48 protein-coding genes and 1 pseudogene (1 of these 49 running past the window's edge) are annotated in these 57671 nt (G+C 63.2%); 20 read left to right on the top strand and 29 right to left on the bottom strand.

Going from position 1 to position 57671, the window contains the following annotated elements; translation table 11 throughout:
* The 4 genes from Q9R30_RS10170 to Q9R30_RS10155 all read right to left on the bottom strand — a co-directional run.
* On the bottom strand, positions 1-869 hold the start of the coding sequence (locus tag Q9R30_RS10170; RefSeq protein ID WP_311217514.1) for a PD-(D/E)XK nuclease family protein. The gene continues 1966 nt to the left of window position 1, outside the view; the window shows 869 of its 2835 coding nt (coding positions 1-869); it begins with the start codon at positions 867-869; the stop codon falls past the left edge of the window.
* Positions 866-3376 carry a sigma-70 family RNA polymerase sigma factor gene (locus tag Q9R30_RS10165; RefSeq protein ID WP_311217513.1) on the bottom strand — a complete coding sequence of 837 codons (2511 nt, stop codon included), beginning with the start codon at positions 3374-3376 and terminating at the stop codon, positions 866-868. Before Q9R30_RS10165 ends, Q9R30_RS10170 begins: the two co-directional genes overlap by 4 nt.
* 78 nt (positions 3377-3454) lie before the next feature.
* A complete protein-coding gene (locus tag Q9R30_RS10160) occupies positions 3455-5143 on the bottom strand; it encodes an NERD domain-containing protein (protein WP_311217512.1) in 1689 nt (562 codons plus the stop codon).
* Entirely contained in the window at positions 5140-5706 is a 567-nt protein-coding gene (locus Q9R30_RS10155) for a hypothetical protein (protein ID WP_311217511.1), read from the bottom strand. Before Q9R30_RS10155 ends, Q9R30_RS10160 begins: the two co-directional genes overlap by 4 nt.
* 580 nt (positions 5707-6286) lie before the next feature.
* Between Q9R30_RS10155 and Q9R30_RS10150 the strand changes: the two genes are divergently transcribed.
* Positions 6287-6961 carry a DUF6308 family protein gene (locus Q9R30_RS10150; protein ID WP_311217510.1) on the top strand — a complete coding sequence of 225 codons (675 nt, stop codon included), beginning with the start codon at positions 6287-6289 and terminating at the stop codon, positions 6959-6961.
* Positions 6962-6986: 25 nt separating this feature from the next.
* Here the strand turns inward: Q9R30_RS10150 and Q9R30_RS10145 are convergent, their stop codons facing one another.
* From Q9R30_RS10145 to Q9R30_RS10130, 4 genes are all read right to left on the bottom strand, one after another.
* Positions 6987-7238, bottom strand: coding sequence for a hypothetical protein (locus Q9R30_RS10145; protein ID WP_311217509.1), 252 nt, complete (start codon positions 7236-7238; stop codon positions 6987-6989).
* Positions 7239-7327: 89 nt separating this feature from the next.
* Positions 7328-8965 carry a hypothetical protein gene (locus Q9R30_RS10140; RefSeq protein WP_311217508.1) on the bottom strand — a complete coding sequence of 546 codons (1638 nt, stop codon included), beginning with the start codon at positions 8963-8965 and terminating at the stop codon, positions 7328-7330.
* A gap of 184 nt (positions 8966-9149) precedes the next feature.
* Positions 9150-10688 carry an ADP-ribosylglycohydrolase family protein gene (locus tag Q9R30_RS10135; protein ID WP_311217507.1) on the bottom strand — a complete coding sequence of 513 codons (1539 nt, stop codon included), beginning with the start codon at positions 10686-10688 and terminating at the stop codon, positions 9150-9152.
* The gene (locus Q9R30_RS10130) at positions 10685-11650 is read right to left on the bottom strand and encodes an ARPP-1 family domain-containing protein (RefSeq protein ID WP_311217506.1); all 966 of its coding nucleotides are present in this window, start codon (positions 11648-11650) and stop codon (positions 10685-10687) included. The genes Q9R30_RS10135 and Q9R30_RS10130 overlap by 4 nt, the downstream gene beginning before the upstream one ends.
* A gap of 93 nt (positions 11651-11743) precedes the next feature.
* Here Q9R30_RS10130 and Q9R30_RS10125 point away from each other — a divergent pair, with 93 nt between their 5' ends.
* The 3 genes from Q9R30_RS10125 (at position 11744) to Q9R30_RS10115 (ending at position 13903) form a co-directional block, all read left to right on the top strand.
* Complete coding sequence (locus Q9R30_RS10125) at positions 11744-12427, top strand: NUDIX hydrolase (RefSeq protein ID WP_311217505.1); 684 nt, start codon at positions 11744-11746, stop codon at positions 12425-12427.
* Between the two features lie 127 nt (positions 12428-12554).
* A complete protein-coding gene (locus Q9R30_RS10120) occupies positions 12555-13265 on the top strand; it encodes a hypothetical protein (RefSeq protein WP_311217504.1) in 711 nt (236 codons plus the stop codon).
* Positions 13266-13342: 77 nt separating this feature from the next.
* Complete coding sequence (locus Q9R30_RS10115; protein WP_311217503.1) at positions 13343-13903, top strand: hypothetical protein; 561 nt, start codon at positions 13343-13345, stop codon at positions 13901-13903.
* Positions 13904-14537: 634 nt separating this feature from the next.
* On the opposite strand, the gene Q9R30_RS10110 is transcribed toward Q9R30_RS10115, so the two are convergent.
* The 9 genes from Q9R30_RS10110 to Q9R30_RS10070 all read right to left on the bottom strand — a co-directional run bounded on the left by Q9R30_RS10110 (position 14538) and on the right by Q9R30_RS10070 (position 31273).
* Positions 14538-16595: an AIPR family protein gene (locus Q9R30_RS10110; protein ID WP_311217502.1), complete on the bottom strand. Its 2058-nt coding sequence runs from the start codon at positions 16593-16595 to the stop codon at positions 14538-14540.
* Positions 16592-17620, bottom strand: coding sequence for a PD-(D/E)XK motif protein (locus Q9R30_RS10105; protein WP_311217501.1), 1029 nt, complete (start codon positions 17618-17620; stop codon positions 16592-16594). Before Q9R30_RS10105 ends, Q9R30_RS10110 begins: the two co-directional genes overlap by 4 nt.
* Positions 17604-20492: a Z1 domain-containing protein gene (locus Q9R30_RS10100; RefSeq protein ID WP_311217500.1), complete on the bottom strand. Its 2889-nt coding sequence runs from the start codon at positions 20490-20492 to the stop codon at positions 17604-17606. Before Q9R30_RS10100 ends, Q9R30_RS10105 begins: the two co-directional genes overlap by 17 nt.
* Complete coding sequence (locus Q9R30_RS10095; RefSeq protein ID WP_311217499.1) at positions 20489-21979, bottom strand: ATP-binding protein; 1491 nt, start codon at positions 21977-21979, stop codon at positions 20489-20491. Before Q9R30_RS10095 ends, Q9R30_RS10100 begins: the two co-directional genes overlap by 4 nt.
* A 28-nt stretch (positions 21980-22007) precedes the next feature.
* Positions 22008-23474: a DNA cytosine methyltransferase gene (locus Q9R30_RS10090; protein ID WP_311217498.1), complete on the bottom strand. Its 1467-nt coding sequence runs from the start codon at positions 23472-23474 to the stop codon at positions 22008-22010.
* A gap of 528 nt (positions 23475-24002) precedes the next feature.
* Positions 24003-24785, bottom strand: coding sequence for a hypothetical protein (locus tag Q9R30_RS10085; protein ID WP_311217497.1), 783 nt, complete (start codon positions 24783-24785; stop codon positions 24003-24005).
* Between the two features lie 267 nt (positions 24786-25052).
* Entirely contained in the window at positions 25053-28088 is a 3036-nt protein-coding gene (locus Q9R30_RS10080; protein WP_311217496.1) for a helicase C-terminal domain-containing protein, read from the bottom strand.
* A gap of 103 nt (positions 28089-28191) precedes the next feature.
* Positions 28192-29973, bottom strand: coding sequence for a phospholipase D family protein (locus Q9R30_RS10075; protein ID WP_311217495.1), 1782 nt, complete (start codon positions 29971-29973; stop codon positions 28192-28194).
* A gap of 91 nt (positions 29974-30064) precedes the next feature.
* Positions 30065-31273, bottom strand: a complete 1209-nt coding sequence (locus Q9R30_RS10070) for a DUF6361 family protein (RefSeq protein ID WP_311217494.1) — start codon at positions 31271-31273, stop codon at positions 30065-30067.
* A 380-nt stretch (positions 31274-31653) separates the two neighbouring features.
* On the opposite strand from Q9R30_RS10070, the pseudogene Q9R30_RS10065 reads away from it, so the two are divergent.
* A pseudogene (locus Q9R30_RS10065) lies at positions 31654-31767 on the top strand (2,3-butanediol dehydrogenase); the annotation flags it as partial.
* A gap of 13 nt (positions 31768-31780) precedes the next feature.
* Here the strand turns inward: Q9R30_RS10065 and Q9R30_RS10060 are convergent.
* Positions 31781-32356 (bottom strand): HNH endonuclease signature motif containing protein, encoded by a 576-nt coding sequence (locus Q9R30_RS10060; RefSeq protein WP_311217493.1) that lies wholly within the window; start codon positions 32354-32356, stop codon positions 31781-31783.
* A 245-nt stretch (positions 32357-32601) separates the two neighbouring features.
* On the opposite strand from Q9R30_RS10060, the gene Q9R30_RS10055 reads away from it, so the two are divergent.
* The 4 genes from Q9R30_RS10055 (at position 32602) to Q9R30_RS10040 (ending at position 36800) form a co-directional block, all read left to right on the top strand.
* Positions 32602-33339, top strand: coding sequence for a hypothetical protein (locus tag Q9R30_RS10055; RefSeq protein ID WP_311217492.1), 738 nt, complete (start codon positions 32602-32604; stop codon positions 33337-33339).
* A 20-nt stretch (positions 33340-33359) separates the two neighbouring features.
* Positions 33360-33860, top strand: coding sequence for an SRPBCC family protein (locus tag Q9R30_RS10050; protein WP_311217491.1), 501 nt, complete (start codon positions 33360-33362; stop codon positions 33858-33860).
* 54 nt (positions 33861-33914) lie between these two features.
* Positions 33915-34394: a nucleoside deaminase gene (locus Q9R30_RS10045; RefSeq protein ID WP_311217490.1), complete on the top strand. Its 480-nt coding sequence runs from the start codon at positions 33915-33917 to the stop codon at positions 34392-34394.
* 219 nt (positions 34395-34613) lie between these two features.
* On the top strand, positions 34614-36800 hold the full coding sequence (locus tag Q9R30_RS10040) for an EAL domain-containing protein (RefSeq protein WP_311217489.1): 2187 nt from the start codon (positions 34614-34616) through the stop codon (positions 36798-36800).
* A gap of 25 nt (positions 36801-36825) precedes the next feature.
* On the opposite strand, the gene Q9R30_RS10035 is transcribed toward Q9R30_RS10040, so the two are convergent.
* The 9 genes from Q9R30_RS10035 to Q9R30_RS09995 form a co-directional block, all read right to left on the bottom strand.
* Entirely contained in the window at positions 36826-37539 is a 714-nt protein-coding gene (locus tag Q9R30_RS10035) for a hypothetical protein (RefSeq protein ID WP_311217488.1), read from the bottom strand.
* Between the two features lie 136 nt (positions 37540-37675).
* Positions 37676-37978: a YciI-like protein gene (locus tag Q9R30_RS10030; protein ID WP_104997093.1), complete on the bottom strand. Its 303-nt coding sequence runs from the start codon at positions 37976-37978 to the stop codon at positions 37676-37678.
* Between the two features lie 63 nt (positions 37979-38041).
* Positions 38042-38815, bottom strand: a complete 774-nt coding sequence (locus tag Q9R30_RS10025) for a DeoR/GlpR family DNA-binding transcription regulator (protein ID WP_311217487.1) — start codon at positions 38813-38815, stop codon at positions 38042-38044.
* Between the two features lie 133 nt (positions 38816-38948).
* Complete coding sequence (pdxA, locus tag Q9R30_RS10020; protein WP_104997095.1) at positions 38949-39953, bottom strand: 4-hydroxythreonine-4-phosphate dehydrogenase PdxA; 1005 nt, start codon at positions 39951-39953, stop codon at positions 38949-38951.
* On the bottom strand, positions 39953-41152 hold the full coding sequence (locus tag Q9R30_RS10015) for a four-carbon acid sugar kinase family protein (RefSeq protein WP_311217486.1): 1200 nt from the start codon (positions 41150-41152) through the stop codon (positions 39953-39955). The genes pdxA and Q9R30_RS10015 overlap by 1 nt, the downstream gene beginning before the upstream one ends.
* On the bottom strand, positions 41149-42138 hold the full coding sequence (locus Q9R30_RS10010) for a 2-keto-3-deoxygluconate permease (RefSeq protein WP_104997097.1): 990 nt from the start codon (positions 42136-42138) through the stop codon (positions 41149-41151). Before Q9R30_RS10010 ends, Q9R30_RS10015 begins: the two co-directional genes overlap by 4 nt.
* A 268-nt stretch (positions 42139-42406) precedes the next feature.
* Positions 42407-42772: a hypothetical protein gene (locus Q9R30_RS10005; protein ID WP_311217485.1), complete on the bottom strand. Its 366-nt coding sequence runs from the start codon at positions 42770-42772 to the stop codon at positions 42407-42409.
* 26 nt (positions 42773-42798) lie between these two features.
* Positions 42799-42954: a hypothetical protein gene (locus tag Q9R30_RS10000; protein WP_199775434.1), complete on the bottom strand. Its 156-nt coding sequence runs from the start codon at positions 42952-42954 to the stop codon at positions 42799-42801.
* A gap of 40 nt (positions 42955-42994) precedes the next feature.
* Positions 42995-43861: a ribokinase gene (locus Q9R30_RS09995; protein WP_311217484.1), complete on the bottom strand. Its 867-nt coding sequence runs from the start codon at positions 43859-43861 to the stop codon at positions 42995-42997.
* A gap of 148 nt (positions 43862-44009) precedes the next feature.
* Between Q9R30_RS09995 and Q9R30_RS09990 the strand changes: the two genes are divergently transcribed.
* The 4 genes from Q9R30_RS09990 (at position 44010) to Q9R30_RS09975 (ending at position 48495) form a co-directional block, all read left to right on the top strand.
* Positions 44010-45452 (top strand): MFS transporter, encoded by a 1443-nt coding sequence (locus Q9R30_RS09990; RefSeq protein ID WP_311217483.1) that lies wholly within the window; start codon positions 44010-44012, stop codon positions 45450-45452.
* A gap of 28 nt (positions 45453-45480) precedes the next feature.
* The gene (locus Q9R30_RS09985) at positions 45481-46482 is read left to right on the top strand and encodes a nucleoside hydrolase (protein ID WP_311217482.1); all 1002 of its coding nucleotides are present in this window, start codon (positions 45481-45483) and stop codon (positions 46480-46482) included.
* Positions 46483-46555: 73 nt separating this feature from the next.
* Complete coding sequence (locus Q9R30_RS09980; protein ID WP_311217481.1) at positions 46556-47827, top strand: S8 family serine peptidase; 1272 nt, start codon at positions 46556-46558, stop codon at positions 47825-47827.
* Positions 47828-47865: 38 nt separating this feature from the next.
* A complete protein-coding gene (locus Q9R30_RS09975) occupies positions 47866-48495 on the top strand; it encodes a class I SAM-dependent methyltransferase (protein ID WP_311217480.1) in 630 nt (209 codons plus the stop codon).
* Here Q9R30_RS09975 and Q9R30_RS09970 read toward each other — a convergent pair.
* Positions 48492-49571, bottom strand: coding sequence for a LacI family DNA-binding transcriptional regulator (locus Q9R30_RS09970; protein WP_311217563.1), 1080 nt, complete (start codon positions 49569-49571; stop codon positions 48492-48494). The two genes, Q9R30_RS09975 and Q9R30_RS09970, sit on opposite strands and share 4 nt — an antisense overlap.
* Before the next feature lie 220 nt (positions 49572-49791).
* Between Q9R30_RS09970 and Q9R30_RS09965 the strand changes: the two genes are divergently transcribed.
* The 6 genes from Q9R30_RS09965 (at position 49792) to Q9R30_RS09940 (ending at position 56140) form a co-directional block, all read left to right on the top strand.
* Positions 49792-50277, top strand: a complete 486-nt coding sequence (locus tag Q9R30_RS09965; RefSeq protein ID WP_311217479.1) for a hypothetical protein — start codon at positions 49792-49794, stop codon at positions 50275-50277.
* Between the two features lie 50 nt (positions 50278-50327).
* A complete protein-coding gene (locus Q9R30_RS09960) occupies positions 50328-51488 on the top strand; it encodes a substrate-binding domain-containing protein (protein WP_311217478.1) in 1161 nt (386 codons plus the stop codon).
* A gap of 54 nt (positions 51489-51542) precedes the next feature.
* Positions 51543-53051 carry a sugar ABC transporter ATP-binding protein gene (locus tag Q9R30_RS09955; protein ID WP_311217477.1) on the top strand — a complete coding sequence of 503 codons (1509 nt, stop codon included), beginning with the start codon at positions 51543-51545 and terminating at the stop codon, positions 53049-53051.
* 3 nt (positions 53052-53054) lie between these two features.
* On the top strand, positions 53055-54038 hold the full coding sequence (locus Q9R30_RS09950) for an ABC transporter permease (protein WP_311217476.1): 984 nt from the start codon (positions 53055-53057) through the stop codon (positions 54036-54038).
* 46 nt (positions 54039-54084) lie between these two features.
* Positions 54085-54900: a sugar phosphate isomerase/epimerase gene (locus Q9R30_RS09945; RefSeq protein WP_104997110.1), complete on the top strand. Its 816-nt coding sequence runs from the start codon at positions 54085-54087 to the stop codon at positions 54898-54900.
* A 67-nt stretch (positions 54901-54967) separates the two neighbouring features.
* The gene (locus tag Q9R30_RS09940) at positions 54968-56140 is read left to right on the top strand and encodes a Gfo/Idh/MocA family oxidoreductase (RefSeq protein ID WP_311217475.1); all 1173 of its coding nucleotides are present in this window, start codon (positions 54968-54970) and stop codon (positions 56138-56140) included.
* A gap of 64 nt (positions 56141-56204) precedes the next feature.
* Here the strand turns inward: Q9R30_RS09940 and Q9R30_RS09935 are convergent, their stop codons facing one another.
* Positions 56205-56987: a GntR family transcriptional regulator gene (locus tag Q9R30_RS09935; protein WP_311217474.1), complete on the bottom strand. Its 783-nt coding sequence runs from the start codon at positions 56985-56987 to the stop codon at positions 56205-56207.
* Positions 56988-57117: 130 nt separating this feature from the next.
* Between Q9R30_RS09935 and Q9R30_RS09930 the strand changes: the two genes are divergently transcribed.
* Positions 57118-57495, top strand: a complete 378-nt coding sequence (locus Q9R30_RS09930) for a VOC family protein (RefSeq protein WP_311217473.1) — start codon at positions 57118-57120, stop codon at positions 57493-57495.
* Positions 57496-57671: the final 176 nt, after the last annotated feature.

The raw sequence follows: 57671 nt of genomic DNA, 5'->3' as shown, positions 1-57671 counted from the left end.
ATGAGCCGGTGGGCTGATGGTCCGACGAAAGTGACTCCGGCCTGGCTGAGGCGCTGGGTGAGCAGCGCGGCGTAGGGCTGGGAGGCCGAGTGGAATATTCCGATACGGTGGCCCGGGGTCCCTGCTGCAAGCCGCTCGACGACGAGGCGCACCACGGCGCGGGCTTCATCGTCGGCGTCGGACGCTGTCAGAAGTGTTACGCCATTCTCTGCCGAGCCGGCCGCCGTGAGATGCTGCATTCCGGCCCCGTTGAGGCTCGCTCTGAAGATTGCCTCGCCGGGACGGTTTTCTGTACCGAGCATGAATCCGATAATGGTGCCGAGCCGCTGCGTCACGGTCTTGGTCCCGAGCTTGTTGCTGGCAAGGGTAAAAGCCTCATGGTCCGTGAACCACCGCCGGCCCAGAGCCTCCTTTGCGGCCCCGTGAAGCCGGAGCACTTCCTGCATGAGCTCGGGGAGTTCCGGGTCGGCGGGATCGGGAACCGCGTCGAGGAGCTCGGCTGTCCGGGCTATCGCACGGGCGGTCGAGGGCTGGTCGGCGACATCCTTAAAAAGCCCTGGTTCGTGCAGCAGGACCCGGCTCACGGCTCCAAGCCGGAGGACGGGAAGAAGGGGACGTCGCCCGTTCACAGCGTCGTCGTCGGCGATAAGTTCGGTTGCGAGGTCCTTGAGCGTGAACGCCCTGACCCCCACACTCCCGGCGCCCCCGTTGAGGGTCCTGCCCAGGTAACGGGTCACGTCCAGGCCTGCGGCATGGGAAGGGACCAGGATGGTGACGGGAGTCAGCGGATCGGCGGCCTGGGCATGGCTGATCAATGCTTCCAGCTCGGCCAAAGCGAGACTCACCGAAGGGAAAATCGTGCAGGTCATGCAACACCACCATAGTTGTACTCGCGTAGGGACTGGGATCGTTTTGGTTCTCGGAGCAGAGCCATGGTCTTCGACTCGATCTGGCGGATGCGCTCTCGTGTGACGCCGTAGGCCTTGCCGATGGCATCCAGGGTCTTTTCCTCGCCGTCGTCCAGGCCGAAACGCATCGCAATGACTCCGGCCTCCCGTTCAGTCAGCGTGTCCAGGACCGCATGCACCTGGGCCGTTAGCTGTTCCTTGGCGATCTGGTCAACGACATCCACGTGCCAGGGATCGAGGAGCTGGTCCGCCAGCGGCTCGAGGCCCCCCTTGCCGTCGGGGACAAGGTACTCAAGCGAGCGTACAGGCTGGTCCAGCGCCAGAAGATACTCCACTTTTGCAGTCGACTGATCCGTGAGCTTGCCGAGTTCCTCAAGGTTGTATTCGAGCCCCTTCCGGGCCGCTTCACGCTGAATTGCCTGCACTTTGTGGATCTGCTCCACCATGTGGACCGGGAGCCGGATGACCCGGGCCTGGTCGGCCAGCGCCCGGGTGACAGCCTGCCGGATCCACCACGTCGCGTAAGTCGAAAACTTGTAACCCAGGGTGTAGTCGAACTTGCACACGGCCCGATGCAACCCGATATTCCCCTCCTGGATCAAGTCCAGCAGGTCCATGCCCTGATACACGTATTTCTTGGCGATGGAAATGACCAGCCGGAGGTTCGCCTCGAGCAGGGCGTCCGCGGCGCGTCCGCCGAGCAAGGCAATGGTGCGGAGTTCCCTGGATTCTTTGCGGCCACGTGCGGTGCCGTCCGCCAGCAGGTGCGCAGCGTAAAGGCCGGCCTCGATGTCTTTTGCTAGCTCCACTTCCTGCTCGGCTGTCAGCAGGTCCGCGCGCCCTGCCCGCTGCAGGTAGTCCGAAACCCCGTCGTCGCTGAAGCCCTCGAGCCCCTGAAGCTCCTCCAGCCAGCCGGAGTCGTCGAGATCAAACGACGTCGGCGCCCTCTCGTCGTCCTCCTCCACGGAAGGCTCCACCACCGGCTCCAGCTCACTGCCGACCTCCGGACCAGCGCCGTTCCCGGGCGTACCCGCCGCGGGCTCACCGGGCTCGGGCCGTGAAGCCTCTTCAAGGTCGGCCTGGCGGAGGAACTCCTGCAACCCGTCCTGGTCCGTCCTGATGTCGAAGAACCCCACGTTGCGGGCGAAGGGCAGAACCTTGCCCAGGAACTCCTCGCCCTGGACGTCCGGGTCCTCCACGGTGCCCTTGGAGTAGAGGACAACCAAACGTCCGGGCCGCCCGTCGGCCTTCTTGCGGATAACGCGGCCGAGCCGCTGCACCATCTGGCGCTGGCTGCGGTTGGCTGCAACGATGATCCCGAGGTCGGCCTCGGGTACATCGATGCCTTCGTCAAGGAGCCGCGGCGCCGTAAGTACCTGTGATGCGCCGGTGCGGAAATCCTCCAGGCCCTGCCGGCGGTCATCCTTGGCCATGCCGCTGAACACGGCTGACGCCGTCGACCCGAGGGACGTATACAGCTCCTGTGCCCGCCGCGCAGACTCCTGGGTCTGTGTGAAGACCAAGGTCCCGCGGGACCCATCAACCGTTCCCTTCAGAGCTGCCAGCGCCAAGTACTTTGTCTTCGCCTCCGCCAGCAGGGTGAGCCGCGAGGACATTGCCCGCATGTACCTGCGCGCAATTGTTGCTTCCCGGCTGGGCGAATCCGAAGCCGCCAGCGCGGCCACCGCAGCAATGAACTGTGGGAACGGCCGCCGCGGGACGCCGGCGTACGTCTCAAGTTTCCGCGTCGCCTCCACAATCACCGTCGAGAACTCGTCATAGTCATTCTGTTCCGACGGCGTCAGTTCAACGCCAACCAAAGCGATGTCGAACGGGGCGATGACCTGGTCCTTCAGCGCCCGGTCGTACCAGAGGTTGTAGATGACGCCGCCGAAGTAGGGCGTCAGGAGGTTCTCGTGCTCACCGTCCGCCCTTTCGAACGTGGCTGTCAGTCCAAGCCGCCAGGCGTACCCTTCCTGCAGAGCGCCGGTGAACATGGGTGCCGCATAACGGTGGCACTCATCAGCGATGATCAGTCCGGCCTTGTGCGAGCGGAGGGTCTCCCGGTTCGACGCGGAGTGAACGATGGCGACGAGGATGTCCACGTCATCGAGGGAATCGGACCGGCCGTCGCCAAGGGCGCCGCGCCGTGCGGCGGGCAGGTCCCGGCGCAGGGAGACCAGCCATTGGCGCTGCAGCTCGGCTGTTGGCACCAGGATCAGGACTTTGATGCCCTGCCGCACTGCTTCGAAAGCGGCGGCGATCCCAACGCGCGTCTTGCCGGAACCGGTCACGGCTTCCACCACGCCGCGGCGCGCATTCGAGTGCCAGGCCGTCAGCGCCTCCTGCTGCCACGGATAAAGAAAGGCGTAGTCGTAGGAGGCAGGCACCGCCGCGGGTTCAGCCTGTACGGGCACCCGCGGAAGCGTCGCGACCGGGTGGGACCCGGCGTCAGCTAGTTCTGGCATTTCATCCCCCATTGGACGGTTCTGATCTGGTGCCTGAAGAGTATTGCGGGGCACCGACAATTTAGGTGAGCAGCGCCACTAACCGTTTTCCAGCACAGGATTCCACGCCTGGCTCCGCGATAGCGCGAGCTTGAGTTCGCGTCCGCCGGCCTCCTCCAGCAGCCCGGAATCACCCACAACCACCAGCAGGCTGCGTGCCCGGGACAGCCCGACGTAGAGCTGTTCCCGGGCCCGGTCCATGTCCTTGAAACCGTTCACGCAAAGAACAACAACAGACCGTTCCAGGCCCTTGAAACCCAGCACATGGCCGTAGAACTCACCGTCGTTGGCGTGGAAGTCCCGCCAGTACTCTTCCGTGGCGCCGCGCTTAAAGTAGTCCAAATGGATGGGGTGGCGGTCCTTGGTGGTGAGAAGCGCGATCTGGTTGTTCGCCCAGCCCTCGTCGATCAGCGAATCCAGGCAGTCCCCGGCGATCTCGAGCGCGTCCTCGGTTGGGCAGTCCACGAACCGGACGGGCAGGCCCGTGCTTCCGCGGGGCTTGAAGTATTCGCCGGCGAATGGCTTGAACGTCTCAGCGATCTTGACGGTGTTCCGGAGGTTATCGTCGATGTGGATGGGCACGAAGGTGGCCATCGGCCCGCTGGTGAGGTCCGCCGTCGCGCCTCCCCAGCGCTGGTAGACGTCCTGCCGGTCGTCCATGAACGCGTATACCTCACCCGCGTCCGGGTCGCTGGTGCACGCGAGAAGGGCGTCCCACCACAGGGGCGCGAAGTCCTGCGCTTCATCGACGACGACGGCGTCCAGCCGCTCGTGCGGCTCCAGTCCGGCTGCCAGCTCCTTCAGGAGGCGGGGCATCTCGACGTCGAAATAGTCCTGCCCCGAGCCGTCCGGGACTCCCAGCCCGCGCACGTATTCGTGGAACTCGCCCGTGAACACCGGCTTGGCTTGCCGCTTCCATGTCCCGACGCGGTCCTGGAGGTATTGCCCGAGGCCTTTGTTGTAGCAGAAGAGGCCTACGCGTTTGCCCTGCTTGCTGAGCAGCTTGGCCTTCTCGACGGCGAGCCACGTCTTTCCGCTGCCCGCGCCGCCGGTGAAACGGACCCTGTTGAGTGAGCGGGTTGCCTGGAGCAGCACGGACTGGCGTTCCGTGAGGTGGTCCTGCTCTGCCTCGTCCTCCTGCGAGGTGGTGGAAGGTACGACGGCGGTGTCCAGGTTTCCGCCCAGCTTGCGGACGATGCGTTCCAGGAAGGCCGGGGCCAGCGGGGAGGCGCCGCCGCCTTCGTTATCAATGGCTTGGCGGACGAAGTCGGCGGGGGACTTGCTGCCGGTCTGGTCGAGGATGAGCGACCGGGGGCAGCCTGCCATGGTCCAGTCCCGGGGCACGTCGGTGTAGGGCAGGCTGACCATGTAGACGCAGCGGCTGCTCAGGCGGGAGCCGAGCTGGATCTCCAGCCAGTTCTTGAGGGCATGGAGCGAACTTTGCGACTGCGCCACGGGGCTCTTGATCTTACGCTTCTGGTTCCGGTCCGACTGGTACCACTGCCCGTCCGTGATGCTGACCTGGCCGCCCTTGACCTCGATCGCGGCCATGCCGACATTAGGCCAGAGGACCAGCAGATCAATTTCGTATTCGTTGCAGCCGTCGCGGACCTGGACCGAGTGGGCCAGGACGCAGTCATCGGGGAGGCTGTTGCGCAGGGCGGTCCAGACGGCCTTCTCCGCGTGAAAGCCTTCGCCAAATTCCGGGTCCTCCGGAATGCACCTCATCGTGCCCCGACCCTGGCGTCCTGGAAGGGGGCCAGCCCGAACTGAGCGCGAATGTCAGCCAGATCCCGCGTATTCTGGTCGATCTGCTTCATTTGGTCCTTTTCGATAATCGAGGAAAGGATGCGATTCGTGATGGCGAGACCTACCAGCACAACGGACGCCCAGCCCGCGGCGACAATAAAGTCCGGCATCGTGAGGAACGCGTTCTTCAATGCGATGACGTTGTTAACGTTGCCGGTCAGGCCGTCCAGGATGTCATTCAGCGTGTCGGTTATTGGCTGGAAGAACGGCCCCGCGGACAGTTCAGGGCTCTCGATCGTTGCGTCCCGCCCGACAGACCAGCGCGGATCCATAAGGTGGGCAAGGATGTAGAAGACCACTGCAAGGTTGGCTGCGGCAAAAGCGGCCGTGCCTGCCGTCAGGGCAGTGATCACCCTCGCCGCAGTTTTGCGCAGAGTGGAAGGGCGGCTTCCAATGAGGAACAGAAGGCCGATCACCACCGCAATGATCCAAACAAGATTCTTGAACGTGCCTACGCTGGCTCCGCTGAGCATTTCAATCACGGGGTATCAATCTTTCCGCTGCTGCGCATTTGCACGCGCATGGTTCCTAAGCTCCGGACACGGCAGCGTGGTGTTGCTCCGCGCTGAGTTCAGAAGTTGTTTCAGATCATATTTGTATCAGCAGGATCCGACGCTATCCGGCAGCCGGTTCTGTGGCGCGCAGGCATGGGGCGCTAACCAATTTTTCATTTGCCTTGCAGGCCGCGACGCCTGCGGTTCGCGGCAGCTGGCTAGGTTGCTGGCCGACGCCACCGCGCAGGTTTCTGCTGGTCTGCTCGTCCTCCCTGCCTGACACCTAGGACGGAGTAGTGGCTGGCCTTGAATGCGGACCGCATCATCGAGAACAGCGCGCACGTCGTAGTGGTGCCAGTCGCCGCGATTTCGGTAGGCCAGAGCATAATGGTGGATCCAACACACGCGGTGAGAGTTGACCTCGACGCTAAGGCCGGTGTGCCCCGAGTGGTCTTTCGCTTGAGCTCGTCGAAACCCTCCCCATGACGGCTCCGGCGGAGTAGATTGTCCTGAGTTCAGCGTGGAGTACCTAGCCATTCCAAAGAACCAATCAGACGGGGGACACGGCATGACAATCTCTAGTGCATTCCAAGAAATTTCTGACGAAGCTGCGAGCTCATATTTGAAACGCTATTTCGGGCTCGGTGAGTGGGTCGGCAAGGAGTTCACTGGGGCCCATTTCGATACGTTCGGCACTAATGTGCCCAACGCCATCACCGCGGATGATCTGATCTCCGTAGCGTGCCTGTCCAAGCATGTGCCGGCAAGAGCCGCGTTGGGAATCCTTGGCGAACACTCACAGGACATGGGCACTCTGCTCGGATACATTCCGCCTGATTTGTCACTTAGAGACATCCCCTTCGAGGAACATGACCAATATTTTGGTAATGGAACTCCAGCGTTGCGTCTTTGGCGGCTCCTTCGGAGGGATAGGAGCACTCGCTGGGGCATTGGCGCCACGACTGCCAGCAAGCTCATGGCCCGTAAACGTCCCGGGCTAATCCCAATCTATGATTCTGTTGTCGGTGGGGTAACAGGTTTCGATAATGCGGACGGGACCTGGAGTGCGTGGCACCACGCATTTGCCACAGACGGTGAGCTTGTTGAGCGGCTGGAGTCCCTACGCTTGGCAGTTGGGCTGCACGGCATCTCGCTTCTTCGCGTCCTCGACGTGGTGCTTTGGATGCACGGCAGTCAGGGAACGGAAGGTCCGGAGAGCGTCGACCAGACGGACGAAAGCTGACGGTAGGCGGGGCAGGGGAATCGGTTTAGAGTCGGCGACGTTTTTCTTTGGCAATGTACGACAGGACTTTCGGAAGTTCGACATCATACAGTTCTGTCACAAGTCTGATCCGGCGGCCCGAACCCTTGAGCAGCACCGTTCGAGCCGCTTCGGCGCTGTCCAAGTGTAGTGACCGCAGCGCCACCATGACCTGTGTTATTTGTTTCTCGGTCAGCGGTTGGTGTCGTGGCACTACTTTGTTGTGCCCAGTATCAAAAACCTCGTATCCGTCAGCCATGACGTTCCTTCCGAAAGTACCTCTTGGCGCTCTTCTGGTAGGCCTGAAAGCATTATGAATACCAAGTCCGACATTCTGCGTGGAGACAGCTAAATCTGCATTCCGTCGTGGACTGTCACGCTGGAAAGTTCTATGACACCGTCGGCGCACTTCCAATAGTGGAGACGCCTTGCTGCCGCAATATTCTGTTCTATGTAGAGCCGCCAGCAGGCGTCCTTCCCGTTGTTGCGCGTCAAGACGTCCGCTCCCCCGGACGCACTAGTGCGCAATGGATGCGCTTCCCTGGCGCTGAGCCTCGCCGGATCATTAATTAGGAGATCAACGATGGCTTTGAGGGCCTTCTTTTGTTTCTCCCTGGGCTGCTCGTTGAGGCTTTTGAGGAATTTTTCCCCGAGCCGGTACGGTCCCATCGTGTGCCGGGGCTTCTCGGCGGCCGGGACCTGGACCGCCCATGTGGAGTGGAGCTGGAATCTGAAATTCTCTTCGGGGTCCAGAAACACTCGCTCCAGGGTTGCTTCCTCCCTGCGGACTCCGCGCAGCTTCTTCCTCAGGTCGGAGAGCTGCTTACTGGCAGCGGTGAGGTCACGGCGGAGGCGATCGGCTTCCTGCTGCAACCCGGCCAGCTCGGCGGCCTGCTGGCGGCCAAGCATAACGTCCGCATCCAACTCAGCCGCGTGCATCTCATGCTGATGGTTAGCTGACCTCAACCCTGTGAGCTCCATTTCGAGCTGCTGCCGCTTGGCACGTTCGGCCGCCAGTGCCAGTTCCACGGATTTCAGCGCTACGGCTCCCGAAACTGAACTCTGGTTCTGCGCTTCCCGGGAAGGCGGAGTCAACCGGGCGGGCGGGGCCTCGGGCACCCTCGGCAGTAGATCGCGGCCGGGAACCAGCCAGGGGCCTCCATCAGGAATAAGCTCTGGAGCGGTCAGCACCGGTTCGGAGTCATCAACGTCGAGCATCGACAGCCTGATGTGACCGTTGTTTCTATGGATCCTGACCGCCACAACCTCGCCTTCCGTGAGAAGGTCGGCAACAGAATCCAGCTCGTTGTAGGAGATGCTGCTGAGAGCCAAAGTGTGGGAGTGTCCTGGAACCAAGGATAAGTCTGCTGAATCTACCCCTACCGCACGGACAAGGGCAGGCACCAAATCGCCGTCCTCACGGCCTTCGCCTGGAATAGCCGCTTCGATAGGCGCGAGCGAAAACATCCTTGTTGCCGTATCGAAGGCGCCGGAAATCGTCATGCCCTCGCTCAGGATCCAATGCAGGGGGACACCAAGACCGGTGGACTCCGCAGGCAGAAACAGCTGCTGTCCGTTGTCGAGCTCCACCACAGCCCTTGATCCATCGGGGGCGATGCTTTTCACCAGCCCGGTTTCCCGGGAGTTTCCTTTGCCGGCGGGGCTGGCTGTCTTCCAACTGCCCGAGAAAGCGAGGTCCTCGGCATCCCTGATAATTTGTGCGGTGACGGTCGCGACGTCCGAAGGGGTTCGGACCAGCCGAAGAGGGCTGGTGTATGGGTCCGCGGTCCATCTAAGCCCGGGCGGATAAACCCTGGCGGCACTGCCGAAGATGTGGGTGTCGGGCGGCAACAGCTTTTCGAGCTCGTAGGTGAACGGCCCATTGGTCACCATCGCGACGTCGGCTACACCCTTTAGCTCGAGAGCAATGCTGCCCCCGTCCAATCGCGGCCTATCCTCGTCGGCGAGGCGGGAGATAACCACCACCGGTCGCACACGGGACGGCTCCAGCAGGAGGGCAGCCAGGTCTTCCGGTTTTGGGTCTGCGCGGGAGTCGGGGGAAGAGACGTCATGCGACTTTTCGGGCGCAGGCGAAGAGTGGGAAGACTGCCGGTGACGATGACGCTTTGGCATATGACTTCTGCCCTTCCATCCCGGTTGCAGGTTTGATTCAGGGTAAGTGCAGGCTCTGACATTGGACACCCTCATACGTGCCTCCGCCGGGCAGAGCCTCCGCATCTCCCAGCACCCGCAGGAACAGCGGGTTCGGCCGTGCGCCGGGCAGGACGCGCTGCAGGTCTGCCAACGCCTCCAAGGGAGAAATCCGGGCTACCCGCGCACCATACAAAGCAGCCACAGTCGGCGTCCTTGACTCCGCCCGGACACAGTGGAGCAGCACCGTCGTGCCCTCCGCGCGGTAGCGTTCGACGGCGGCAGCCGCCTCCCCGAGGACAAAGGCCGCGTGTGCGTTGTCGCCTTCAACAGCGGAGTCGACCACCCAGAAGCTGGCATGGTCCTCGGGCTCCACGCCCGGCACATCCAGCGTGCCCAGCCGGCAGAGCGACACCACCGCGTCGATGCCGAGCTCAGTCACGCGCTGAAGCGAGCCGACCCCGCCCAGCCACACGCCGTCGTCGTGCGGGTGCCGGACCAGTGCATCGGTGCGGCCCCACATGCTGTAGTCGTGCCGTTCAGCCCGCGGCCAGGACAGAGGCCGCTGGCCCTCGGCGCGGCCCAGCTCCATGCCCAGCACCATCAGGTCGCGGGCCCGCAGGCCCGGCCAGCCGTGCAGCCGCTGCCGCCACTCGAACGGAACCGCGGTGTAGCCGTACGCCGCACCAAGCAGGCCGCCGGCGATGGCGGCCACTGTGTCGGTGTCGCGCCCGCCGCGCACCGCCTCCTCCAAAGCAGCCCGAAGGTGGGCGGGGCCAACAGCTGAACGGCCCGCATAGTGGATGGCGCTCCACGCCCCCTGGAACGCCTCCACCACCCAGCCGTTGCGGGCGAAGTCGCGGGGCCGGGACCGCTCGGCCGTCTCGATCCGCTCCAGCCACACGGAAGCGCGCTTGGCAGACAGCAGCGGCAGCCCTGCCCGGACATCGAGCCGCCCGGTGAGAACCGCATGGCGGACGGCAACGCACCACAGCCCGCACGCCTCCTGCGCATCAGGATCGGCGTGGGTCAGGGCGCTCAGCACCCCGGCGGCAGCCATCAGCTCAGAAGGCTCCCTGTCCAGGTACGCGAGGGCCAGGGGAGCCGTCCGCATCAAAGACCCGTTGCCGGCACTGCGGCCGGTCCGGGCGTGGAAGTCGGCGGCTGCGGCAGTGAAGTCTGCGGCTTCAACCTCACGGCCCGCAGCGGAAGCCAGCCGCCGGGCAGCGGCGATGACGGCGCTTGTCTGCGCCCCCACGTCCTTCGCCTCGGCCGCCCAGGCAGTCCACGCCCGGACCACCGCGGTGAGGGCCGCAGGGGAGGAGGGTCCGCCGTCGGACGCGGACTCCAGCAGCGCCTCGGCGATGGGGATGGCCATGGACGTGTCGTCGGTCCACTCGGCCGGCGCGAACCCGAACGGGCCGCCGCCCTTCATGGTGACGACGGCGCCGTCCGGCAGCGGGGCGCCGAACTCGTAGCCGGCGCCGAGGGCGTCGCCCGCGGCCAGGGCAACGAGGACGCCGGCCGCGCGGTCATTCTGCAGAGGGTTCAGTTTCATGCCATCTCCATCAGGGGGTGCTGGGTGTTCCACCCGGTCAGGTGGGCCAGCTGGGGGCGGCGCCGGGGGAGCGCGACGGCGATGCCGGCGGCGGTGACCGCTCCGGCGGCGCGGGTGACGTTGCGGCTCCGGAGGGAGCCGTGGTGCCGTACCTCCAGGGCCGCGGCGCCGCCGTCGAACGTTCCGAAGTCCATCGCCTGCACGTGTGCGGCGAAGTCGCGGGCGCGCTGGCCGGGCATCGGCGCGGAGGCCAGCGCTTGGGGCGGCAGGAGCTCAAGGTCCAGCAGCGCTGACTCGACCAGTTGCCGGTAGTGGCGGCGGAACAGCGTGCTGGTGCCGAACACCTCCAGGAGCAGAGGCTGCCGGCCCAGGCCGATCACCACGCCGCGCTGGCCCTCCAGCGCGGCGGGAGCGTCCGCGGCGCTGAACCGGTTGCGTTCCTCTTTGTCGTCCTTGAACCAGTCCAGGTGCTGGAGGAGGGAACTGGTGGCGGAGGCGCCCCGGGCGGCGTCGAAGCGGCGGACGCGTTCCCAGATCCGGTCCTGCCGATTGCCTCCCCGTTGCCCGTTCATACCGTTGGCCAGCTCGGACCAGACGTTCAGCGGAGCGCGGCGTGCCTGCCGGCGGTGGCTGGATTGTCCGTCTTCCCAGCGGCCGGCCTCGACGCAGAAGGTGTCGATGTCGCGGGTTTCGCCCGGGCCGAGGACGACGTCGCGAGCACAGGTCCGGTGCTGCTGGCCGCCTTCGAGCAGCTCGCCTTCCAGCAATAGAGCCGGGTGCGGGCCGTTGTTGGTGACGGTGAGGCGGGACACCTGGGCGCCGCTGGCGAGTTCGCTGACGGCGACGTCGGCGTGGGTGCCGGTGCTGATGCCGAGGATTCCGGGGGCGGAGGTCCAGACGGGGAAGAGGCTGAGCGGGCCGAGGCTGCTGCCGGCGCCGACGTGGAGCTGTGGAACTTTCATGGGAACCTCCAGTTGATTTATCGCATTTCTGCGCTAATTGGTTCCAGTATGGACCGGTTGCTTCTTTAGCGCAAGACTGCAATAAATGGAGGTGTGAAGGATTCCAAGAACACCCAAGGTCCGTCCCTGCTCGACTACCCACGGCCGTCGGTGGCGGTGGATACCGCGGTGCTGACCGTTGCCGAGGGGAGCGTGTGCGTGCTGCTGGTGCGCCGCGCGGAGGACCACCAGCACGGAAAGTGGGCCCTGCCCGGAACGTTCCTGCGTGAACGCGAGACCCTGGCGGACGCGGTGCTGCGGTGCCTGCGGGAGAAGGCCGGGATTTCCGGGCGGGTGCCGCGGCAGCTTCAGGTGTTCGACGAGCCGGGCCGCGATGACCGCGGCTGGGTGCTGTCGGTGGCGCACGTGGACGTGGTGCCCCTGGGGTCGTTGGAGGAGGCGCTAAAGTCCGACGGCGTCAGACTGGCTTCCGTGACCGGGGAGCCGGAGCTGATCGCCGGGCTGCCATACGGGCATGCGGACATCGTGGCCAAGGCGGTGGAGTGGCTGCAGGCCGCTTATGCGGAGGCGCCGGATCCTGGTGCGCTGCTGGATGAACCTTTCACGCTGAAGGAGCTGCGGGAGTTGCACGAGGTGGTGACGGGTGCGCCGTTGATGCGGGACACGTTCCGCCGTTTTATGGAGCCGAAGCTGGCCGGGACGGGGCAGATGTCGGACGGGACGCGGGGGAGGCCGTCGCGGTTATGGGTGCGAGGCACCGATATCACGGGCACATGAGGCTGGTCAGTCGGCAGTCGCCCAGCCTCGGCGCAATGTTACTGCTGTTGATTAGATTAGGTGTTTTGGGCGCCTATGCTGTCCTCAAGTGCAGGTCCGGCGATTATGAGGAAACGGAGAGACGGCTGTGGTTCAATCAATTGGCAGTAAAACTCTGACGGGACATTCCTGGTGGTTGGCGTCTGAAATAATTCGGCGTCACAAGGGGCTCGGACTCGTTACGTGTATATCTACATTGGGTCTGGATGAGACTCTGGGTATTGTTGATCGCAGGAGGGGAGCGCTGCTCGCCTTCCTCTCTGAGGTTCCAAACCGTGCCGTAGTGTCGGGAGACCCGGATGCCTTATGGGCTTTTGGGTGGAACCAGCTCCTAGATGTCAGCCCCAAGGAAGCAGTAGCTGCTGTTGAAAGAAAACTGAATATCTATTCCCCGAGCCATGCACTTGCAACATCAGAAGAAACCCTTGTCTACAGGTTGATCTCTAGGATAATTTGTGACCACGTCTGGTCTGCCGACATCTGGACGGCGGTTTCTTGTGGGTTTTTCGATGGTGACTCTCGAGCGCTTATCTCGACGGATTTTCTGGATGAATTTCCGTCGGCACTGGATAAGTTTGAATCTACCCACGGGCGTAATACGGTCGATGCTACAGCCGAGGACTACTGGGTGTTGAGCCGTGATGGTGTTGAGGTGTTTGTTCTGGACTCAGATGCCGTTCTTCACTTCCGTGATAATCGCAATCCAATGCCTTTGATGAAAAGGTTCAACCTCTTTGAGAGAAAGATAGGCGTGCTAGCCGAAAGCGTCTTGTCTCAAATTTCAAAGACGGGTGCCTGATGGGTTCGCGGGAAGCACTGCTCGGGCCGCTACTCGAGCGCTTCCATGGTTCCCAAACCAAGGCTTCACGTGCCCGAATGACGGAAATTCCTTCCTATGCACAGCAGGAAATAATTCACATATACAGAGCCCTAGGTGGGGTGCTGGATTTTCCGACGCTGGCTCCCGGTGATTGGGACTTTGCGTTCGGGGACGGACTGCTCATCGAACTCGACGAAGATCTCCATTTCAACCGGTATCGCGCCTTGACTCTTGACGTGTCGTGGGTCCAGCGACTTCCATGGGCTGGTGATTACCGGAGACACTGCCTAGCTGGTGAGGAAATGTGCTGGAAAGCAGGGCGCCTCGGAGGAAAGTGGACATCTCCCTCCACTGTAAAAATGCTCGGGCCTGGTGATCCTCCGGGAACGTTCACCTCCAGAGGCTCTCCGCGGTGGAAGCAGCGGGCCCTTTACGACGCAGTCAAGGATGCCTTCGCGGTTCACAGCGACAGGCATCGACTTGCGCGAATCTCTATTCACGATGTCATCTCAGGAGTTCGCGTCAACGATTTCTTGCTCGGCAAACAAAGCCTCCCTGAACGTGCGCTTCTAGAGTTTCTCGACGTCCGCTCGACGGTTATCAAAGCGAGGTCCTGAGCGGCACTCGCCAACCGGAGAAAACAGCGGGTGCCGGCTTAGGGGTACGTTGCTCTACTGGGGGAGAGGAAGCGGAGCAGCTTGCCCGATGCTTATCATGCGTGCTGAGGACAGGTGGGCTGGGTCTCTCCTCGACATTAGGCCCGAGATTCAGCCAATCTTACTCGGAATCAGCTTGGTCCCAAGGGTCCTGAGCTTCAACGTACTCGTCATCGAAAGAGTCTTCCGTGGAGACGTCTTGGCCGTTCAGAAACCAATCGCCGATCGAATTAGTCATGTGTAGCTTCATCCTGTTCGTCGTAAAGCGTGAGTCATTGAACATCTGCTTACTAACGCCTTTGCTCAATGAGAGGATTGAAATGCAAAATTGGATCAATGGGCTCGGCGCGGTCGTGGTGATGGTCCAGACGTGGATGCCCTCGACATGGAGCAGCACATCCGTCCCGGGTGCGCCAGCGCTAGGGAAACAAGACATAGAGTCTCTCATGTCAGTGACTCTTTTGGTTATCGGGTTGCTTGATCGCTACTAATTCAAAAAGGACACGAAGAGCCCCCTAACCCCGCTCATTCGCGAAGAGCCAGTTGTACGGGGACGGTCAGGCTGGGCATAAAGCTGCCAGCGGATTATCGGATGTCACGTACGGCTGTGATCGGCTTGGAGATCGAACCCTAGGCGCTCGACTTCATCCAAAATCTTGACTCCCTGAATAGCCTGCTTCACAGAAGGGGCTCGTCCCTTTTCGAGGAGGTTTCCCAACGAGTAAGCAATGGATCGCTGAAAAGACTGCAGGTTACTGGTTTCCTTGGCCCATGAAGAAATAGCTTTCCAAGTGTGCGACGAAGCCATAATGACCCGTTTCAGCGCTTCCGTCTCTTCATCGGACTTCGCGGCAGCGGCTTCCGGCGTATCAGCCATGTTGTTCGGCCCTAAGTAGGGTGTCGAGGACTTTGTGAGAATATCATCAGGGGCTAGCCAAGGAATGGCGCACACCGCATCCCAGCATTCCTTTTTCTTTGCCCACTCGGTTACGTTCCTAGTACCTGCACTTTGCAGGATTACCTCATGCACTCGGGGCGCCAAGCCCATGATCACATCTGCCAGCCGCTCGGGTAGCTGCTGTTCTTGCCAGATCTTGTTGAGATCGAGGCGCTGCTTGGACCCCCGCGATAGAAATGCCAAAGTGTAGGCGACCGTGACAGACCGGTAGCCTCCCAGAGCCAGCTTCGTGACTATGCGCTCAGTGTCCTTCCAGAGGATCGCCTTGGCCACCAGGCGCTCAAAGTAGGCTTCGTCAGGGAGCGTCCGATCGCCATTCTCGGTGCGTGATTGGAGGAACTCTCGGAAATTCTTTTCGGCACCCAAGCTAACAACATGCGGCTTTTGCAGCCACATGTGTTCGTACTTTGCGACGTCGGTCTTTAGGATTTTCTGCGAGATCGGGTGCTCGCTCTTGAAGCTCCTCTGAGCCGCCGGTGTCCGTTCCCTCGCTACGGCATCGGCGTACTGGCCACGAGCTCGCTCGAAGAACCATCGCGTCATTTGGTGGGAGCCATTCTTGCCTGGAGCCCACTTGGAACGCGAAATCTGTTCCATCGCCACATGGAACTTGTCATTCGCAGTGAAGTCGGCCATGCGAACGGGATTCTGTGCGTTGGAAAACTGCGAGATAGACCGGGCCAATTCATGGCGGACTTCGTCTGCGACGACGGTCAGCTTCAGTTGAACTTGGACCTCAGAGAGATCTCGCTTGCTCTTCGAAAGCGCGTGGTAGAGCGAAGCCGTCGTCTGCCCACCGTTGACTATCTGCACATCATGCAGATTCGTCACCAAGGTTCGTCCGCCATCAGAGGTTGTCTCAACACCGGCGGCCGTCAGTGACAGACCGTTGTTGTAAGCGAGAAACCTATCAGGCTCTTCTGCGATGGTTGACTGTATCCCTTGATTGATCTTGCCACGCGTCTGTAGGAAAGAACGGACATTGAGCTCCAGAAGCCTGGGGCCGTATAAGCCATAGATGCGGGCCAAGACATCTCCCGGGATGACCGCAAGATAGGACTCGTAATCATCGGGGTCACCAAATGGCCCAAGAGCTTGGATGCCGTCGATCCCGTAATCGGGAAAGTTTATATACACGGGCTCTTGTGCTTCCCCAGAGCTATCAATCTTGTGAATGCGCTCCAAGTCCCACACCTCGACGGAAACGGGGCGGTCGCGAATATCCCCGAGAGCTGGGATTTCCGTTCGGAGGCGCAGGTTACTTAGAACCATCAGGCGAATACTTTCCACCGCCGGCCAGAGAGTCTTTACCTCGGACACGACGTCGTGAAGGTCCGATGACTCGTCAACGTACTGATCTAAGTTCATCGATGAGTGCGACGTAAATCCGCTCATCCCAGTCAACAAGGGTTGAAGGTCGGCTTTGGTCAGGCTTGAGATGCCGTCTGTCGAACGGAACAGAGTCCCAAAGACAGTTAGGCGGCTTCTCTCCTCGTCCCAGTCCACACCGGAGCAGATCAATCCCGGTTTGGAGAGCACCGCGATCCTTGGATCATTAGCCTCGCCTGCTTCTAGGAGCAGGTTCGCGGCGTACTCGGTGAAGGCTTGCGCCAAACTCTGGGGCGACTCTTCATTCTCCGCTGTGGAACGGACTTCTTGGGTTAGTTCTGCGTGAAACTGTTCGATTGTAGTCACGCGTAAGTCCTCCTGAACACGTCCAAGACGTCACCAGCCGAAAGAACCCAGGGACCACAGGATTCTAGATCGATTTTGTAGCTGACATGGCTGATACCATGCGGAATAATAGACTCGGTTATTCTAGGGAAATCCTCGCGAATTTCGAACCACTGCCGCTTGCGCACTTCGAAGGTGTTGGTGTATTGGCCGGAATGGTCATCAATGTAGCCGCTTCTGATTAGCCGTGCTTCCAAAGTCAGCTTCGCATGCTCATTGCCGTTCATCGCCTCCCGCACATCGGCTACCAAGCTAGGCAGCTTGAAACCGATCCCGTCTCCCCTGATGTCCAAGGAGTAGGCCGCCATGAGAAAAGTCTCCGTTTGGACTAGGTCTAGTTGACGCTCATTAGCGATCGTCACCTGCCGTGATCCTGTGGAGGATGTGGATTTAACTTCAACGGCAAGCTGGGAATCACAGAAATCTTGAAGTGCCCGCTCGGGACCGAACCAGCTGTCAGCCGCCTTCTCCTCGCCGGCGTATGGGATGAAATAGTCCCTAAGGGTGAGGAGCTCTGCGACCAATCCAGCTTGCGCCTGCGCGGCTAGGCCTTGGCGGGCAACGGTGAAGAAGCCCTGCCAAAGCTCTAGGCGGCGGACGACCTGCTTTATTAGCGCTCCTGCTTTCGTTCCCTCAACGCAATTTGTGATATCTCGGGCCAAGGCTCTGAACACGGAGGTAACTTCTGAAGCCGATTCAAGGATGCGCAGCTCGAGGTTGCCCCCACCCACGTCAATCAAACGAATATCGAGTCCGGCTACGGAGGGGAGACCGGGCTGAATCTCCTTGAGCTCGCCGGGGGCTTTGAAGAGGAGGCCCCTTCTTCGTCCGGACGTAAAACTGATCAGCGCGAAGCGATCTTGGCCTGGTGGCGAAGAAAGCCGCCTTCGTACCTCCCCAATGCTTGAACGACTAGACTCCAGCGACTTCCAAGCTGCGTCGAGATCGACGTCGTCGGAATGATAGGGCTCAAGCCTGCTGTTCATCTTGTGCACCTTCATCCTCATCGTCGAACATCGCATCCCAGTAGACCGAGTTCACCTGGTATTCGACAGCCAAGTCGTTATCACTCTGGGGGAATGACACAGCGAATCCCACAAGAGGAATGGGTGCGTCATCATGGGTTGTTACTTCTTGAAGCAGATCTTTATGGAGCAGTTTCTCAGGATTCAAGGGATAGACCATTAAGAAACCAGTGTTCTTGTCTCGCACCATCCGTTCTGCAGCCGCGGATGGACGGGTTGGCCTGGTCCGAGCCTTGGCGTCCCCGGCATCGAAGCGTTCTTGCGCCCAGCCGAGAGCACGTTCCCACTCCTCAGATCCCTTCTGGAGTGGCAGAAGTTCATCCCCCGAACTTACGAGTCTCTTTATTGTCACCCTCGGTTGGCGGACACCGTTCTCTGACTCCATCACTTGGTTTTCGAGTTCAGGCGAAGGGGCTCGGTCGAATGACCGTAGTTTCTTCCCACTAGGGGTCGTTAGGAGATCATCACCAGTCCCCTGCCTCGAACCGATCATCACGATCCAATTCTCGAGTTCTGGCACGTCTAGATGTGTGCACTGTCGGATGTAATCCACCAATGGTTTAGGCAGACCTCTGCCGGTATCTCTGTGAGCCACATAGGAGTTTAGGAAATCGATGACAACGTTGGCCTCCACAGAAGCAACCTGCGACCTTTCCAACACGTCAGGTTTCACGAGGCAGGCAGTTAGTAGAGAATCAAGCGCATCCCAGTTGGCTTTGCGGGAAGCCGCCGAGGTATCAAAAAGCAGGGTCTCACACTGCGTTCCAGCGAAGGATACGCGGAGGCTTTGTGCATTTCTGGACTTATTGCGGGCAGTAACCATTAGACCGTCCGGATGTTGCTGGACGCGAAGGCCGAATTGCTTAGGGGTTTTGTTCAACTGTGCCATGATATCGAATTCACGGTACAACTTGGCGGTTGCATTAGTAATTCGCTCATACCAAGTTACCAGCTGAGAAGTGGTAAATATTCGGCACAAATCTAGGTACCCGGGCCGATATCCAAACCATCGGCCCATTTGCATCAGGGTGTCATACATCCTTGACGCCCTTAAGTAGTAGGAGGTAGTGAGACCCTCCAGAGTAAGACCGCGGGAGAGTTTGTCCCCTCCCACAGCAATAACGGTGAGCCCCTCCGGGCGAGAAGAATACATCAGGGAATCTTTGACGGATCCGTTTACCACTTGCACTTCGACTTCATCCAGCACTGAAGAGAGGGTGACGGCGACTTCGTACCAAGGAGAGATCTCCATACATTCGGAACGAGATTCCTCTTGCCGCATCATAGTCGAGGTCGTAGTAAGGAAGTCCGACTGGTAGAGCTTTTTCAACTCAGAAAGCGCGGATCCTGACTCCTCGACACCTTCATGACGAACGGAGACGCGAAGTTCTTCAACGTAGTCCTCGACCTGAAGACGCACACCTTCTTGAACGTCTTTGAACCGCGTGACGTGAACAAGCATTGAAGAATGCTTGTTCTTGATGGGTCGAAGCTGTTTGAGTGCGGCCGAAAGAATGAAGGACTGGATGGCCGTCTTCATCGAGTCAGGTAGTTCGTCTTCCGGCACCTCCGTCTTCTTGTGCCCGTCACGGAGCCAACCTTCGTGATCGTCCACTGTCCGCAGAGTCGGAATCGGGGTGACACTTTCTAACCCAACGTCCGTGTCCTCATTTAGTCCAAAGAAGCGAATAGGGCCGGAGTAATTGGAGGGCTCTGGAAGCCTTATAATGAAGTGCTCAGGAAATAGGTCATTACCTACAGAGCTATGCTTGGCCTTCGGATCGATGAAGATGTTGGCAAACGGAGTCGCCGTATACGCGACGTAAGCGCTTTGTTCGAACGTATCCAAAATTTTACGAATTAGACCATTAATTTTCGACGGGTCACTCTCGTCGTCTGTGAGCTTCTTCTGGCTAGTGTCGACGGATGCGTAGTCTGCTTCATCGTCGAGCACCAGGAGCGGAAGCTTCTGGACGATTTTTTTATTCGTCTCAGGATCAACCGTGTGCGTAAGCTCCGTGGCCCACCTGTAGACGTTGGACAATATTGATGCATTTTTTTTGACCACGAGGATTACCGGGTCGCCGCCCAAGGACTGCAGTGCCCTCTTGGCGGTGCTGAGACTGAAGTCTCCGTTTGATTCAACAGTGGTCGAGCAGTTGATTCGTAGAAAGGGTCCCGATTTAAGGCCGACGCCCGTTTTGGGGGATTGGCCGGTACTGCTAAATGCGTCGACGGTGTTGAATCCTAAGACGCCCTCATTCACACGTTGTTGCGTTTGGCTTCGGAGACTATCATGCGCACCGGCCAAGACAATCACGAGCTTGTACCCAGAATCAATGGCTTTGTTGATGAGGCCTATATAGTTAGAAGTTTTGCCCGATTGCACTTGGCCGGCAACGAGTCCCCGGCGCTCCCACCTTCCCTCTCTTGTAGGATCCTCGAGGGAATCCAATATCTTGTCTGTAACCACTCCTACGGATTTATCGAAAACGTGGCCGGGTCTGCCCTCATCCTCGATCATCAGCCGCCGGTACCTGTCCCAGAAGCGCCACTCGATGTTTGACCTTCTTGTTGCGAGCCAAGGTTTGTGATCTGTCGGATCGTAGAGACCCTCGCCGGGTTCTACGTAGGTGTTGAACTCCTTTTCGAGCTGACGGACGATCTCTGTCAGGTCCTCTTCAGTCGCGGGCTCCAAGCCCCTTTGAACCGAGAAGTCGTGGGCATCAGTGACTGCAGACTCGATGTCTTCTCTTGTGAGGAGCGCCTTGTCCTTCTGGAAGTCCTCGAGGTCGACCCGAGCGAGCTTCAAAATGCGTGCAAGAGTTCTCATTCGACTCCAACTTTCTCTTTATATGCAGCCACGATTTCAGGGTAAAGCGAAAAAGGCTCAACGCTTGATAGCTCGCCTATTGCTGCGGCCATATTGCGACCTCGATTTGTCATGCGCCGGCACAGAAAATCCAGATCCGCCATCACTTCATTAGCATTTCCCTCGAAGGGTCGATGTGAAGACTCGATGCCGTCGGCAACGTGGATGGCGATCTGCGTCAGCGGCAGGGTTTCCTCGACGAAGCGGAGTAGGCGCCGTATCTCATCTTGGGCGCCTGGCGCCGCTTCCAACAGTTGCGTAACGACGGGGTTGTCACGGTTGATTTTGTAGGTGATCTTTCCGTCCCGGTCCTTGTATTCGCGCCATGCAAAGACAAAGTCCTGGGCAGCGTTGCGGGCGCTGAATTGCCCTCTAAACCTATAGACGGACTGGGCTTTGGACTTGGCATCACGTGCAATGCGGCGAAGGTCAGTCACCAGAGGGGCCGGGGGACGCACATGAGACTTTCTGACGTCCACTTGCCAGTGATGGTCCAATTCAACGGGAAAGTCGAGCGCGATCCTAGCAAGCTTTGCATGCTCTTCCTTCATGCCGCCCACGCCCAGCCAGCTTCCGGCCACGAGAAGCCTGTCATTGCGGAAGACATAGAAGCCCTGATTAGCATTCCACCCTGCAACTCCCGCTGCTTGGCGATGCTCGTCGTCGGACATCTTGCTCTTATGCGGCAGTACGTAGGAGGTGACCTTTACAACGCTGCCGTCTAACGGCAGGTGTTCCTCGCCACCAGACCAAGTCCCAAGATGCGATGCCATGAAGGGGTCCCATGGCGTGATTGGATGTCCGTTTAGGTGAATTTTCAGGGCACGTCTCCCTGACAAGAAGCGGTGGAAGGTTAGGGCTAGATGGCGCTCGACGCGATCAGCCACAGCTAGAAACTGCGTTTTAGTCGCACGCCCGTCAGGATCATCAAGACCGACCAGACGATCACACTTTGTCCAAATGACCGCTGTTCCTGCTCCGGTGAACGAAATATCATTGATGACTTGTTCCGGCAGTGTGGTTCGTAGCCGCCACTGGCCGGTTGCTCGAACTTCGTCTAAGTCCCACCTTCGGACAGCCGTGCCAAGTCCATTCGAGCTCACCACGGTAAGTTCCCGTGCTTGGGAGATGGAAGCAGTCTTTAGGCCTAGTCCGAACCTGCCAAGATCCCCTGCCGAACGTTCCTCCAGGGGGCTCTTGCTTCCGAGCCGCATCGCGTCGAGAAGTTGGTCTGCTCCCATGCCGTGGCCGTCATCTTTGATGACGACATAGCAATCGCCGTCATTCCACTGGAATGAGATGAATATATTCTTCGATTTTGCCGCAATGCTGTTGTCCACCAAATCAGCAATCGCGGTTTCCGGCGTGTAGCCGAATGCGCGAAGCGACTCGAATATAGGACTTGCACTGGGCTCAACAAGATCCCAGCCATCGTCATCGATGTTCAATTTGACCCCCATGGGATAGCCCGTGTAGCTAGTTCAGTAGTTCCCGCACGATGTGGCCGATCTGGTACGCGAGGTAGGGCGGCACCGCGTTCCCGATCTGCGTATATTGCTGCGTTCTGTTGCCCAAAAACGCGTAGTTATCGGGAAATGTCTGAAGCCTCGCAGCTTCGCGCACCGTCAGACTCCGCATTTGGGAAGGATCTGGGTGAATGTAATAGTGACCATCTTTGGCTATGTGAGAGACCACAGTTGAAGATGGTCTATCCCAAACCTGAACTTTAAAGCGATCGGCGAATGCTTTGGATTCCAGCCTGGCAGCGTTGTGGTTGGGGAGAAGGTCAACTGCGAACTCTGACAGGAGGGGAGACCGGCGGTTAACGGCCCCGAAGGCTGCGGCGAAGAAGTACCTGTATAGATCTGCTTCCATGTGACCCCGGGAAACATGATTGGCAAATCCGCCAATAGCCGGATCGGCCAGCCAGCGCTGGAGGTCAGTGTCGAGTTGGGTATTCGTGTGCCCTTGAATAAATTCTTGGCCAAGAGGCGGGACTGGTCGGAGCGGCTCTTCAAAGCCGGCCACAGACTCCTTGACCATGCGCTGCGCCAAACTACGTATGCCTGCCCAAAGGTGAACGTCGTCACGTCCGCGCGAAATGCGGGACCGTATAGCCGGGAGATCCCCTATAGCCTCTCTGACGGTTGCTTGTTTCTTGCGTTTTTGAAGGAACATAGGCTTCTTGCCTATGTCAGAGCGGACGCCTAGGAGGATTACACGGTGGCGCTGTTGCGGCACGCCGTATTCTTCTGACCTTATGACGAAATCTCGAGGTGATAGCTCTTCTGGTTCATCAGGAATAGTAAGTGAGTAAATGACATACTCCGCATCGCCGCCCTCGTTCTTAAGGTCCTCTCGAATGCGTGCAAACATGGGTTGTCCGCCGTGGGTCGATGAGAGTAGCCCCTTAACGTTCTCCATGACGAAAACGGCCGGAGAAAACTTCCTGATGATGTGAAGGTATTCTTGGTACAGGAAGTGCTTTTTGTCATCTTCGAAGGTCAAATCGTTGGCTCTTCGAGAACGGCCAACCAAGGAATAAGCCTGGCAGGGTGGCCCGCCAATCAGAACCCAATTCGTCGCTCCGTCCAGCCCAACCTTTATGTGAAGGTCCGACACTTCTCGTGTGTCAGGCCCGAGTTCAAGTTGGTGGACGTGGCGTGAGGCTCGCTCCAAAGCGGCAGCCATTTTCCCGTCTTGGCGGAGCTCACGCTCACCAATCTCCGCACGGAGGAACCGGTAGTAGGCGCGGGGGACTTGGCTTCGGTCCCGCAGGTCCCGAAAGGCACTTCGCAACGTCAGAGTTGAGTGAGCCGAGCGTTCCATTTCGATGGCAGCAACCGACTCGAAAACAGGCTGCCCCTCAGCCGCGACCGATGCAAATCCCTCGCCCAGGCCGCCGGGCCCGGCAAAAATATCAATAATGGGGATAACTCCCACGCTTGCCTCTTTACTGCTCTTTACACGCCCAAGACGTGAGAATCATCTGCGGCTGTCAGCCGCTTTGTTCAAACTACTACCCACCGCTGACATCTGGCTTAGGAACACACAGGCGGCATCCCTCGAGCATATCTGGCCGAGCGGAGCAGGATGCTGTAACTCGGTTTCGCGTCGCGTCGCGTCTTGACGGCTCGGACAGGCGGGTTCACGGCCTGCACATGTTGGTCTTCGCTGCCGCAGGTTCAGCTGGGTTTAGATCTGTGCCGAAAATCACTGACACCCGCAACTCACATGTCTTGGAGGCGCTGCATCACTGAGGGTGGACGGTCTGTCTTCAGCAGCTGGGACGCGGCCACGGCAAAGCGGTGCTGGCGGTCCTGGACTTCATCGGCGAGCAGCGCCATTACATCCGCTTTAACCTGCGCTATCGAGCACTGACCGGATGAATGCAACTTCTTTATCGTCGACTATCAGGAGAAACTTCTCGATTGCTGGTTCCTCTTCCATGTAGCGAATTCTGTGTCGCACCTAAAAGTCACTTTTTACCTTCGATTTACTTTCGCACATGCGACCGCGCTCACCCTCGTCCATTGATTTTTCAACGATGCGGATATCGAGCTCCGACGGGTCGCTGTCGAGATAGAGGCGTCCAGCCTTGTGCAACGCCAAGCCAGCGTCAAGGTATGGGCGCATTGTATTTCTGGCTATACCAGTCTCGCGTTCCAAGCGGCGGCGGTTGATCTCGCCATTGCGGAGCTTCGATGGATCCAGTGCCATGCGAGTCCATACCCGTGCAAGCTTAACAATGGCTTTTTTCCTGAGGAGTTTTACGGATGTGTACGGGTCTTGGCTGTCCCAAGCGCTGCTAGCACGCTCTGTCCGAGGGTCGACATTGATGATTGCGAGTAGCCCTTCTGCGGTCCCGGGAAGGTCCCGCGCCGGACTTTGATCGAAACTTTGGCTGTCGGTACGCGGCAGGCGACGGAGAAGTTTTAGCTCCTCTGATGCTGTGTGGAGCCGCCGAGCCAACTCCGCAAGAAGTTCTTCGCTGGAATAATTAGAAAGACTAACTTCGTTATCTGCCGACCTTGGAAGATCTATTTCCTGTTGCCCGTTCATGCACATCACAATATCGAGCGTCAAATGAAATAGGGAATTCTCCAGCGCGTGAGCCGAGTCTGAACCGCCATCCAGCTGAGGGCATTCTGCAGCTGCAAGCGGCGCGCGAGGCGGAGGTTCCGAGACCTCCGGGGCAAGGTCATCAGCACCGACAATTTGCGAGCCATCGTCTTCGGTAACTCCGTCCAGCACGCACACCTCCATGCCCCTGTGTTCTGGCGGGCAGGCCCGCCAGCAAACCCTGCGACGCCTGCGTCAGCGAAAATCAATTGCATCTACACATCGGTCACGCGCAGTGCAGCTCTTGACCAGCCCGATGTAGACCCTCCTGCTGCTCCGGCCTCGCGCAGAGCGCGATGATCTTTCAACAGCTGGGACGCGCGGCTGGGCAGGGCTAGCTGGGAAGGCGGTTGCGGGCAGCATTAGCCCTATCCCGTAGCCTGAGAATCGGCGGGCGTGCTATGGTCTCAGGTTCAGCGGCTTCAACTCAGCCCCGTCCTTGATCAGCCCCAACAGATCGTCCTGCCGAGCCTGTCCAAGAGTCAGCCGGTACTTCGCCAGCCCATTGAGCATGTGCTTGGTCCGCGGCACATCCCGGCTCAGCGGGTGATCCAGCAACCGGCGCTCAATCTTGTGAGCTCCAGGATGAATCCAATGAGGAGCAAACTCAGTGCTGGAACTTTCGGGCTGTGCGGCGATGTCCGCAGAAGCGACTTCGAACAGCGTCCTCCACGGGTCACTCATCCCAGGCTTCAGCACTGCAGCACCATGAGCGGCAGCAACATTTTTTCGAACTGCATGCCCCAGATACCGGTGCACCCGCCCCTCCCGCTGTTCAAAATCGACAGGGTTCCTAGGAACGTTCCAGTGGATGACGGAGTGCGCCCACCAGTGGAAATCGATGCCCTCCTGGCCCACGGACGTGGAGGCCAAGACAAACGGCCAGAACGGGCTATTAAACGCTCGCCGAACCTCGGGCATGCGGTTGCTGTCCCCGTCCTCCGTCTTGCTGTTGCTGTACCGGACCGCGAAGCGAACACCCATCCGGAGATCCTCGTGGGATTCGTCGGGGTACTTGGCGAGCATCTGCGCGGGCTTGAGGGACAGCGCACGCCTGATGTCGCCCGCTAGCGCCCACAGTTGTTCCTTGTCGATTGTCTCAGGGCCCTGCTGGCTGCGGAGCTGGAAGACGTACTCGTCCAGCACGGCCTGGAGGTTCCCGCCCTCGCAATACCGCAGCACCTTCTGCCAGTAATCGCCCTCAGGATAGAGCTTGTCCAGCAGCTCGGTGACATCGAGACGGTTGAACAGCGTCCGGAGTCCGGTGGCCGCAAATACGGCGGCCTTCCACAGCTCGGCGCCGTCGAAGTCATCCGGAACAATGCGCCGCAAGGCCCGGTACATGCAGTTGGCCGGAGAATTGACGGCCAGGTCTTGAACGCCCTCCTCCCAAGTGGGATCGGCGGAGATTGCCTCCAGCATCCTGTCAAGATGGGCCAGGTAGAGGCCGGCCTCAGAGCCTCCCTCATGATCGGTGCCCCCGTCGTCCGAGGCTTTTCCCTGTTGCTGGCTGAACTCGTCCACTGCCCGCAACTCGTTGGCGGCAAGCTTCAAGTCATTTGCCCACTCAGCAGGAAGCGCGCCAGGAACGGAGAAATAGGAAGCCCAGGCACCGAGGCGGTTCGAGGGCTCGACGGAGGCGCTCCCCACCAAGGCGCTACCGGCCACTGCCGCGGCTTCCCGAACGGCATTTGCAGCGGCGAGCGAGCCATTCATGGCTGCAGCCTGCAATGGATCACCAACCAAGGCAAGGGCAGCATGGGGAATGAACAACGCCAAGGTGGACATAGCCTGCGGTTCACCTTCGCGGACACGGAACCGCAAACGACCACGGAAACGCTTGCGGGCATCGGCGGTGTTCTCGCCATGCAGCGGAGACCCCTCCAGAATTTGCCGTTCAGCCTCGTAGGAGAGCAGCGTGGTGATCGCCGTCGGGGCGGCGTTCCACGCGGAGAAGACCAGCTGCTTGGTGACGGCCATCCCTACCTCTGCGAACGCCCCGGAAGGCTCAACATAGGGGAGCGACGGCGGCATCCACAGCAGCTTCCACCAGCCTTGCCCAACGGTGTGGTCCCGCACGGCCCTGAACTTCGCGTTGTCAGTTTCCACGGCGCCATAGCGGCGGTAGGCATCCGCATCGATCGTGGTCAGCACTGGCAGCACCGGGTCTACGGCTTCGCGGTCGCACTGGATTCGCCCGTCCAGCATCCTGCCCACCTTGTAGTCAGTCAGGAAGTGGGCGAACATCGGCACGGACTTCCAATACTCCATGGGATTGCCCGTGCGCGTGGCGCGGAACAACGCGGAGAGAGATTTGTAGCTCGCAAGGTCAGTAGCCCGGACATCGGTAGGCGCCATTTCGATCACGGACAGCATGTCGTCCTTGCCCAGCTGCGGGCGCTCCGTCCGGGCCATAAACAGTCTCAGCTGATCTTCGATCCGTTCGGTCAGGGCCTCGTCCGGTACCTGCTTGAGCAGCTGCGTCCGCCGGTCGTCCAGATCCGCCTCGAGGCTTTCCATATACCCGGAACGCTCACTGCTCAGGAACCGCAGCAGCTGCCGGAAGTCCGCGGCGTGATCGTCGCCGTCGGCGTCATTCGCAGCCGTGTGCGCCTTGTACGGCGTCGCCGACAGCAGGATGAGCTTGGCCCCTTTGTAATTGAGGAATTGCCGGGCGAGCTCCGCCGCGGGATCCTCATCGCTTGGCGCCGTGCCGGGGGAGTAGAGCAGATCGCGGAAGCGCTGGAACTCATCGAGAATGATCAGGTCCGGTTCCAGGCAATCCAGGCCTGCCTGGGCGAGGTCTCCCCGTAGGCCACCGATAATGGCGCTCATGCGGGGCCGAACAGCATTAGCTCCGTCGCGCGAAGCTTCACGGAGGGCTTTGCGGAACGCGGGTAGATTGCCGCTTTGGTGGGCGATCGTACGGAAACGATTCCTTACCGGGACGGAGAAACCACCAGGGAATTGCTCGTGCATGTATTGCACGCGGCGAGCGAATCGCCCGGTGGAGGAGCCCGCGCGAAGAAGCTCAACGGCGTCGGAATGCTGCTCCTCGTTAATGACGCCGAGCTGCGCCAGGATGCGGAAGAGCACGGCCCGCTCCCGCGCCTGCCCTGTCGCGCCTCCCACATTGAACGAGGTGCCCGGCGTCAGCGATATGAAATTGACCCGCTTTCGGGTCCCCGGCGCCGCCGGAGCGTTGAGTTTGGCCAACTCGGTGGGCAGCAGTGTAAGCCGCCCAGACTCGATGATGTCCTTCTGCCCTGTGACGTTCAGCCGGCTAAGGTTCTGCTTTGCCAGATCAGCATTGGAACAGACGTAGACGACGTCGATCCGGTCCACGCCGGAGTCCCCCTGATCAAGTCTCTCAATGGCCTTCGCGATAACGCCGCGGGCCACCATGCTCTTGCCCAGGCCGGTCTCGTCGGCCACAAGGAAGCGGTCCGCCGGCTGGTCGTCCAGGTACAGGCGCTTGAAGACGTGTTCGACGGTCCGTCGCTGGAAGCCCCGGAGGCCGTCCAGTGCAGGCGTTGCGTCAAACCCCATGAAATTCCCCCATGTCCAGTGCGTCGCTGGCTGCCGTCCACAGTACGTGCAGCTGTTGAATCTCCGGATCATCGCCGCGAAGGGCGAGCAGCCGGTCCATGACTACCTTCAGGTCCGGAAACACGGACAAGGCGTCCGGGCTGGCCATAGCTCCCACCATGGCCTCAAAGAGACCGGCGGTCGATCCGTCTCCGAATCCGGAACTCGCGAACCATCCGGCACCGGTTCCTGACCCAGGCAGGGCATCCTCGGGCGTGAGGAACAGCAGGAGGAACTGACGGAGCTTCTGCGGGTCATCCAGCTGGCGCGCGATGATCTCGTCCAGCCGGCCCGCAGGGTCGGTGCGGAGGCTGCCCTGGATCACCGTGCTCTTGGACAGTCCGGCCTCCGCGTCCTCGAGCGTGAGCACCAGGTAAGGGGTCACGTCGGCGAGCGGTATTGCGTGGAAGGAATGGTCATGCGGGCCAGAGGAAGGCTCGACGACGGCGCTCGGCTGGGGGAGCGAGAGGAGCCTCAGCGTCGCGTTGAACTCAGGCTTCGGTGACCAGTCATGCGAGACGATCACTGTAAAGGCGTTCTTGGCTCCGCCGTCGGGTACGGCGTCTAGGAGGAACCGGTGGGCTGCGGCATCCCGCAGCGCGTTCTCCAGTCGGAAGGCTGCTTTGTCTTCCTCCGAGCGGGCTTGGCCGCCCGTGCCGTCATAAACCGCGAAGGGAAGGTCCTTCATACTTTCCCTGATTCGCTGGACCCCAAGGCGCTTCTTGGCTCCGCGCATTTCCAGCAGGAATTCAACGTTCTTGGTGAAACCCGCCTCGGTGGCGTTGGCGGAACCCAAGAGTGCATAGGTGAAGTGGTCGTAGTCGCAGAAATAGGCCTTGGCATGAAGGCCGGTCAGATCATCTGCAATCTTCTGGGTCCCGGACTCGTCCGTTTCGCTCAAGCCTGAGTCCGCCGACTCGGGGATGCCGAGCTCATCAAAAGCCTGGAAAGAAGTCCGGGTATCCGCAACGGTCTTCTCGTTGAGTAGGTCCAGCTGGTCGCCTCGCGAGTAGACGTAGAGATGCTCTGTCCAACGGTCCTGCAGCCGGCCGATCAGCCGGTCGTCCAAAAATGGCGAGATGACCAGCTTGTCGCGTCCCAGGAAGGCTGCGTTCCCCGTTTTGTTGTTCAGCGCAATGAAGTTCACCGGGTCTCGGAGGTGGGCCACGATCGAGCCCTGTTCGAAGTCTTCTCCCATGCCCATCGGACGGAATGCCAAGCGGTGGATGTCCTCGGGCAGGTCCCAGCGAACGTTCGTCAGGCGGGAGGCGAGGCCGCGCACCCTGGCCAGCCGGTCGGCGTCGGGCTTTACCGTGCAGAGGCTGGGGAGCCCGGCGATGAAGCGTGCCAGGGGCCCGCTGTCGGGACCCGCGTCCTCGCTGTCCCTTACTGGTTCGCCGTCCAGCCGGACGAGGAGGTCCCAGCTGGCGTCGGTGGTGAGGTTGCGGCTGCTGCACAGGAAGCGGTAGCGGCGCTCGTCGCCGTTCTCGAATTCGAGGAGCCACACTTTGGGGTGGAACAGGCCGCGCTTGACGCTGACCTGGTGGACCATGGGTTCCAGTAGTGCGAGCAGGTCGGAGGCGTCCGAAGGTGCCTTGATGTGGCCGGCCTGGCAGAAGATGTCTACGCGGTCGGAGACTTTACGCAGGGCACTGAGAACTGCCACCGGGTTGGTGAATTCTTCTCCAGAACCGGCGACGAAGCTCAGCGGTACCGACAGCGCGCTGGTCATGTCCAGAGTGAAGGTGGTACCCACGGCATGGGCGAGCCGGAATCCGGCTGGCGGGCGCAGTTGTTGGGTGAGTGCCTGCCTGTTGGCTGGATTAAGCATTTGCCTGCCCTTCCCGTGCCAGCCCGGCGTGGATATCCAGTACGTTTCGGCGGACTTGGGTCCAGCGGAAGGTCAGCGACGCAACTTGGGCTGGCGGTTGCCATGCGCGGAGCCGGCGTTCGTTGCGGAAGCGTGAGTTGGACTTCTTCATCAGCTTCTCCCGGGTTTCGACGGCGGTGCGGAAGTTTGCGTTGTCGATGAGCTTTTCTGCGCTGAACGCGGCGGCGAGCATTGCCCGAGCGAAGTCCGCAGTGTTGCTGTTAATGCCTTTGTTCATGGTTTTGGCACGGCCGAGGTAATCCTCGGCGTCCCAGTTGACGAGGAGTTCGCGCATGCTGTCGCGGCGTTCTTCCCAGGCTTCCAGGAGATCCCGTGTTGGCTCCAAAGTGTCGGCCTCATTGGAGAAAGTCTTTTCTGACAGCTCCGCAATAAGGTGCTGATAGAGGATGGTGGCGCCGTTGTGAATGAAGGAGAATGCTTCAGCATCTTTGAGCCACTGCGCCGGTTCGTCCCCCGCACTGCGGCACGCAGGGTCAACCCAAGGTGCCCACGACTTTGGTTCGGGACTGATTGCGGAGCCAACGACGTGAGCCAGCATTGTGCCCGCGCAAGTGGTAAGGATCCGCTCCTGGAGCCAACGGGCCTCATCGTGCGACAGCGTAAGTCCGTTTTCTTCGGACTGGGGGAAGCCGTCCGGCGGATTCGGCAGGCTCGGATCCCAGACGTAGTACGCGTTCTCGCCTTCCTCAGGGGACGGCGTGTCAGCACACATCAGTTGTGCGACGGCGGAACGGTCTGTTTCGGGGTTGACGATCCCGTAGCGGCGTAGTGCCGACCAGTAGGCCGCCGACGGAAGCTGTTGCACGTTCATACCGGCAACGCCACCGATGTAGCCTGTCTCCCCGAGCTCCTTGAATCGGCCGATTAGCTGCCGCTCGGATTGCTCGGCCCGCTTCCGGAGTTCATCCGGGTTTCTGCTGCCGCGGTGTGCGGTTTGGTAGGCCCAGGGGACAAGGAGCATGTAGCGGGCGCCGAGATGCAGGACGGATGTGCCCGGGAATAGGCTGTTGCTGATCGCGTCTCGGAGCTGGCCCATGCCGAGGTCGTCCGTGGTTTCTGGCGTGCCGAAGAGCTTTACGAGTTCGCGCATCTTGGAGTTTTCCTCAGTGGATGCGTCGAGCCAGGAAATCAGTGAGGTCATGGGGTTGGAGGACTCGCTTCTGCGCTGGTGCCTAACATTTGCAGTGGTGGCACTTCTCAACTACGAATTGTCCCCCAAGTGCACACTATGGCACAGGGCTCCCGCAGCTTGCGGAGCTGTGATAATCCTGAGGAAATCCTTCGCCTGACGTCGTGTGCCCTGCATTCCCCGAGGACTTCTCGTGGATGGCATCTCGTCGTCGAAATCACTCTAGGCGATGGCTACGACATTGTTCACCCACCGTTCCAGCTCAGACGCTCCATCACTTTAAGTCAGGTTTCGACGAACGCTCTGGCACTTTGCAGTGCCCGGTAGCCGCCGCTATTCCGATGCCTCGTGTTGCTCCATTTGGCAACCTGTCCATGTGGGGCCCCGCCACGGACCTCAAGCCGTTCATCACCGGCCGGATCGCGCTCGAGGACCTGATGGAGCAGGGGTACGACACCCTGATCAAGCACAAGGACACGGCGGTGAAGGCGCTGGTGCACCCTTAGGTGCTGGCGGGCGTCAGGGCAGGGGCTGCCGTTCGCCCACGCTGACGGAAGCCGACGGCGCCAGGTACTCCCGCCGTCGTCGTTCCATCCGTTGCTGCTGGCCCGGCGACGGGATTCTGGCACGCTTGGCGCGGTTGCATCTGGCACAGGCTGCGACGAAGTTCTGCAGGCTGGTGGAGCCGCCCTTGGACCACGGGTAAAAGTGGTCGCCGTGCTCGGCCGGTCGGCCGCAGCGGCGCCCGAAGCCGACTTCCAGTTCGCACAGGCCGGCGGCCCGGGTCATCCCTTCAGTGCGCTGCTGGCGCGTGAAACGGCGCACGGGATCCCGGCGCCGGACATCCCGGCCGGTGATGACGGCGGCGGCAATGCCCAGCACGACGGCGGCCACGCCGGGGAGCGCAACCGCGGCGACGACGTTCTCCACCATGCCGCGCAGGACCCCTGCGGCGGCGGACGGCCCCGCTCCGACAGCCGGTGCTGTCTTCGACATGAGCGCCGACATCACCGCGACGGCGAGCCACACCATCACCGCTGAGTACGCCAGGCGAAGCCCCTGCCGGGTCCAGTAGATGCGGCCGAGTTCCGGCATTGATTACCCCCATTTTCAGTTCGCCGGAAGCCCGTGGCTCCGGATGACTAGGGAATCCTATAGGCGGGATGCGGGGCGGTGCCCCAGGTTTAGCCCAGTTTTTGCCGAGGTTCCGCGTCCACTCTTGGCGGGAGGAGACGCGCGTGGCTCCCGCTCCCAGCATCGAGGCCCCCAAGCCGGTCACCCTGCTGTCCACCTCCCGTGGCGATTAGACGCAGGTCACTAACAGGTGCAAGGGTGGACGCGTGGATGCCGACATCAACTTCTATTTCGACCCCGTCTGCCCTTTCGCCTGGATGACAAGCAAGTGGGTGCGGCAGGTGCAGGCACAGCGCGAGTACACCGTGGACTGGCGGTTTATTTCGTTGCGCCTTATCAACGCCCACGTTGACTATGACGCGCAGTTCCCACCTGAGTACGAGGCCGGACACACGGCCGGGCTCCGGCTCCTGCGGGTGGCGGCCCGGGCACGTGCTGAGCATGGCCGCGAGTCGATCGCCCGGCTGTACGAGGCGTTCGGCACCCAGATTTTCGAAGCTGCCCCGGACACGGCCGGCCAGCGCAGCGAGGCCGAGGTGCGTGAGGAACGGGGGACGCGAGAGTTCGTGGAGCCGGTCCTGGCCCAGGCCGGCCTGCCCCCGGAGCTTGCGGAGGCTCTCGACGACGACTCCTGGGACTGCGAGATCCGGCAGGAGACGGATGAGGCGCTGGGGCTCACGGGCAAGGACGTGGGCACGCCCATCATCCACTTCGAACCGCCCGCCGGCGTGGCCTTCTTCGGGCCGGTGATCAGCCGGCTGCCGGACGACCAGTCGGCCGCCGAGCTGTGGGACCACGTGGTGGGGCTGGCACGGTTCCCTGGTTTCGCGGAGCTCAAGCGAAGCCTGCGCGAGCAGCCGCAGCTCCCGGCCTTCGGGGTCAGCCCCGGTACGGCTGGCCAGCAGGAGGACTGGCACGGCGGCAGCCGGCGGCAGAAGAAGTGACCGTCTGTAAGGATGGACCCATGAACCAGAACAGCATCCGCCACCACCAGGAGTCGGTCACCGTCAAGGCATCAGCAGAGGCGCTGTACGACCTGGTCTCCGACATCACCCGCACCGGTGAGTGGAGCCCGGTTTGCACGCGGTGCTGGTGGGACGACCAGGACAGCGCCGGCCAGCCCGGTGCCTGGTTCACCGGCCGTAACGAGCTCCCGCACCGGTCCTGGGAGACCCGCTCGCAGGTGGTGGCTGCCGAGCGTGGCCGCGAGTTCGCCTGGGTGGTGGGCGGCAGGTTTGTCCGCTGGGGCTTCGCACTCACCCCGGCAGATGACGGAACCATTTTGAGCGAGTCCTGGGAATTCCTGCCGGAGGGACTAGCCATGTTCGGGGAGAAGTACGGTGCTGACGCTGACGCCCAGATCGCCGACCGCACCCGGCAGGCGCTGGACGGCATTCCGAAAACGCTCGCAGCAATCAAGCGTATTGCCGAGTCCGTCGCTGCAAATGAGGAAGTCAAGTCCTAGGACTGGAACTGCTGCATCACCGAAAGGGACGTAGCCGCGTGCAACAATGGCGCCATGACCCACGAGCAGCACCGGTCCGCCGCGCCGGAAGCGGGCAGCACCGACCACCCCGCATTTGAAGCCGCCTACCAGGCCGCCCAAAAGGGCCTGGCCGAGGGCGGTATCCCCATCGGAGCGGCGCTCGCCCGGGACGGCGTGGTCATTGCAAGCGGGCACAACGAACGCGTCCAACAGGACGACCCGATCGCGCACGGGGAAATGTCCGCGCTCCGCGCCGCCGGCCGGCAGACGAGCTACCGGGACACCACGCTCTACACCACCCTCGCCCCGTGTGCCATGTGCGCCGGAACGATCATCCAGTTCAAGATCCCCCGCGTGGTGGTGGGCGAAGCACGCACGTTCGACGGCGAATTGGAGCTCCTGCGGTCACGCGGGGTGGAGGTGGTGGTCCTGGATGATCAGCGCTGCGTGGACATGATGCGCACCTTCCAGACCGAGAACCCCGGCCTGTGGGCGGAGGACATCGCCGAGTAGCCCCGGGCCGGCGCCGTCGTCCGTTGCCAGCGTCCTGGGCAGCGCCAGTCCCGCCAAGCGTGGAACGGCCGCAGGCCGGGCTTGGATGAATCCCGCAGGACGGAGACTTCCCGGCCGCCCGGGGAGTCCGCCCCGGGACCCTCGGAACCGGCGAGTTCCTGGAGGATGTTGACGAAAAGCTGCCGGCCCTCCAAGATCAAATGATTCACGGAACCCGATATGCGTGTGTTCCGGACAGGGCGCAGGGGGATGCGGGTGGACTGGTGGTGGCTCTCGTCGGCGGCAAATACGGTGGTGGCCGTCTCCTACCTGGCGATTTCGGTGGCCATCATTGTGCCCCTGGCCCGGTCCGGGCAGGTGCGCCGGAACCGGCTGGGAACTGCAACGGCGGCGATCTTCTTTACCTGCTCCGTGGGGCACGGCCTGCACGCTGTCCATCCGCTGCTGCCTTTCCTGGGGCTGGACGTCCCCGAGGGCCACGCCTCCAGGGAGGGCATCTCCTGGCATGACGCGTTGTGGGAGGTGACGACGGCGGGAGTGGGCCTCTATTACTGGACGCTGCGCCGGGCGTACGCATCCATGCTGGCGGGACCGGTGATTTTCGAGGACCTGATCGAGCGGCAGCGCCTGGCGGAACTTGAAGCCGAAGCGGAGCTGAATGCTGTGCGCCGGCAGGGCGCCGCCGAGCTTGAACTCAGTGAGAAACGCTTCCGTCTTGCCTTTGAGCACGCCCCGATCGGCATCGCGCTCCTCAGCCTGGACCCCGGAGATGCAGGCAAGGTGCTGCGGGCCAACTCCGCCTTTTACGCCCTCCTGGGACGCACGCCCACGGAAGTGGAGTCCGGCAGTGTCCTGGATTTCATGGTGCCGGAGGACCGGTCCGCGGCCCAGCGCCGGCTGGTACAGATGGTGGCCGGGGAAGTCACCGAGTACACCGATTCCCGGCGTTTCTTCCAGGCGGGCGGGGACATCGTCTGGACCTCGATGACAAGCGCGGTGGTGGCCGATGACCATGGCGTGCCCCTGTACCTGGTTGCCCAGTTCGAGGACATCACGGGCCGCCGCGAAACTGAACAGCTGCTCACCCGGCAGGCCATGCACGACGGCCTGACGGGCCTGCCCAACCGGGTGCTGCTGATGGACAGGATCAGCCATGCCCTGGCCCGGACACAGCGCAGCAGCGGGCAGGTGGCCGTGTTCTTCGTGGACGTGGACGGGTTCAAGGCCGTCAACGACACCCTGGGACATGCTGCCGGCGACCTCCTCCTGATCGAAGTAGGCCGGCGGCTGCGCTTACTGGGGCGTGAGGACGATACCGTGGCGCGCCTGGCAGGAGACGAATTCGTGGTGCTCTGCGAAGGCCTCCCGGACCGCGCCGCGGCAGAAGCCGTGGCCCGACGCCTGCTGGACGGGCTGGAAAGCCCGTACGAAATCGGCCGGGACGTCTTCCGGACCAGCGCCAGCATCGGCATCGCGCTGGCCGGCCGGGACAGCACCGCGGCCGACCTGCTGCAAAACGCCGACATCGCCATGTACCGGGCCAAGGAAGCGGGCCGGGGCCGGTACGTGGTCTACGACAGGAACCTGCGCGCCATCCGTGACAGCCGGCTGCGCACCGAGAAGGAACTGCGGCAGGGAATTGAAAACGGCCAACTGCGCGTCCTCTTCCAGCCCGTCATTGGCCTGGCTGACGGGGGCCTTGCCTCCGTGGAGGCGCTCGTGCGCTGGGACCATCCGGGCCGGGGCCTGCTGGCGCCGGCCGAGTTCCTGGACGTGGCGGAAACGACCGGATTAATCATTCCCCTGGGCCGCTGGATGATCCCCGAAGTCTGCCGCCAGGTGGCGGCATGGCAGCGCAAAGATCCCGGACGCGCTCCGCAGCACGTTTCTGTCAACGTCAGCGCCGTTGAACTCAGCAGCCCCGGCATGGTGAACGCCGTGGCGCGTGCCCTTCGCGACGCCGGGCTTCCGCCCAGCGCCCTGTGCGTTGAGATCACCGAGTCCGCCCTGCTGGACAGCAACAGCACCAACATCTCTACCGTCCGGCAGCTGCGGGCCATGGGCATCCGGATCGCGCTGGATGACTTCGGCACGGGCTATTCCTCGCTCACCAACCTGAAGCGGTTCCCGGTGGATGTGGTCAAGATCGACAGGTCCTTCGTGGCCGGCCTTGGCATCGACGCCGAGGACACCGCCATCGTCGGCGCCGTCGTCGGGCTGGCCCACGCACTCGGGCTGGCCACCACGGCCGAAGGCGTCGAAACTGACGCCCAGCGCGATCACCTGCGGCGCCTCGGATGCACCCACGCCCAGGGGTATTTCTACTCCCGGCCGGCAACCATCTCCGAGCTCACCGGACTCACGGCCCGGCTAACGGACATGCAGCCCGCAGAACCGCTGTCCTAGCCGCGACCGCGCTGCTGATTGCCCTCTACATCGCGGGCATCCCGTGCGGACAAATGTCGGTGCCCGCCAGCCCAGGCGTACCTTGTCCGAATGCGGGGTCGTCCTCGCTTCCTGCCCAGACGGCACCGCCGCCAGGGCAGGGCATCACCACGAACGCCAAGCCATCATGATGGGCCCGCAGGTGGCGTCCGTCATCCTCGACCACTTCCCAGCCCGCCTCCGGCAACGCCGCACGGTAGTGCTGCAACACATCGACGTTTTCTGAGATGACTAACCAGCGTGTACAGCCGCCGACACCACTCATGCCGCTACCGCTGTATAGGCCGATGTGCGCGATGGAATCGAACGTCCGCTGGGACTCGCGGTCTGCACTGGCCATGGGCTCATCCGTACCCTCGGTCACGCACTGCGGAGAAGAGTGGTACTTCCCGACCTTCTGCCCCAGGGCCAGGGGGGTGACAGCAAGCATCACGAGCAGCATAACTACCGGGATGGCCGCGGCCGTCAGCCTCATCCATAGCCGTGACGAGAGCACCAGGACGGCCACGGCAACCAGCGCGACCAGACCGAGCGCCATGCCGGAAGGACCGGCCGTCAACCCCCAGGTGAGCCCCTCGAACGCGGTAGCGGTGACGTTGCCGTACACCGCCATGAAGCCCTGATGGACCGGCACAGCCAACAGGGCCAGTCCTGCCTCGGCGGCGAGCAGCGCCGCAACAGAGAAGGCTCGGCCGGTCATGGGCATGGCTCATTGTAGGTTCCGCCTGAGCAGCCGTACATGGGCCCATTGCCGGCGGGCAACTGACAGCAGCGGGCACCCTCCGGGACACCACGCTCTGCACCACCCTCGCCCCGTGCGGCGGGGTTGATGGGGCTCAGGGGCGAACGGGCGTGGCCGCCTCTGTTCCCACCACAGTTGTCCACGGGCGGGCGGTCCACGATGTCACGACGCCGGCGGTCACGTACGGATCGGCACCTGCAAATGCCCTTGCGGCCTCGAGGGCGTTCTCGCCTGTGAAGATCAGCAACCCAGTGAAGGGTCCTTCCCCAACGGCTCCACCCAGCAGAAGGTCACCCCGTTCCGCTGCTTCCCACGCCGCCTTGAGGTGGTCTGCGCGGTATTTTTCGCGGGTCTGGAGGTAGTTGTCCTCGTAGGCGTATTCGAGCACGGCGTGCATGGGTGTCCGTCCATTTCATTCAGGGATTTCACTCGTTGTAGAAGGTAGCGTACCCGCCGTGACCTAGCCCGAAACGGCGGCCACCTCAACAGCAACCCCCGCGTCCCGGAATTTCTGCACCTGCCCGGGGCCGGCGCCGTCGTCCGTCACCAGGGTCCAGGGAAGTGCCAGCCGCACCCAGGCATGGAACGGCCGCAGGCCGAGCTTGGAGGAATCGGCCAGGACGTAGACTTCCCGGCCGCGCCTCGCCATGAGCTCCTTGAGCCGGGTCTGGGCGTGGTCGGCTTCGCAGATGCCGTCCTCGGCGGTGACGGCGTCGGCGCCCAGGAACACCCGGTCGAAGCTCATCCGCTCCAGCGCCGCCTCGGCCAGGGGCCCGACGAAACTCTGCGAAACGGCGCGCAACCGGCCGCCCAGGCAGTCCACCTCGATGCCCTCCGAGTCGGCCAGTTCCTGCAGGGTGTTGATGCCCGGCGTGGTGACGGAGAGCTTGTCGAACCCGCGCAGTTCGTGGGCCAAGGCACCCACGGTGGAGCCGGCGTCGAGCAGGATGTTCTCTCCGGGCCGGATCACGGCCGCGGCCCAGCGGGCAATGGCGTGCTTCTGCTCGAACGCCTCGCCGGTGCGTTGCCGCAGCGACGCCTCGGGGTGCGCGCCCAGGGCCATGGCGCCCCCGTAGGTGCGGGCCAGCCGGCCCTGCCCGTTCAGCAGCGCCAGGTCCCGGCGGATGGTGGAGGCGGTCACCTCAAACCGGGCGGAGAGTTCCTCCACGGAGGCCAGCCCGGTGGTCACGGCGAGGTGGTAGATCTCCTCGCGCCGCGCGTTTGCGCTCAGCATTCCCGGTCTCCTTCCCGTGGCAGTGGTAACCATGCTAGGTCCGGCCGCCTGAAACTCCCCGCAGCACCGGAACCACTCGACAACGGCCGGTCAGCAATTCTACGCTGACCGGCCGTTTGTCTCTTACGGGTGCTTAGGGGGCTTCCTCGCGTGCCGGCGCGAGGTCCACTGCCTGCCGCAGTGCTTCAAGCAGGGACTCGTGGTCCGCGATGTTCTTGCCCGCGATGTCGAAGGCCGTGCCGTGGTCCACGGACGTGCGCACCACGGGCAGGCCCACGGTGATGTTCACGCCGTTCTCCAGGCCAAGGACCTTCACCGGGCCGTGGCCCTGGTCGTGGTACTGGGCCACCACCAGGTCGAAGTCGCCGCGGCCGGCCAGGAAGAACAGGGTGTCGGCCGGGAGCGGGCCGAAGGCGTCGATTCCTTCCGCCTGCGCCTTCTCGATGCCCGGCTGGATCTTCTCCGCCTCTTCGCCGTAGCCGAACAGGCCGTTCTCGCCCGCGTGCGGGTTGATGGCGCACACCGCGATCCGCGGGTTTTCGATCCCGGAGGCCTGCAGCAGTTCGTAGCCGCGCTTGATGGTCCGGTAGACCAGGTCGCCGTTGATCTTGGCAATCGCATCGATCAGGCCGATGTGGGTGGTGACGTGGATGACGCGCATCTTGGGGGCGGTCAGCATCATGGAGACTTCCTCGGTGCCGGTCAGTTCGGCGAGGAGCTCGGTGTGGCCGGGGTACTTGTGGCCGGCGGCGTGCAGGGCTGCCTTGTTCAGCGGCCCGGTGCAGATGGCATCCACCTGGCGGTCCATGGCCAGGGCAACGGCCTTTTCGATGAAGAGGAACGAACCGTGGCCGGCTGCGGCGGAGAGCTCACCCCACGCGAGGTCCTCCGGGATGCAGTCGATGTCCAGAACGTCGATGGTGCCCTCTGCGAACAACGCCTCCGACGGTTCGGCGACCTTGCGCAGGGTCAGCGGGCTGGAGACGATGTCCGCGGCGAGCTGCATCCGGCGGAGGTCGCCGATCACCAGCATGCGCGCCTTTGACCGCAGTTCGCTGTCCGCCAGCGCCTTGACGATGATTTCCGGGCCAATGCCGGCCGCATCGCCCATGGTGATGGCAACAATCGGGCGTCCCATTATTTGATACTCATTTCAGTTGTAGTGCCAGTGAGAAATTGGATGGTCCGGGCCAGCGTACCGGCGTCCCCGAACGCGCCGGCCTTGGTGACCAGCAGGGGGAGGGGCTCGGGCAGCAGGCTCAGCACGACGCCGGGCTCGATCTCACCGAGGACGGTGAAGCTGCCCGCGCCGAGGGCCTTTAGAACTGCCGTGGCCGTTTCGCCGCCCGTCATGACGAGGGCGTCGCAGTGCCCGATGCCCGCCGCCGTGGCGCGGGCCAGGGCCTCCGCCACCACAAGCGCCTGCGACTTGTCCACCGTCCCCATCGGGTCCGGTGTCAGCACCACGTCATTCCGCGTCATTGCCTCTGCGACGAGGCGGGCCACCGCTGGCCCCTCCAGCGCGTGGTGGTCCAGCGTGATGTGCTCGGCGCCGGCGGCCACCAGTGCCTCGGTTTGCCGCCGCGCAAGGCTGGAGTAGCTGCCGATCACCGTGAGGGTCCTGCTGACGCGCCGCACTTGCGCATTTCGCGCAGATCCTTCGTCGCGCGAAGCGATGTGCGCCGCCAGCCCGCCGGAGCCCACCAGGAGCGCGGGGAAGTCCAGCAGGTCCGCGGCGGCCGCGATGGCGTGCAGGTCCTGGTCCGAGGAGGCGTCCAGTACGACGGCGTCAATCCCGCGTTCCTGCACGTCGCGCAGGTGCGCCGCCAGTTCCTCCGGCGTGCGTCCGGAAGGTCCGGCCACCACCTCGACGGTGAGGCCGCCCGCGGCAAGTGCGCCGCCGACGTCGCCGCCGAAGCGGCCTTCAATGTTCTGCCTGCCGCCCACGTGGACAATGCCGCCCAGTGTGGTCCTTCCCGTGGCGGGAAAGGCCGGAGCCACGATTGCCAGGCCCTTGCCGCCGCGGGCGAGCCCTGCCAGTGCTGCCGCGACCTCCGCGCCCACATTGCCGCGAAGCAGCGAGTCGATCTTCTTGAAGACCCGCCGGTCCTCCTCCAGGGCACGCCCGACGGCGGAAGTGACGGCCGCGGCCGCCTCCTCCGCCGCCAGGTAGCGGCTCTCTGTGTTGATCGAAAGGATCTCCGCCTCCGGCCAGGTGCTGCCGACGTCGAGCATTACGGAGCTGGTGTGCGTGGGGCCGTAGGCCGCGGCAGCATCTGCCGCCCCCGTCAGGTCGTCGGCGATGATTGCCCAGCGCGTGGTGGTGTTGGTGCTCATACTGCGTGTGCAACCTCAGGAGCTGCCGCGCCTTCCTTGGCCTTGAGGCGCTTGGCGTACCAGGCAACCATGATGGGGCAGCCGATGGCGGTCACGACGACGGAAGCGGCAACCAGGACGGTGGCGGGTCCGGCGGCGGGAAGGTACGCAGGGTTGGCCGCAGCCACCAGCATGGGGACAGTTGCGGCGTTGCCTGCGGTGGTGGCAGCGGCGAGACCGGCCAGGCCGGTGCCTCCGCTCAGCTTGTCCGCGAAGAAGAGCACAGCGCCGCCGACGATCAGCACGAACAAGCCAAGCGCGATGCCCAGCAGGCCGGCGCTAAGTACCTTTTCGAGGTTCAGGCCGAAGCCCAGGGCCAGGGCGAAGAACGGAATAAGGACGGGGGCAGCGGAGGACAGGAACTTCCGCATGGCCGGGTCAAGCGTGCCCAGCAGGACGCCAAGGAGCAGGGGGATGATGGCGCCCACCAGGGCCTGCCACGGGAAGGCCGACAGGCCTGCCACGCCCAGCGTCAGCATGGTCAGGAAGGGGCCGGATTCGAGCGTCATGACGGAGTAGGCGGCAACGTCCTTCGGCTTGCCGTACTGACCCATGAGCGCCATGTACAGGCCGCCGTTGGTGTCATTGAGGGCTGCCAGGATGGCGAGGACGGACAAGCCTGCAAGCAGCCCGCCCTCAATGGGTAGTTCGCTCATGAACCTGCCGGCAATGATGCCGATGATGACCGCGAACAGGACCTTGGCGCCAAAAAGGACGCCGCCCTTTTTCAGGATGTAAGGGGTGGCCTTGATGTCGATGCTTGCACCCATGCAGACATAGAACACGGCCAGGATGGTGGTGCCGCCGGTGAAGAGGGCCCCCGTGAACGAACCGAAAAACTTGGCGGAGTCCGGCGCGAAGGTGGCCAGGAGGGCGCCGATGAGAAGGGGGACCAGCATCATGCCGCCAGGAACTTTTTCCATGGTGGCCTTGATCGGGACATGCATGTTGCAACCTCATTGTTGTCGGGGGAGGGGGGATCGAGAGCCGCCCGGCTTCGACCATGATAAGGATCATAGAGTCTGATGCGCGTTTAGCGCAACCATGCATGCGCGAAGTGCGCAAAAAGATCCCGCAGGGCTCCAGGAAGCATTGTCCGGTGACGGCGGTGACCCTCGCCGGCCTCATCGCTGCCGTCACCGCACGGCTCGTCCTCCGGTGCAGAGGCCGAGCCGGAGGATCCGCCGGGAAACCGGCTGGCTGAAGACGGGACCCCTAGCCGCGGGAGTCCAAGGCGTCGAACTGCTCCTGCCAGAGAGACAGCTCGCGGGCCTTGTAGAGCCTGTGCGACGGGCTCCATTTTGGCCAGATTCCGGATTCAGGCTGTGCTTGCGCCCGCGGCCGGTCCTGGATGCGGGCGACTACGGGCGGGAAGGGCGCGCGCTGCACGCTCCGTCCGCTGCCGACGGCGGGCCTGGCCAGCGCTTTTGGCCGGGCTCCAGGCCCGGCGGGCAGGGGTTTCAGGTCCATCGCCCAGAGAATCAGCTTGCAGCCCGTCCAGATGATGCCGCACAGGACCATCGCGGCGAACAGGACGGCAATCCACAACAGGATCCCGATCGCGGAGAAAATTACCACCATGGTCCATTTTACGGACGTAGCCGCCGTTAACGGGAGGGCTGAATCCCGCGAAGAGGGGCCGTAGCCTCCGTGAGCTGGAGCGTGAACACCCACAGCAGCACGTCCTCGCCCGGCACGTACCAGTCCCGTTCGGGCGCCCGCCGGAAGCCCAGCGATTCGTAGAGGGCGTGCGCCCGTTCCATGAAGGTGGCGCTGGTGATGCCGCCCGCCGAAGTGCGACGCTCACCGAGCGCCGCCGGCTGCGGCAGTCCGCTCCACGTAGTAGCACAGCCGTGCCAAATCCGGCTGCGACGAGGGATCGCCCACGGCGTCCCCGCCCACCGCGTTCGCCACGGCCAGCGCCCGCGAATAGTCCAACCCCTGGCGCAGCGCCAGGACCAGGGCGGCGCAGAACGCGTCCCCCGCACCCACGGTGTTCGCCACCGTGACCGCAACGGAAGGAGCCTCGGCCACCTTCCGGCCGTGCTCAAACATCGCCGAGCCGTCCCCGCCGTACGTCACGGCCACCAGCTTCGCCGAGGCGAGGGCCGGGATCAGGGCGTATTCGCTCTCGTTGACGATCACCAGGTCGCAGCGCTCCAGCAGTTCCGCCGGCAGGTCCATGGCCGGAGCGGCGTTCAGGACGAAATACCCGGGAGTCTTCCGGGCGGCCTCCAGCACCACCGGCAGGCCCACCTCCAGCTGGCACAGCACCGTTTCCTCCGGGCCGAACTCCACCCCGTCCAGCGACAGGTGTGAGTTTGCGCCCGGGCACACCACGATCTGGTTCTCGCCCGCCCGGTCCACCACGATCAGCGCCGTCCCGGTGGCCCCGGGAAGCACCGACACGTCCGCGGTGTCGACGCCGGCACCCGCCAGGGCGTCCAGCATCCGCTGCCCCTGGGCGTCGCCGCCCACGGCGCCCACCATGCGCGCGCTGCCGCCCAGCCGCGCCGCTGCCGCGGCCTGGTTGGCGCCCTTGCCGCCGGGCTGCTCGGAGAGCACGGCGCCGCCGATGGTCTCGCCCGCGGTGGGAAGCCGTTCGGCGGTGGCGATCAGGTCCAGATTGATGCTGCCGACCACGGTGACGGCAGGTCGTGTTGTGTTCATGGGAAAACTCTCTCAGGGGGAGGGCCGGAAGCGGCGGGGGTTTCGAAAAAGTGTAGCGCATGGTTATACTTGTGAGTCATACATGGTTGTATAACAAGTCGAATCGCCATGAAAGACGATCCCTTCTGCTCGAACAAAGGAGTTTGATGTGAACACCCCAACCCCCGCGGCAGCCGCGCCTCCCGCCCAGGGCGGCGCCGCCGTCGTACTTCCCGCGGACCCGCCGAAAGCCGCCGGCCGCCGCGCCGCCCTGCTGATCTCCACCCTGCTGCTGGGCGTGCTGTCCTTCCAGCTCAACGCCAGCATGGTCACCCCGGCGCTGCCGCAGATCGCCGCCGAATTCGGCCAGGGCGCGGACAGCGCCGCCCCCGTCCAGTCCATGTTCTTCCTGGCCGGCGCCATCGCCGGGCCGGTCATCGGCCGCTGGAGCGACTTCATTGGCCGCCGCGCCGCCCTGCTCCTGGTCCTGGGGATCATGGGCGCCGGCACCGTCCTCTGCATCACCGCCCCCACGCTTGAACTGCTGGTCACCGGCCGGTTCCTGCAGGGCGTCTCCAGCGCCGTCTTCGCCCTCGCCTACATCGTGCTCAGCGAAAACCTGCACGCGAAAGTCTTCGGCACCTCCGTGGGCATCATCGCCGCCATCAACGGGGGAGTGGGCGGCGTGGACGGCTACGTGGGCGGGCTCATGGCCGAGACCCTCGGCTTCCGGTCCATCTTCGTCGTCGTCCTGGTCCTGACCGCCATCGCAGCCGCCTGCATCATCAGAATCGTCCCGGCCGGACGGCCGCAGGGCGTGCGCGGCGCCATGGACTGGTGGGGCGCCGGGTCCCTCTCGCTGTTCCTGGTGTTCACCACCTACTTCGTCTCCGGCGGATCCGCCGAGGGCTGGACCGCGCCGTCCACGCTGGCCCTGCTGGCCGGCACCGTGGCGTCCTTCGCCGCGTTCTGGATGATCGAGAAGCGCCGCAGCCACCCGCTGATCGCCGTCCACCACCTGCGCTCCCGCCAGGTGTGGCCGGTCATCGCCACCACCGTCCTCACCCTCGCCGGCATCTTCGCCATCATCAACTTCACCGTGGTGCTGCTGAGCCAGGATCCCGACGGCGGCTTCGGGCTCAGTGCCTCCATCTCGGCCCTGCTGTTCCTCACCCCGGCCGCGCTGATCGGCGTGTTCGCCGCGCCCCTGGCCGGATGGCTGGCGGACCGGCGCGGCTGGATCCGGACCCTCCGGTTTGGCACGGGGCTGAGCCTGGCCTGCGCCGTCGCTGCCGCCGCCTTCTCGGACAACCAGATTTCGGTGTTGGTCGCCGTCGCCGCCCTGGGCATCTTCTACAACGGCTTCTTCCTCACCGCCATCAACGGGCTCTCGGTGCTGCTCTCACCCAAGGAGGCCCCGGCCGCCCTGCCCGGCATCAACGGCGCCTCATTCGGCATCGGGGCGAGCCTCGGCGTCGTCCTCGTGGCGCCGTTCGCCGCGCAGGCCACCGCCGCCGGGTACGCCACCGCCCTCTGGATTTCCGTGGGCATCACCGCCGCCGCGTTCATCACCAGCCTCTTCGTCGCCGCCCCCAAGGGCGAGACCGTCTGACCCCTTATCCCATTCGAAGGAATCTATTGTGACTGCCCCCCTTTACCTGGACTGCGACACCGGCATCGACGACGCCCTCGCCCTGGCCTACCTCCTCGCTTCGCCTCGTGCTGACGTGGTGGGGATCGGGACCGTCAGCGGCAACGTCAGTGCCGCCGCCGGCGCCCGCAACACCCTGGACCTGCTGGCGCTCGCCGGTGCCGCTGATGTGCCTGTGGCTCTTGGCGCACACGACCCGCTTGTTGGCTCGTTTGCCGGCGGGGCGCCGTGGGTGCACGGGGAGAACGGGATCGGGGAGGTTTCCCTGGCGCCTTCCGCTGCTCCGCTTGCGGCGGAGTCCGCGGCGGAGATGCTGGTGCGGCTGGCGCGTTCCCATCCGGGTGCGCTGCGCGTGCTGGCGATCGGCCCGCTGACCAACATCGCCGAGGCTTTGCGGCTGGAGCCTGCGCTGCCGTCCCTGGTGGAGTCGGTGACGGTGATGGGCGGGGCCGCGCTGGCGCCGGGAAACATCACGCCCGTGGCGGAGGCTAACATCTGGCACGACCCCGAGGCCGCCGCCATAGTGCTGGCCGCGGAGTGGGATGTCACCCTGGTGCCGCTGGACGTGACCATGGCCTCGGTGCTGGAGGAGCCGCACCGGCAGGCGCTGCTGGCGTCCTCCGCGCCGGTGCCGCGGGCGCTGGGGGAGATGCTGGGCTACTACTTCCGGTTCTACGAGGGCATCTACGGCCGGCCCTGCTCCGCGATGCACGATCCGCTGGCGGCGGCGCTCGCTGTTGGTGCTGTTAAGCCTGCCCTGGCACCCGTGGTGCGCGCCGCCGTCGACACCTCCGACGGGCCCTCCCGCGGCCAGACCGTCTGCGACCTGCGCGGGCTGTACGCGGGGTACCCGGAGGTGAAGGGCGCGCGGTGCCGCGTGGTCCTGTCGCTGGAGGAGGACTTCGCCCCGCACCTGGTGGAGACGCTGCTTGGCTTCCCCTTCGGCGCAGGTTCGGAAAGCACGACGGCGGCACTCACCTCCGCCGGGTAGGTGGCCTGGGCTGTCCGAAGACTTTTTTGGCCGGTATCTATCCAGCCAGCGAAGGTTGCCGCAAGATAGGCACATGAAAAGAACTGTTGTCGCGGGTTTCGCGGCGCTCATGATGGGGTTTGGCGCTCTCACCTTCGCGGTCCCGGGCAACGCGGCCGGCCAGCCGACGCACGTCCCGGGGCAGATCCTCGTTAAATTCAGGGACAACGGCGCGGCGGCCGGCGTGCTGCGCCAGCACGGCCTCAGCGACGGTCCCGGGGTTGGCAGCACCGGGGCCCGCCTCATCAAGGTACCGGCCGGTAAGGAACTGCAGCTCATCGCAGCCCTCAGCCGGAACCGGGCCGTCGAGTATGCCGAGGCCGACCAGGTGGCCACCGTCGCTACTGATAACTCCAACGTCGACTACGTCCCCCGCCAGTACGCCTTGCAGAACACGGGCCAGGGCTTCTGGAATACGCGCGAAACCACATACGTAGCCCCGGGGAAACCCGACGCCGACGTGGACGCGGTCGAAGCCTGGGGCGGAGGCGAAACGATCGGTGCCGGCATCAGGGTGGCTGTGCTCGATACGGGCGTGGCCAGTGACAACCCGGACATTGCAGTCAAGGTTGATGCACACAAAAACTTCAGTACCGCGGCAAACGGTGAAGACAAGTACGGCCACGGCACCCACGTGGCGGGCATCATCGCTGCAACCAGAGACGCGGTTGGTGTCACGGGGGTGTGCCCGGGCTGCAGGATCCTGGACGGCAAGGTCCTGAACGACAGCGGCTCCGGTTCCACCTCAAGCATTGCCAACGGCATCGCCTGGGCCGTCAGCCTAAAAGCCCAAGTCATCAACATGAGCCTGGGCCAGCGCGTTTCATCACGGACCCTCGAAGCCGCGGTCAATGACGCCTGGACGGCGGGTGCGGTGATCGTCGCGGCGGCCGGCAACGGAGGTACCCAGTCCAAGATCTACCCGGGTGCCTATCCAAACGTGATCGCCGTCGCGGCGACGGACAACAAGGACGCCAAGGCGTCGTTCTCCACCTACGGCAAGTGGGTGGACGTCGCTGCGCCCGGTGTCAGTGTTTACTCGACCTTCCCCAACGGGAGTTTCCAACTCGCTACCCAGAACGGCCGCGCCCATGGCTACGACATAGCCAGCGGCACGTCGATGGCCTCACCCGTCGTGGCCGGTGTGGCCGGGCTGGTGCGGGGCAAGTATGCCAGCGCCGACAATGCATCAGTCCGGACCATCATCGAATCGACTGCTGATCCGATCGCGGGCACGGGTACCTACTGGTTCCATGGCCGCGTGAACGCCTACAAGGCGGTCGGCGGCACAGCGCCCGGAGTTTAAAGGGTCGGCCGGCGAGGCCCGGTACAGGAGTGACCAATATGGCAGTCCATCATCGGGTCTTCGCGCGGCTCTACCCGGTGGTGGGTAAGGCGATGGAGCGCGGCGGCATGGACCAGCGCCGCCAGGAGTTGCTCACCGGCCTCTCCGGCGAGGTGGTCGAGGTAGGTGCCGGCGACGGGCTTAACTTTCCGCACTACCCGCCCGCCGTCACCCGTGTCCTGGCCGTGGAGCCGGAACCGCACCTGCGGCGCCTCGCCCGCGAAGCGGCCAGCCACGCTCCGGTACCGGTCGAGGTTGTTGATGGTCTCGCGGAGAGGCTTCCCTGCACTGACGGCAGCGCCGACGCGGTGGTTGTGTCGCTCGTATTGTGCTCGGTGGCCGACCAGACGGCGGCGCTGCGGGAAATCCACCGTGTGCTCAAACCGGGCGGTCGGTTGCGTTTCCTCGAACACGTCCGGGCGGACACGCCCGGTCTCGTCCGGCTTCAACGAGTGCTCGATGCCACCCTCTGGCCCCGTGTGGCCGGGGGATGCCACACGGGCCGCGACACCGCTGCGGCCATTGAACGCGCCGGGTTTACCATCAAGAGCCTGGACCGGTACCTGTTTCCGGGCGCCCGCACGCCGGTCTCCTTCCACATCCTCGGCACCGCCATCCGCGGCGGCTAAGGCTGATGCGGCACATTGCTGCTATGGGCGTCAGCGCGGGCGGAGCTGTTACGCACAACAAGAGTGGGTGCGATTGGCGTACGGTCCACGTCCCGCCCTTCCATTGCACCAAGAAGCACTTCCATGCTCATGAGCGCCAAGGCGGTGAAGTCTTGGCGCACGGTGGTCAGGGGTGGCAGGAAGTAATCCGAGCCTTCAATATCGTCGAAGCCTACGATGCTGACATCATCCGGGACGCGGACGCCGTTTTCGGCGAAGGCGCGTATGACCCCCAGGGCGGTGTGGTCGCTGGCGGCGAAGATGGCCTGGGGGATTTTTTCTTCCCGGACGAGCCGGAGGCCGGTCTCGTATGCCCACCGGGGGCTCCAGTCACCCTCGAGGCACAACCCTGGTTCTAGTCCTGCGTCACGGAGCGCGGCCTCCCAGCCACGCTTGCGCACGCGTCCGTCGAACCAGTCCATGGAGCCGGCGAGGTGGGCGATATCCGTGTGGCCCAGGTCGATAAGGTGCTGGGTGGCCAGCCGCGCCCCGAGTTCCTGGTTTTCCGAATACGTAAAGACGTTCGGAGTGGATGATGCTCCGGCCGCGATCATCTCCACCGGAACGCGGAATGACGCATTCCAGACGGCCGCGGCCATCTCCACCAGGGGAGCGATGACAATGATTCCCCCCACACCGGTATCGTCCAGGGTGTCCAGGGCTGCCTGCACGGACTCTTCGTCGGGTTGTTCGACGCTGATGACGGTTGTGGCGTAGCCCTTCTTGCGGGCGACGTTCTCGAGGGCCATCAGTGTCCCCACCGGGCCAAACCGCGGGGAGCCGTCAGAGAGGATGCCGATGGAGGTCGACCGGCTGGTGACCAGCGCGGTGGCTGCCCGGTTCCGGCGGTACCCGATGTCCTTGATGACCTGCAAAACACGCTGGCGCGTAGCCGCGCTTACGTCCGGCGCGTCATTGAGTACCCGCGAGACCGTTCCGAAGGAGACGCCGGCGGCTTGGGCCACGTCCATGATGGTGGGCTTCCGGCGCAGCGGGGCATCCGCTAGCTTCTCCTTCGCCTCACGGGAAACCGACATCCCTGCCACGTTCTCTCCTGTCTTGCACCTCCCGGACCGAACCAATGGGTTCCGTGCGTTTTCAATCCTACGTCGGCCGCACGTCCCGGCGGCCTGAAGCCGCTGCCCGCGTGATGCTTGACACAATCCTCCGTGAACGTTTACGATGAGGTCCGTAAACGTTTACGGTCGGTTCGTAAACGCTTACGGAGGTAGCACGTTCAATGAGGAAAGGAGCGGGATGGCTGACAGCAGCATCGTCTACGCACTCGCGCTCGATCCCAGCACTGGGCTTCGAAATGTCGACCCGGCCCAGTGGGCAAATTTGGAAGTGCTCCTGAGGGATACAGCGCCCAGCGATCTCGCAGCCGCTGTCCGCACCTTCGTCTCCGCCGGTTCCTCGGCCGTCGTCGGAATTTTCGATGGCAACCTGCTCTGGGCAAGCCTGGTTGTCTCTGTGGACCACTCCGGCGCACCCGCGTCCGTGTCCACGATTGCCGGTCCGATGGCCCAATCGGGCGGGGAAATGGCTAAAGCCGCAGGCGAAGCGGTGCGGTGGGTCCAAGCCCACCAAGGGCCCTGTTCCCTGGGCCTTTTCGTCGACAAGGTGCATGCAGAGGCGCTCCTGAAAGCTTCAGACAAAGCCGCCGCTCTACGCACAGCCTCGGCCGCCGGCGGACTCGTCCTCTCGCCGGTTCCCCCTGCCCTGGCAGTAGCGCTCGCCTGATCCATCCCACGCACCCACCCCATCCATCCACTCAAAAGCACTGGAGAACAATGATGATCCGCAGGCTTCCCATCGTGGCCCTGGCCGCAGCCCTGTCACTTTCTGTCGCTTCCTGCAGCAGTTCCACAACTGCCACGTCAAACGCCCCCGACGCCGGCGTGTCCGAAAAAGCCCAGCAGGCCCTTGACAAGATCAAGGGGCAGGTTCTGAGCAAGGGCCCCAACGGCGAGACGCCCTCGCCAGCGTCCGTCGCGGATTTGACTCCCGAAGAGATCGCGAAGGTCAAGGGACTCAACGCCAAAGCCGCAATCGTGATGCACTATGGCGGCAACGACTGGGCCACAGCCCAGGTAAACGGACTTAAGAGCGAACTTGAGAAGCTCGGCATCAAGGTCATCGCCACAACCGACGCGAACTTCAAGCCGGACAAGCAGGTCTCGGACATCGAGACTGTCATGACGCAGGATCCGGACATCATCGTTTCCATCCCAACGGACCCCGTGGCCACGGCCTCCGCGTACAAGAAAGCCGCGGATGCCGGCACGAAGCTCGTCTTCATGGACAACGTCCCCCAGGGGCTGACCGCCGGCAAGGACTACGTCTCTGTTGTTTCGGCCGACAACTACGGCAACGGCGTCGTCTCCGCCCACCAGATGGCCAAAGCGCTCGGGGGCAAGGGAAAGATCGGACTCGTCTTCCACCAGGCCGACTTCTTCGTGACCAAGCAGCGCTACGACGGATTCAAGGAAACCATCACGAAGGAGTACCCGGAGATCCAGATCGTCGAGGAAAAGGGCATAGCCGGTCCGGACTTCGCTGGAGATGCGCAGGCAGCTGCGAACGCCATGCTGAGCAAGTACCCTGACCTGGCCGGCATCTGGGCGGTGTGGGACGTTCCCGCCGAGGGTGTCATGGCTGCGGCCCGTGCCGCGGGCCGCCCGGACCTGAAGATCGCCACCGAGGACCTCGGCAAGAATGTCGCCATCGCCCTGGCCAAGGACGAACTCGTCATCGGCCTCGGAGCGCAGGTTCCGTTCGACCAGGGTGTTACAGAGGCACGGCTGGCTGCCGGCGCGCTCATCGGCAAGGAAGCGCCCGCCTATGTGGCGTTGAGTGCCCTCCCGGTTGACCACTCCAACGTCCTGGAAGCCTGGAAGCAGGTCTACCACGAGGACGCCCCGAAGGACATCCAGGACTCCTACAAGCAGTAGCCAGACCCGACGGCGCGGGGGCTCCAACCCCCGCGCCGCGCCGAAAGGGCAACCATGAACACCGCAGACAATGTCGTCGAAATGCGCTCGATCTCCAAGGGCTTCAACGGCGTTTCCGTGCTGAAGGACGTCGCCTTCGACGTCCGAAAGGGCGAGGTCCACGCACTCGCAGGCGGCAACGGCGCCGGGAAATCCACGCTCATGAAGATCCTCCAGGGCGTCTATCAGGCAGACGCTGGAGAGATCCTCATAGGCGGGGAACTGGCCGCCATCAACTCGATCCAGGACGCGAAGGCCGCCGGGATCGGGATGGTTTTCCAGGAATTCAGCCTGGTACCGAGCCTGACCGTTGCACAGAACATCTTCCTTGCCGCCGAACCGCTCGGCAGGGGCGGCCTCATTGACGACCGTACCGCGGTGAAACGGGCCCGGGAGGTTTTCTCCGAGATGGAGGTCGACGTCGACCCCCGTGCGGAGGTCGCCCGGCTGGGGACTGCATACTGGCAGCTGACCGAGATCGCCAAGGCCCTGGCCCAGAACGCCCAAGTGCTGATCATGGACGAACCCACTGCCAGCCTGGCCCGGCACGAGTCCGAGGCGCTCTTCGAACTGATCGACCGCCTCAAGCAGCGGGGCATCTCCATCATCTACATCTCGCACCGCATGGACGAGGTGTACAGGCTCGCTGACCGGATCACCATCCTCCGCGACGGCCGCCACCTGCTTACCGCGCCACTGACCGACGTCACTCCCGAACAGATCGTCGAAGGCATCGTGGGCAAGAAGATCGAGGGCCAGCTTTCCTACCGCGCACGGGACCATGCGGTGCACGACGGCGCGCCCCTGCTGGAGGTGCGCGGGCTTAACGCCGGGCACCGGGTACGGGACGTTTCCTTCACGCTCCGGTCCGGTGAGATCCTCGGCCTGGCAGGGCTGATGGGAAGCGGACGCACCGAGCTCGCCCGTGCCCTCTTCGGCATCGACAAGGTGGACAGCGGTGACGTCCTCCTGCGGGGCAGGAAGGTCAACCTTGCCTCGCCCCAGCAGGCCATCAATGCCGGCGTCGCCCTCATCCCGGAGGACCGCAGGGCACAAGGCCTGGTACTGGAGCATTCCGTCCAGGACAACCTGCTGCTTCCCCTCCTTGGGCAGATCCAGCGGGGACCACTCCTCGACGGCGCCAAGGGCAAGGAATTGTCCTCGTCGCTGATCAAGAGGTTCGCGGTCAAGGTGGCCCACCCCAACCGCCCGGTGCGGCTCCTCTCGGGCGGCAACCAGCAGAAGGTGGTCATCGCCAAGTGGCTGGGCACCGATCCGGACATCCTGATCCTGGACGAGCCAACGGCCGGCGTGGACATCGGCACCAAAAGCGAAATCTTGGACATGATCCGTGAGCTGGCGAGTGCCGGCAAAGCCGTCATCGTCATCTCCTCCGAGTACCCCGAACTACTCGCGGTCAGCGACCGCGTCCTCGTCCTCAGGGACGGCTCCATCATCCGCGACATTCCCCGCAGCGAGATCGCTGACGAGGAGTATCTCCAACTTGCAGTCCAGGGAGTCTGAACAGTGAGCAAGGCAAACACCATCGCGCCCCGGGACACCGCGGCCCGCAATTTCGGCACCGTCCTGAAAGAACTCGACTGGCGGCGCTACGTCATCTACATCGGCTTCGTCGTCGTCTTCCTCTTCTTCGCCATTCTGCTGCGCGACCAGGGCTTCCTGTCGCCGAACAACCTGTTGAACATCTTCCGGCAGACCGCCACCATCACCGTCATCGCCGTGGGCATGACCTACGTAATCGCATGCGCGGAGATCGACCTGAGCGTCGGATCCGTGGCCGGCCTCTCCAGTGTCTGCACCGCGATGGCACTGTCCCAGTGGGGGCTGATTCCCGGCATCCTCGCGGGCCTCGCCGTCGGACTCGTGGTCGGATCAGTCAACGGTGCGCTTGTCAGCCTCCTCGGCATCCCGTCCTTCCTGGTGACGCTCGGCATGCTGGGGATAGCGGTCGGCGTCGCCCAATGGATCACAGCCTCGGCGCCCCAGCCCATCCTGAACGACACATTCAACATGCTGTTCGGATCCGGCAACTTCGGTCCCGTTCCAGGGCTGGTGGTCTGGAGCGCCATCTTCGTGGCCATCGGCGCCGTCGTACTGAACCGCACCAGGTTCGGCCGCCAGGTCCTGGCTACAGGAGGCAACCGCAATGCCGCAGAGTTCACCGGCATCAACACCAAGCGCATCAAATTCCAGGTGCTCCTTATCTCGGCCGTGGCGGCAAGCGTCGCCGGCATGCTCTACGCCGGCCGCCTCCAGTCCGGACGGTTCCAGTGGGGATCGGGAGACGAACTCTCTGCCATCGCCGCCGTCATCCTGGGTGGAACCAGCCTCTTCGGCGGGTTCGGCTCCATCATCGGCACCCTCTTCGGCGCCCTGCTGATCGGCCTGATCAACAACGGACTGATCCTCGCCGGACTCGACAGCAGCCAGCAGCAGGTTGTCCGCGGCGCCATCATCATCCTGGCCGTCGCTATGGCCCGGAAGAAGTAGCACACATGACTCTCAACTCTTCTTCGGCTCCTGAAAGGCACAAGCAATGAAACTTGGTTACTGTTCCATCACCTGGGGCGGCGTGGTGGGCCACGCCCAAGGCGTGACGAGCGTCAAGGACCTCTTTTACCTGACCCACGGGTCCATGAAGGACGCCGTCCGGGACATCGCATCCGTCGGCTACGAGGGTGTTGAGATGTTCGACGGCAACCTCGCGGAATACGCGGAAAAGCCCGAGGAGCTCAAAGAAATCCTCGCCAGTTCCGGGGTATCCCTTACAAGCGTGTACACGGGTGCGAACTTCATCTACGCCGATATCCTTCCGGACGAGCTGCACCGGATCCACCGGGCTGCCGAGCTGGCCGCAGACTTCGGAGCTGAACGGCTCGTGGTTGGAGGGGGAGCACGGCGCGCGGCCGGAACCACCGAAGAGGACTACCGCCGCCTCGGCGAGGCCCTTGACAACGTCACGGACATCGCCGAAAGCTTCGGGCTGTCGGCGAGCTACCATCCACACCTGACCACCATCGTGGAAAGCCCGGACGAGCTGGACAAGCTCATGCCGCTCACACGGATCGGTTTCTGCCCCGACACCGCCCATCTTGCGGCCGGCGGAGCAGATCCGGCCGCGGTCATCCGGAAGTACCCCGACAGGATCCGGCACGTCCACCTCAAGGACTTCCGGCAAGACCCTTTTTCCTTCCTCCCCCTGGGCCAGGGCGAACTCGACTTCCCGGACATCCTCGCGGCAATCCGGGAAAGCGGCTACGACAGCTGGCTCATGGTGGAACTCGACGGCTACGACGGGGATCCCCGGGAAGCGGCCGAGATCAGCAAGAAGTACCTCGAGAAACTCCTCTGACCATCCTGACCACCAGGGACAGCCACAGCAGGCAACTCCCGCCTTTTCCGAAAGGAACCTGATTCACATGCAGAACCTCAACGTCGGCCTCATCGGAGGCGGCTTCATGGGCAAAGCCCATTCCTTGGCTTATGCCGCTATGCCCATGTTCTTTTGGCCCGCCCCGGCCCTCCCGGTCCGCAAGGTCATCGCTGAGGCCAACCCGGAACTGGCCGCCGAAGCGGCCCGCCGCTTCGGCTTCGAGAATTCGACCTCGGACTGGCGCAGCATCATCGACGATCCGGACATCCACGTCGTAGATATTGCTACGCCAAACCACCTCCACGCAGAAATCGCGATCGCCGCGGCCGAAGCAGGCAAGCACATCATCTGTGAGAAACCGCTGGCGCGCACGGGCGAAGAATCAAAAGCCATGTACGACGCGGTGAAGGATAAGAACATCGTCCACATGGTCGCCTTCAACTACCGTCGCACTCCCGCGGTCGCGCTGGCCAAGAAATACATTGAGGAAGGTTCCATCGGCCGAATCCTCAGCTTCCGCGGCACCTACCTGCAGGACTGGAGCGCCGATCCCAACTCCCCGTTGTCCTGGCGTTTCCAGAAGTCGATCGCGGGGTCCGGCGCCCTAGGCGACATCGCAACCCACGTCATCGACATGGCCCGTTACCTCGTCGGTGAGTTCAGCTCCGTCAACTCCGTCCTGTCCACCTGGATCCCGGAGCGCCCGCTCCAAACGGGCGGCGCTGACGCACTCGGAACGGTGCGGGGCGGAGAGGGCCCGCGCGGCGAAGTTGACGTGGACGATGAGGTGATGACGATGATCCGCTTCGCCAACGGCGCCGTCGGATCCCTTGAGGCGACGCGCAACGCGTACGGAAGGAACAACTACATCACCTTCGAAATCCACGGAACCGAAGGAAGCATCGTCTTCAACTACGAACGGCGCGACGAGCTCCAGGTCTGCTTCGCCTCCGACCAAGGCGACCGCCGCGGATTCCGCACCGTTTACACCGGCCCGGCCCATCCCTACGGAGAAGGACTCTGGCCCATTCCGGCCCTCGGCATCGGCTACGGGGAAACGAAGATCATCGAAGCCTACGACTTCTTCAAAGCCATTGCGGAAGGCGGAAGCGTGAGCCCCAATTTCGCAGACGGCTACCAGACCGCACTCATCGACGACGCAATTGTCGAATCGGCTGCAAAAGACTCCTGGGTCGAGGTCCCACAGATCACCGCTTGATCCTAGGGGAGGGACGGTGAAGAGCCGTCCCTCCTCCGGTTGCGGACAGCCCTGGCTGACTGGGTCAGGACTGGAACTGCTGCATCACCGAGAGGTGCCCGGCCCGGGCCGAGACCAGGCATTTGGCCAGGTAGAAGGGCCGGTTGCCGTTCCGCACGTACTGGGTCAGGACCAGCACCGGGTCCGATGGACGCAGGTCCAGCAGCTTCGCCCGGCTGGGGCCCACCTGGCTGAGGCTGATCTGGCACTCGCCCGGCCCGGCCAGCCGGCCCAGCTGGTTGTTGAGCGCGGCAAGCAGGGTGGCGCCGCCGTCGTCCTCTATCTCAAGGGGCGCGGCGGCGCCCTTGCCGAAGCTGACGGGCTGGGCGGTGACATTTTCCTGCAGGTGGGCGATCGCCTCGCCGTCGCGGATCAGGACCGATTCCCAGAGCCAGCAGTCGGTGCCGGGTTCGACGCCGATGCCGGGGGCGACGAATTCGGAGGCGGCCTGCCGGACCACCTGGGTGCGTTTGACCTCCACCTGCTGGCCGGGGCTGCCGAGGACGTCCTCGAACGGCTGGATGCGCTCGATGCCGATGCGGGGGAGCGTGTCCGAGACGAAACGCCCGACGCCGCGCCTTGCCCTGATGAGCCCGTCCTCTTCGAGCAGCATGAGGGCTTCGCGGACCACCGTGCGGCTGACCTTCATGTCCGTGCCGAGTTCCGTTTCGGTGGGGATCATGGAACCGGGCGTGAGCAGGCCGTTGCGGATGGCCGCGGCGATCCGCGAATACACCGCGACGCGCAGGGGAGCGCCGGGCTGGGCAGCCACAGGCTGGGACAGGAACCGGGCGGCGTCCTGGTGCACGATATGCCTCGCTTGCTTGTGGTGGATCCGGTGTCGGTCCGGGGATTCCAGCCTAATGCAACGTCTGACGCGTGTGTTGGACAAGGGGGGGTGCTGACTGTGCGGGCAGGGCCTCCGTACACTGGGGACCATGGTCTCCCGTATCAGCGAACTGGTCCTCAACTGCGCCAATCCGGAACTCCTGGCAGGGTTCTGGAGCGATGTCCTCGGCTACGTCGAGCTTGGCCGGGAGGACGGTGCCATCGAGATCGGCCCGCCGGACGCCGGGTTCGGCGGCCTGCAGCCCACCATCATCCTGAGCCCGAGCAGCAACCCGCGGACCGGGCGCCTCCCCCTGCACATCGACGTCAACCCCATCGACCGGGACCAGGACGCCGAGCTGGAACGCCTGCTTGCCCTCGGGGCCCGCCCGGCCGACGTCGGGCAGGCAGGCGACGAGCCATGGCACGTCCTGGCCGATCCCGAGGGCAACGAGTTCTGCCTCCTGCGCAAGCGGCTTGACGCCTGACCTGGCACTGAGCTGCCCGGGCGGCATGGTCCCAAAGGGGGGAAAAGAAAAGATGAAAGCCTTGGCTTCGGTTTCGCTGGCGGAGTTGCTTGTGCAGCTGCTGGCAGCGGGCTCTCATTCGACGTGTCCCACCTAGGCGGCGTCGCAGGCGCCCGGGCGCGGGTCAGTGACCTCCC

This window comes from Arthrobacter sp. AB6 (assembly GCF_031844545.1).
In the GTDB taxonomy this organism is placed as follows: Bacteria; Actinomycetota; Actinomycetes; order Actinomycetales; family Micrococcaceae; genus Arthrobacter.
The sequence above is the reverse complement of the archived record's forward strand: the minus strand, read 5'-3'. Positions and strand labels throughout refer to the sequence as shown.

Bases quoted from the DNA above. Each gene is read 5' to 3' on its own strand.
- Q9R30_RS10165 (WP_311217513.1), bottom strand. From the start codon at position 3,376: ATGCCAGAACTAGCTGACGCCGGGTCCCACCCGGTCGCGACGCTTCCG.
- Q9R30_RS10160 (WP_311217512.1), bottom strand. From the start codon at position 5,143: ATGAGGTGCATTCCGGAGGACCCGGAATTTGGCGAAGGCTTTCACGCG.
- Q9R30_RS10150 (WP_311217510.1), top strand. From the start codon at position 6,287: ATGACAATCTCTAGTGCATTCCAAGAAATTTCTGACGAAGCTGCGAGC.
- Q9R30_RS10145 (WP_311217509.1), bottom strand. From the start codon at position 7,238: ATGGCTGACGGATACGAGGTTTTTGATACTGGGCACAACAAAGTAGTG.
- Q9R30_RS10135 (WP_311217507.1), bottom strand. From the start codon at position 10,688: ATGAAACTGAACCCTCTGCAGAATGACCGCGCGGCCGGCGTCCTCGTT.
- Q9R30_RS10130 (WP_311217506.1), bottom strand. From the start codon at position 11,650: ATGAAAGTTCCACAGCTCCACGTCGGCGCCGGCAGCAGCCTCGGCCCG.
- Q9R30_RS10115 (WP_311217503.1), top strand. From the start codon at position 13,343: ATGACGGAAATTCCTTCCTATGCACAGCAGGAAATAATTCACATATAC.
- Q9R30_RS10105 (WP_311217501.1), bottom strand. From the start codon at position 17,620: ATGAACAGCAGGCTTGAGCCCTATCATTCCGACGACGTCGATCTCGAC.
- Q9R30_RS10100 (WP_311217500.1), bottom strand. From the start codon at position 20,492: ATGAGAACTCTTGCACGCATTTTGAAGCTCGCTCGGGTCGACCTCGAG.
- Q9R30_RS10075 (WP_311217495.1), bottom strand. From the start codon at position 29,973: ATGACCAGCGCGCTGTCGGTACCGCTGAGCTTCGTCGCCGGTTCTGGA.
- Q9R30_RS10070 (WP_311217494.1), bottom strand. From the start codon at position 31,273: ATGACCTCACTGATTTCCTGGCTCGACGCATCCACTGAGGAAAACTCC.
- Q9R30_RS10060 (WP_311217493.1), bottom strand. From the start codon at position 32,356: ATGCCGGAACTCGGCCGCATCTACTGGACCCGGCAGGGGCTTCGCCTG.
- Q9R30_RS10050 (WP_311217491.1), top strand. From the start codon at position 33,360: ATGAACCAGAACAGCATCCGCCACCACCAGGAGTCGGTCACCGTCAAG.
- Q9R30_RS10045 (WP_311217490.1), top strand. From the start codon at position 33,915: ATGACCCACGAGCAGCACCGGTCCGCCGCGCCGGAAGCGGGCAGCACC.
- Q9R30_RS10040 (WP_311217489.1), top strand. From the start codon at position 34,614: ATGCGTGTGTTCCGGACAGGGCGCAGGGGGATGCGGGTGGACTGGTGG.
- Q9R30_RS10035 (WP_311217488.1), bottom strand. From the start codon at position 37,539: ATGACCGGCCGAGCCTTCTCTGTTGCGGCGCTGCTCGCCGCCGAGGCA.
- Q9R30_RS10030 (WP_104997093.1), bottom strand. From the start codon at position 37,978: ATGCACGCCGTGCTCGAATACGCCTACGAGGACAACTACCTCCAGACC.
- Q9R30_RS10025 (WP_311217487.1), bottom strand. From the start codon at position 38,815: ATGCTGAGCGCAAACGCGCGGCGCGAGGAGATCTACCACCTCGCCGTG.
- pdxA (WP_104997095.1), bottom strand. From the start codon at position 39,953: ATGGGACGCCCGATTGTTGCCATCACCATGGGCGATGCGGCCGGCATT.
- Q9R30_RS10015 (WP_311217486.1), bottom strand. From the start codon at position 41,152: ATGAGCACCAACACCACCACGCGCTGGGCAATCATCGCCGACGACCTG.
- Q9R30_RS10010 (WP_104997097.1), bottom strand. From the start codon at position 42,138: ATGCATGTCCCGATCAAGGCCACCATGGAAAAAGTTCCTGGCGGCATG.
- Q9R30_RS10005 (WP_311217485.1), bottom strand. From the start codon at position 42,772: ATGGTGGTAATTTTCTCCGCGATCGGGATCCTGTTGTGGATTGCCGTC.
- Q9R30_RS10000 (WP_199775434.1), bottom strand. From the start codon at position 42,954: ATGGAACGGGCGCACGCCCTCTACGAATCGCTGGGCTTCCGGCGGGCG.
- Q9R30_RS09995 (WP_311217484.1), bottom strand. From the start codon at position 43,861: ATGAACACAACACGACCTGCCGTCACCGTGGTCGGCAGCATCAATCTG.
- Q9R30_RS09980 (WP_311217481.1), top strand. From the start codon at position 46,556: ATGAAAAGAACTGTTGTCGCGGGTTTCGCGGCGCTCATGATGGGGTTT.
- Q9R30_RS09975 (WP_311217480.1), top strand. From the start codon at position 47,866: ATGGCAGTCCATCATCGGGTCTTCGCGCGGCTCTACCCGGTGGTGGGT.
- Q9R30_RS09970 (WP_311217563.1), bottom strand. From the start codon at position 49,571: ATGTCGGTTTCCCGTGAGGCGAAGGAGAAGCTAGCGGATGCCCCGCTG.
- Q9R30_RS09965 (WP_311217479.1), top strand. From the start codon at position 49,792: ATGGCTGACAGCAGCATCGTCTACGCACTCGCGCTCGATCCCAGCACT.
- Q9R30_RS09960 (WP_311217478.1), top strand. From the start codon at position 50,328: ATGATGATCCGCAGGCTTCCCATCGTGGCCCTGGCCGCAGCCCTGTCA.
- Q9R30_RS09955 (WP_311217477.1), top strand. From the start codon at position 51,543: ATGAACACCGCAGACAATGTCGTCGAAATGCGCTCGATCTCCAAGGGC.
- Q9R30_RS09945 (WP_104997110.1), top strand. From the start codon at position 54,085: ATGAAACTTGGTTACTGTTCCATCACCTGGGGCGGCGTGGTGGGCCAC.
- Q9R30_RS09940 (WP_311217475.1), top strand. From the start codon at position 54,968: ATGCAGAACCTCAACGTCGGCCTCATCGGAGGCGGCTTCATGGGCAAA.
- Q9R30_RS09930 (WP_311217473.1), top strand. From the start codon at position 57,118: ATGGTCTCCCGTATCAGCGAACTGGTCCTCAACTGCGCCAATCCGGAA.